Consider the following 55441-nt stretch of genomic DNA (forward strand, 5'->3'; position numbering starts at 1 on the left):
GGTAAACGGCGGCCGTAACTATAACGGTCCTAAGGTAGCGAAATTCCTTGTCGGGTAAGTTCCGACCTGCACGAATGGCGTAACGACTTCCCCGCTGTCTCAAATGTGGACTCAGCGAAATTGAATTGTCTGTGAAGATGCAGACTTCCCGCGGTTAGACGGAAAGACCCCATGCACCTTTACTACAGCTTCGCACTGGCATCAGGATTGCGATGTGCAGGATAGGCGGTAGGCTTTGAAGCGGGGACGCCAGTTCCCGTGGAGCCATCCTTGAGATACCGCCCTTCGCACTCTTGATGTCTAACCGCGGTCCGTCATCCGGATCCGGGACCCTGCGTGGCGGGTAGTTTGACTGGGGCGGTCGCCTCCCAAACAGTAACGGAGGCGCGCGAAGGTTGGCTCAGAGCGGTCGGAAATCGCTCGTTGAGTGCAATGGCAGAAGCCAGCCTGACTGCGAGACTGACAAGTCGAGCAGAGTCGAAAGACGGCCATAGTGATCCGGTGGTCCCGAGTGGAAGGGCCATCGCTCAACGGATAAAAGGTACGCTGGGGATAACAGGCTGATGATGCCCAAGAGTCCATATCGACGGCATCGTTTGGCACCTCGATGTCGGCTCATCTCATCCTGGGGCTGGAGCAGGTCCCAAGGGTACGGCTGTTCGCCGTTTAAAGAGGTACGTGAGCTGGGTTTAGAACGTCGTGAGACAGTTCGGTCCCTATCTGCCGTGGGTGTTGGATACTTGAGAGGAGTTGCCCCTAGTACGAGAGGACCGGGGTGAACGTTCCACTGGTGGACCTGTTGTCGTGCCAACGGCAGTGCAGGGTAGCTATGAACGGACAGGATAACCGCTGAAGGCATCTAAGCGGGAAGCCCCCCTCAAAACAAGGTATCCCTTGAGAGCCGTGGAAGACCACCACGTCGATAGGCCGGAGATGTACGCGCAGCAATGCGTTCAGTTGACCGGTACTAATGGCTCGATTGGCTTGATTTGATCCGGAAGAAGCAGGACTTCTTCCAAAAGCATCCTTGGACAACATCTCCCGAAAGGGAAACGCCGATCCGTCTCTTTCCCGGTCTGGTGGCTTTAGCACGAGCAAAACACCCGATCCCATCCCGAACTCGGCCGTTAAGTGCCGTAGCGCCAATGGTACTGCGTCTCAAGACGTGGGAGAGTAGGTCACCGCCAGACCTGGAAAGACACGGATAAAATCCCTCCGAAACGATGAAAACAAACGCGCAACCAGCGCAACCCTGTCGCGGGGTAGAGCAGCCCGGTAGCTCGTCAGGCTCATAACCTGAAGGCCGCAGGTTCAAATCCTGCCCCCGCAACCAAAAATGCCAGTAATATCAAATACTTGCAAACCTCCCTCGCGGGAGGCTTTTTGCATTGGCGCGCTGACTCAACACCAACTCAACAAAACACCCGGCGGCCAGACGCGGGGCGGGGGGTGGCCGCTTCCGCCGACGCTCCGTCCGGGCTACAAGGAGTTCGGTAGCCGTCCAGGTTGAACGCTCTGACGCGCGGCGCTTACAGTTATTGCAGATCAGGAATTTGAGGAGAGCACCGCAAGATGAAGGCCACTGAGACCAAGCTGCTCGAGTTCCTGAAGAAATCGCCCCAGTTCGTTATCCCGATCTACCAGCGCACCTACAGCTGGACCGAGCCGGAATGCCGGCAACTCTGGAATGACATCATCCGTGCCGGCAACCAGGAAAAGGTGTCCGGGCATTTCATCGGCTCGATCGTCTATATCGAAGCCGGGCTTTATCAGGTCACCAGCCAGTCTCCGCTGCTGGTGATCGACGGGCAGCAACGTCTGACCTCGGTCATGCTGATTCTCGAGGCCTTGGCGCGTGCCTTGGGTGAAGATGAAGAACCGATTGACGGATTCTCACGCGAGAAAATTCGCAGCTACTTCCTGCTCAATCCGCTCGAGAAGGGGGACCGGCGATACAAGCTGCTGTTGACACAGGGTGATCGGCCGACGCTTCTGACGATCATGCAGCAAAAGCCGTTGCCGGAGGAAGCTTCCACCCGGGTTGCCGATAATTTCGCCCTGTTCGAAGGATGGATCAAGGAACTGAAAGGCGATCTGACCGCGCTGTGCGCCGGTCTTGCCAAGCTGATGGTGGTCGATATCGCGCTCACCCGCGATCAGGACAATCCGCAACTCATCTTCGAAAGCATGAATTCGACGGGCAAGGAACTCAGCCAGGCCGACCTGATCCGGAACTTTGTCCTGATGGGGCTGGAACCGGATCATCAGACCCGGATTTATGAGGACCACTGGCGCCTGATGGAGGTTCTGTTTCCGCAGGACCGCTATGGTAGCCACTTCGACGCCTTCATGCGCCATTACCTGACGCTGCGCACCGGCGAGATTCCGAACCTGCGCGACGTCTATTCCGCATTCAAGGAATACGCGAACGAGCAGGATCTGGCCGGCACGGGTGTGGACGCACTGGTGACCGACGTCCACGCGCTGGCCGGGTATTATGCCCGGATGGCCCTTGGCAAGGAACCTGACCAGGATCTGGCCGATGCCTTCCGTGACCTGCGCGAGTTGAAGGTCGATGTGGCCTTTCCGTTCCTGCTCGAACTCTACCATGACTATGAGGCCGGAGCGCTGACGAAGGGAGAATTCGTCGAAGTCGTGCGCCTTGTCGAATCCTATGTGTTCCGCCGGGCCGTCTGCGCCATCCCGACCAATTCGCTGAACAAGACCTTCGCGACCTTTGGCCGGGCGCTGCGCAAGGATCGCTACGTCGAGAGCATCAAGGCGCATTTCCTGTCCATGCCGTCCTATCGGCGCTTTCCGCATGATGAGGAGTTCCGCCAGGCTCTCGCCCAACGCGACCTCTACAACTTTCCCCGCCGGAGCTATTGGCTGCGGCGGCTCGAGAACCATGGCCGCAAGGAACTGGTTTCGCTCAGCGAATACACGATCGAACACATCATGCCGCAAAACGAGAACCTGTCAGCCGCGTGGCGCGCGGCATTGGGCGCGGACTGGAAGGCGGTTCAGGAGGTCTGGCTGCACACCATCGGCAACCTGACGCTGACCAAATACAACTCCGAGTACGGCGACCGACCTTTCGCCGAAAAGCGCGACATGCCGGGTGGGTTCGGCAAAAGCCCTCTGAACCTGAATGAAGGGTTGGGCCAGCTTGAGGCGTGGGGTCTCGAGGCGATCCATGACCGCGCCGAGCGCCTGACAGGGGTTGCGGTCGGTGTCTGGGCGCCGCCAAGCCTGTCGCAGGAAATTCTGGACCAGTACCAGAGCCGGCCGGAGCCGGCTGATCGCTATTCCCTGGCAGATCACCCCAACGTTGCCGCAGGCGGGCCGATGCAGGGGTTATTCGAGGCCCTGCGCAAGGAGATTGTGGCCCTTGATCCGGCTGTGACCGAGGAGTTCTTCAAGGTTTACATCGCCTACAAGGCCGAGACCAACTTCGTGGATGTCGCCGCCCAGGCGGGCAGGCTGCGCCTGTGGCTCAATATGGGGTTTGACGACCTTCAGGATCCCAGAGGGCTCGCCAAGGACGTTTCGCAGATAGGTCATCACGGGAACGGCGATGTCGAGGTCTCGATCCGCGACCACGAAGACCTGCCCTATGTCATGGGATTGATCCGTCAATCGCTGGAGCAGCAGCTGGCGAACATTGTGGATTGACGCAGTGCTGGTTCAGGTGATCTCGAACCAGCGCGTCGCCGTTTGCACGAGGTGGTCGTAGTCTCCGGCCATCGCCTCTGTGAGAAACCTCTCGATCTCCTCTTCCGGCAGCTGCGCAATTTCCGCAGCGCGCCGGCATCGGCCAAGGATGGCGAATGCGTTGCCATCCCGCTCGGTCAGATGGACGGTGACATGGGGGTGTTTCGGGGTCATGGGTTGGTCCTTGATCTCTTGTTGTGACGAGCAGCAGGCGTAGCTGCGAGAACTATGCAAGGGTCGGGGCTAGGGGCCGGCGTCATGCTTTACAGGTGCACGGTTGTGCCCTTTTCTGCGCAGGACAGACCGGCGCCTCCTGTGCCACCATCCCTGCGCAGCGAATCCCTGCCGCTTTTTGAACCTGTGAATCCGTGAACCGGGCCGGGCGTGCCTTGCGGTCGAGGCGTCTGGCGCTTCCCGCATGGCAATGCCCGGCCCGGATTTCATCTGCAGGCCTGCGCCTGTTCGCGCAGGACGGCGTAATCGCTCATCATCCGCACCAGCACGGCTTCTTCCGGCAGGGCCTCGACCTCGGTTGCGGCGCGGGTCTGGTCGACGGTGCTGTATTCCACCACCGGCGGGCAGGGGGCGCTGTCAGAACCTGCCGTCGCGCAGGCGGTCAGCGAGAGCACCGCGATCATGAGGACGGCGGCTGGCGGCATCGAGCATCTGGCGGTGGGTGGCATGGTTTCTCTCTCTGGCTTCAAGGCGTTCGGCGGCGCGCCCGGCCTGTTCCCCGGCGCGGCGCAGGTTCAGCAGGAACAGCAGGATCGTCGCTGTTGCGAGGATCAGACCCAGCGCCTTGCGCGCCGGGCCACCGGTGAGGAGCCAGCCGATCATCGCCGCCCCCGTTTCCAGTCATCGAGCCGGGCATGGATGGTCACGGCGATTCCGGCCAGCGCCAGAGCGACGAAGATCCAGCGTAGGCCGTCGAGATAGGGCAGCAGCGGCAGGATCGCGTCCTGCGCCTCGGCGAGCGCGGATTGCACCACCTCGACGCCGGCCGCGCCGATGGTGCCGATCCCGGCCGCACCGCTGCCTTTCAGGGTGCGGCTCTCGGCCAGATGCTCGCGGGTCGGGGCCTGGTCGGGCGCGAAAGACGAGGCCCGCGCCGGGAAGGACTCGCCCCAGGACCGCGCCGGGCCGGTGTCGATATGGACGAAGTTTGAGCGCGGATAGGTGCCGATGCCTTTGAACCCGGCCTTGCGGGCGGCGGCGATGAAACTGGCCGGATCGTGGTTCGCCATCGAGATGTCGAAGGCGGAGCCTTCAAGATGCTTCGAGCCCTTCGCGCCGCCGACCTTCCTATTGTGTTCCGGGCTGCGATAGGCCGAGGTCACGATCAACGGCTTGCCCAGCGTCACGCGCAGTTCCTGCAGCTTGTCGAGGGCATCCTCATTGAGCAGCAGCTTGCCGGTGCCGCGACAGGCAATCTCGGCGGGCGAGAAGTTCGGCCAGCGCCACGCCTTCGCGGGCAGGTTCCGCCAGTGTTGATAAAAGGTCATGCGGTCTCTCCAACGCAAAAGCCCCACCGAATTGGCGGGGCGGACAAATGTTGACGGTTGGTGTTGCTCAGTCGCGGGCGGGTCCGCTGCGTTCCAGCAGGCGTTTGATGTCGGCGCGCATTTCGCGCAGCATCTCGTTCTGTTCTTTGCGGGTCTCGGAGATCGCCTGGCGGTCGGCGTCGAGCTGCTTTTCCAGCCGCGCCACCTCGCGCAGCGCGGTTTTGCTGCTGCCCTCAAGCCGCACGAGCCAGACGCCCAGCCCGGTCGCCGCCATGATCGCGCCCCACCATTCGCGGATCGTGTCCATGAAATTTTCTCCCATGGGTTCAGCCCGGCGCGCCGCAGGTCAGATAATGGATAGCAATGCGCACCGATCCGCCGGCAAAGTTGCCGCCATTGGCGGTGAGGCGCACGGGCGTGTCGGCATAGAAGGCGGTCGGGCCGATGACGCCGATATTGCTGCTGCCCACGGCCACGCCGAGCGCGCCGCCGAATTTCGAGGGCTCGCCGCTGACGCCGCAGTCGAAGGAGTTGGCCCCCAGCACCGCGGTCACGGTCCTGGCCGAGACGCCCAGCACGATGGCGCGGTTGGGGATCCGGATGGTCGAGTCCCGACTGGCCCCGGAAAGGCCGGAGAGGGTTTCTTCCCGCACCGCCATGCCGGTGGTCGCGCCATTTGCCTCCCGCGCCACGGCGACCGAGGCTGCCTGCGCGATGAAGCCCATGGCATCCACAACCGGGATCCACGCCGATCCGGTCCAGACGATGGCCTGCGCCTCGTCCTCGATCCAGGCCATCCAGCCGGGACTGGGTAGGATCCGCATCCACGCCCCGTCGATCCAGTAGGCGATGCTGCCCGCCCAGCCTGACCACGCGCCTGTTGCGCCGCTGGCGGGAATGTAACGGTCGCCCTCGGCCGGATTGGAAGGCGGCGCGGTGCGGTCGCGATCAAGGATCGCCAGCTGCACGATGCCGTCGAGCATGCGCAACGCCTCGTTCATGGTGACGTGTTTCTGGGCCTGCGCGGCCATGATGAAAGGCAGCGCCAAATGCGCTGTTGTGTCAGACATGGATTGTCTCCTGATCAGAACCAGAGGGTGGTGATGGGGGCGGCGCCGGCGCCGAAGGCCTGCCCGATCTGGGCAATGCGGACATCGAGGGACGCACCGGGGGCGAGCGGCGTGCCCCAATCGGCACTCTGCTGCGCCGCGGTGTAGACCACGCTGGAGGTCGAAGCTGTCAAGGATCTCTTGACGGTTGCGCCGTCGAGGATCTCGACCCGCCAGGACTCGCTTGCCTCGGACATCGGGATCTCGGCGGCGTTCCAGCTATCGGCCGCCAGCGAACGGTCACGTCGCTTCCAGCTTATGGTCAGGTCGCCGGGGCTGCGCGCCCGCCGCCAAGGCTGCTCGACATGCACGGGCGCGAAGGGCCGCAGCCCGATGCCGCGCGGCGTGAAGGCCAGCGCGGTGAAGCTGTCGTCGCTGACCGGACGGCTGGCAGGACCGATGCGCCAGTTCCACGGCAGGCCAAGTTCTGCCTCGGAAACGACAAGCGGTGCGAGCGTGGTATCAAGGATGACCACGAGAGCGCCAGCCGGAACCACGCCGGCCATGTCAGCCTCGGTCCCACGCTGGCCGCGCAGCAGGCGGGAGAGGCGGTATTGCCCCGGCGCCAGCAGCTCGGCATTCCCGAACTGCAGAACTTCCCAGCCGCCGCCAGGCTGTTCGACTGCGATGCTGTTCTCGCCACTGAGGAGCTGCAGATCGGTCACGTTCTCGAGCTGGCCGCCCAACATCTCGACATGGACCGAATTGCCGTAATCGAAGCGCGAGACCGGCCCCGAATAAAGATCGGCGGTCAGAACGCCGATGCGGGCGCGAGTGGTGAATGTGGTCAGCAGATCGAAACCAGACAGCTCCGGGCTGCGCCAGACCGCCATCGTGCCGGGCCAGGGGGCGACATGCGCTGCCATCAGCGGATGGTGCGGGACATGTGCCTCGGTCAGTTGCGGCAGGTCGAGGATCACCACCAGCGGCGCGCCGAACATTACCGGCTGGGTGAGGGATGCGGCGCGCGGCGTGCCGGGCGGCAGATCATAGGCGTCGCGGTCCTGGCGGATCGCCTCGATGCTGCGCGCCTCGGCGTCCGAGGTGGAAAGGATCCGCATCTCGGCCCGCCGTCCGTCATGGTCCAGCGCAATCACGTCGCCGGGATCCAGCGCCAGCCTGGACGGCGGCAGGCGAAACGCGGCGGTCTCGCGGCCGATCCACGCCTCCATCAGCGCCCGGCGGCAGCGCCGGTCGGCTTCCTCGGGCGGCACCGCGACCGGGAAACTGTCGGAGGCGACGCGCGTGGCATCCACGGTGATGCGGCGGGATTCGACGGTGATCGCGTCATAATCCTCGTCTGCGCGCGCCACCTGCCATTTCAGGGCTTGCGGCAGCTCAGTTTCCTGACCGCGCGTCAGCTCCATGACGTCGCCTTGCGCCGCCACCATGTTGTCGGGGGCTATGGTCGCGACTGGGCGGCTGCCGCGCATCACGAACCTGATCCGGCCTTCGCTCTCGACCGCATCGAAACCGAAATGCCGCGCCAGCATGGTGATCGAGGTCCGCGGCGATTCCAGCGCCGAGATCACATAGCCATCGACAGCCCCGGTCAGGCCCGAAACATCAACCCACGCCTCGGGCAGCCCGGCGCGCAGGCACAGATGCCGCACCAGCGCCGCCAGCGACACCGCGCCCAGCCGCCCGGTCAGCCAGTGCCCGAGCCGCCAGTTGCCGCCGTCCGACCACACATCGGAAAGCTCGGGGAAGAACGGATAGGGCCGTGCATCCCAGGTCCAGGCGGCGCTGTTCGCGATATCGACCATGCGCCCGCCATATTCGGTGGAGACCGGGTTGTTCGCGGGCGTGCCCCACCAGAGATAGCTGGCTTCCAGATAGGCCCGCTGGATGGCGTCGTCGCGCCAGCCGCGCGAAAAGTATGGGAAGAACGATTCCGAAGATTTCGGGTCGTGAAACACGTTCGGCTGGTTGGTGCCGCGATCCACAGCCGGGCAGCCGAGCTCGGTGAAGCGGATCGGCTTCGACTGCGGCACCCATGCGGTCGGCGAGCCTGCCTCGGTCCCACTGGGCCGGTCGTGATGCGGGTTCGACCACCAGCCGCGCAGGTCTTTGTAACGAAACACCCACGGCTTGCCGGCACCGTCCGTGATCGGCGTGCGGGTCTGGCTGAGCCGGTCGGCCGCGCTGGCATAGAACCAGTCAAACCCCTCGCCGCCGGCGATGTTTGCTTGCAGATAAGCCCGATCATGGATCGAGGGCCAGACCTGCGCGTCGAGATGGTCCCAGCCGTCGCGCCAGTCCGAAAGCGGCATGTAATTGTCGATGCCGACGAAATCGATGTTCGCATCCGCCCAGAGCGGGTCGAGATGGAAAAACACATCGCCACTGCCGTCCTGCGGATGATGGCCGAAATATTCCGACCAGTCGGCGGCATAGCTGATCTTTGTGGCGGGGCCGAGGATCGCGCGCACATCCGCGGCGAGCGCGCGAAGTTCTTCGACGGCGGGATAGGTCGGCACCGCATCGGTGAAATGGATACCGTAGAAGCGGAACGACGAGTCCGGACCACCTTCCTCGATGTCGATGCGGATGGCGCGGATCTCGGACGCGTCCTTCCATGCGGTGCCGCCGGATTGCAGGTCCCACATATCGACGACGGCGCGCGTCCTGACCCCGACCGGACTATCCCCGAACCGCGCCTGCCGGGCGAGCGACAGGGCGAGAGCGTCCGTCGAGAACAGGATCCGCCCCAGCCATGTGCCGGTTGTCCGTGCCGCGATGCGCTCGAAGTCGATGACCATGTAGCGGACCTCGCGCCCGTCCATATTGATGGCGGCGTTGTGCAGAAGTCGCGGGTTTGCGTTATTGGGCGTGAGCGTCAGCGCGCCGCCCGAAACACCGCCAGTGGCGTGGTAAAGCGACCAGCCGCCGAGGCTGCTGTCGAAAACCCAGCTTCGGCCAGACACGGACGCCCGAATCTGCGTCAGCCCGCGCAGTTCCGATCCGATCAGGAAGGCATCGACCCCGCCCGCCGCGGCGCAGAGGTGCGCATAGTGCAGGATCATGCGCCGGAATCCCCAATCATCCGCCGCGCCGGTCCATGTGACCGTGGTGCCATCGACCGAGAAATCCGATGGCTGGGCGTTACCGAAGAAACCCGCGACCTGCGCGGCGGCCGTGGCGGTCTTGTCCACGGTCCCGGCAAAACCGGCGGCGGGCGAACAGGTGATCCGCCCGCGCCACGGCAGCACCGGCTGGCCGAGGGTAGCTGCATTGTCACTGTATGGATCGGGCAGGGTGTTGCCGGCCGGGATATCCATCATCAGGAACGGATAGAAGGTCACGCGCAACCCGCGCGCCCCCATCTCACGGATCGCCTGCACCACCGAGAAATCCGCCGGCGTGCCGCCATAGACCGGGCGTCCCTGACCGTCCTGGCTGACCACCGGCGCCTGCGACCGGGTGACGCCGTTCACCTCCCATGCCGGGATGGTGCTCTTCTGCGCCTTCTCGACCTTGGGGCGGATGCTGCAATTGCCGGCCCTCAGATCGTCGCCGAACCACGAGACCACCAGCGAGGCGCCGGTGACGGCAGGCACCATGGCTTCCAGCCGGTCGAGAGAAACCAGCATGTCGGGCGTCCCGGGCAGTGCATGGACATTTTCCGCGACAGTCGTGCCGCCGACGATCTGCCCGCCGCTGCCCCATCCCGAACGCCCGCCCTCGGTCCTGCGCACGATCTCGGTCGCATAGGCCCATTCGCCCGAGGCCGGGATGATGGTGACCGCCTCGACCAGCCCCTCGGCGGTGTCGGGATCATCGAGCGGGCGCAACACCTCGAAGGACAGCTGCGGCAGACGGTTGCCGAATTCGGTCAGCAGCAGTTCCTCGAACACCACGTAAGCCGTGCCGCGCCAGGCCGGCGTCTGCGCCGCGCCCATCTTCGCCACGATGAACGGGTCGGCTCCTTGCGCCTCATCGCCCGGATACCAGCGCAGGGTGATTGCCGAGGTGTCGAGGACCTTGCCATCTGCCCAGATACGACCGATGCCGGTAATCGGGCCTTCGCAGAGCGCGACAGCAAAGCTGGCGTAATAGCTGTATTCGGTGGTTGTGACTTTGGGCCCGCCGCCCTTGCCGCCGCCCTGGCGGGTGGTGCTCGTCTCCTCGCGGAAATCGGTCGCCCAGATGATATTGCCGCCGATGCGCATGCGGCCATAGAGGCGCGGGATCACCACGCCCTCGGTCGCCGAGGTGACGCGCAGGCTGTCCATGCGCGCGCCCTCGATGCGCTGGCCGGGCATCATGGACGAGACGATCCAGCTATCGACCATAGATCCTACGGTCGAGCCAATCATGCCGCCGATGGTGGCGCCCGATAGCCCGAGGATCGCACCGCCAAAACCCCCGCCGATGGCGGTGCCGACGGCGCCGAGAACGATTGTCGCCATGGATCAGGTCTTTTTCTTGTGCGGACGCGGGAACAGGAAGGCGAAGGTGATGCGCCGCCGCCATGCGGTGGTGAGCGGTTCCTCGATCACGCCCAGCCGCTCATAGGAATGGATGAAGCTGTCAGGCCCGGTGAGGATGCCGACATGCTTGACCACGGCGCCCGCGCGCATGCGAAACAGCACCACCGCGCCGGGGCCGGCCGTCTCCGGCTCGATGCGGATCAGCACCCGGCCGGCATTCTCGGCCAGCACCTCGCTTGTGCCGGTCTCGCCCCAATCACGGCTGTAAGGCGGCACCGGCAGGGTTTCCGATCCGACCACCTCGCGCCAGACACCGCGCGCCAGCCCGAGGCAATCGCAGCCGACGCCCTTGACGCTGGCCTGATCGTGATAGGGCGTGCCCAGCCATGTGCGGGCGGCCGCCACGACCTTTTTCGGATCGGCGAGCGTCACAACACCGCTCCTTCATGGCCGCCATCGGCGGTGGCGTAGCGGACAACCGCATCCTGGCCGGGGATATGCGGGAAGCCGCGGAAGTTCAGGATGTTCGAGAACTTCGCCGTGCAGGTCTCGGCGCGTTTGTCGCAGCCGGCGCGGATGGTGAACGCATTGCCGCCCGCGACCGCGCGCACAGGCGCTTCCAGCAGCGTGATGGTGACCACGCCGGAGGCGATCTCGTGCAGCATCACCTCGGCCAGCCGACCGCTGTTCGGGCCGCTCGTCCATTCGAGATGGCCGAAGCTGAACCAGCCACTGTCGAAGCTGCCAAGGCCGGAGACGGTGAAGACCCGGTCCCGGATCGGATCGAGCACCGCGCCAGCCCCGGAATAGGCCGCGTCGTTCAGATCGAGCCGACACCGCCCGTCCCCGAGCACCGCATCGCAGGTGCCCTGATAGACCCGACCGACCGTCTGGCCCAGCACATGCGCCATGCTGCGCATCTCGGCCACGAAGGACAGCCGCCCGCGCCGCAATTCGCCGATCGCGCCACGCCGAATCAGCACCCGCTGGTTCGGGGCGGCCCAGTTCACCCGCCAGACCTCGACCAGCGCATTGTCCCAGCGGCCGTCGAGGATATCGGTCTCGGTGATCCGGTCCGAGGTGAGCGCCCCCTCGGCATCCTGCGAATCCACCGACAGGTCGGACCCAGATCGGATCTCGGATGCCGACAGCCCGCTTTCCGGCTCGTAATCCATACCGCCGAAGGCAAGCGGGCAATCATGGTCGGTGAAGCCGAAGCTCACGCCATCGGCGCGGGTGATTTTCCAGCACCAGGCCAGCGTGGTGGTGCCATCGCCCAGATGCGCCTGCAGGGCAGGAGGGAGATTCTTCATCGCCTGATCTCCACGAGTGGGATGGAGGTGATCGAGCCGAGTCGCTCGATATCGAGGGTCACGTCGAGCGTGTCGCTGTCGAACCGCACCGGTACGTCGAACTCGAAGCCGGCGCGCACGGCCACGCCATTGCCAGGGGGCGCGGCGAAACTGACAACGCCGGTCGCCGGATCGACCGACCAGCCCGATACTTGGGCGACGCCACCCAGCGCGATGCTGATCGTCCCGGAAACTGGCTTGGTGATCGCACGCACCCATGTCTGCGACCCGGAAGCGTATCGCTTCACAAGCTGGAAGGTGATCTGGCTCCCGTCTCCGGTCCCGATCAACTGATTGGTCGCGGACGGCACCTCGCTCGGCTTGCAGGACTTGTGATCGCCCCAATCCTTGAAGCGGAACCCGTGTAGCCGGCCGTTCCTCGCCTCGAAGAAGGCCACCACCGCGTCGAGATCGTCGGCGCGGCGGATGCCATAGGAGATGTCATAGCGGCGGCGCGAGTTGGCCCAGCTGGCGTTGCGTTCCTCGTCGCCGGAGGCCAGTTCCACGATCTGCGTGCGCCGTTCCGGCCCGCCACGCGCGCCGCGGCTGATATTGTCCGGGAACCGGACATCGTGAAACGCCATAAGCGCCTCCTTCGATAAAGCAATGATATTGCGGTGATTTACCTTCACTCCGGGCGATTACAGAGCGATGGTGATGACAAGGAAAGCGACATCGCCTCACCAGGGAGACCACGCCATGACCAGCGCCACCGACACCCTTCCCGACATGATCGAGGTCAACGGGGAACGCTTTTTCAAGACCCGGCTCACCAATATCGCGATGAAGGGCCATGTCTGGGGCGAGGGGGTCGAGATGCGCGAATACTGGCGCGACGGCAAAGACGATTGCCGCCTGCAGGCGCGCACCGCCAACGACCATTACATCGACTGAGCCGCGCCGGCTCCGGCTCCGCCCCGCCCGATGGCGGGGCTGAGGTCGTAGAGGCGGCGGGGCCCATCCCCGCGCCCAGAGCGAGGGAACGGACATGCACATCCATGAAACGCGCTATATGAACATCGCCGACCGCCCGGCCACCGTGGTGCTGGTGGAAAGTGTCGCGGACGATGTTGCTGCCTATGCATTCAGCGGCCGGGTTTCCGGCCACCACGCCGCGCATCACGGCTACAAGCTGACCGAACGGGAAGCGCGGCGTCTGGGGCTCGCCATTCCGGTCGGCAAATACTATCGCCGCTGAGAGGGCGCGCGCCCGGCCCGAAAGGCCGGGCTTCTCACATTCCCCTCCTTCCCATGGCGACGGCCCGCGCGATATCTGCCGAAATCTGCGCCCGCGACTGCCGGAAGCTTTCGGCATCGCGGGCGTTGATGTTGACGGTGACGCCGCCTCCGTAGTCCGCCGCTTCCCGGCGCGACAGGACCCGCTCGCCGCGCTGCAGGATCGCCGGCACCTCGTCCGAGCGCAGCCCGGCCCAGCCGCCGGAGTGCATGCGCGGGGCATTGGCAAAGGCCATGGCCGGGACCATGCGGCCGGCGCCGGCCGCGCCGACCATGCCGCCCGAGTGCAGGACGCTGGCCAACACACCGCCGCCCATGCCGCCCAGCGCCCCGGAGAGCACATTCGCAAGGGGCCCGAGCAGGAACCGGCGCGCGCCGAGCTTAGCCATGTCAGCCAGCATCGAGGTCACGAGGTCGCGGAAGTTCAGCTTGCCGGTCTTGACGAAATCGCCGACCGCATTCTCGGCGCTCTGGAAGGCTCCGACCAGCGCGTTGCCGATATCACCGCTGATGTCGCGGGCCTTCTGGGCATAGTCGGAGAGCGAGGCGATAACCGCATCCCAGCCCTGTTTCGCCTGTTCCGCGCCGTTTGCAGTGTCTTCGCCGGCTTTCCTGCCAGCTGCACCGGCCCGGCCTGCGGCGCCACCGGCGCGATCCATGGCACCGGCAACCCGCTCGGCCGCGCCAGCCGCATCGTCCAGAGCGTTCGCGCCATCCTCGCCTGAGGCGGTGACGGCATCCTTCAGCTCCTGCCAGCTTTCCAGCGGCGCGACCGCCGCCGCGCCCAGCGCCTGTGCAGCGTCGAGATGGGCGGAGGCAGCCGCGGCGGCCTGATCGGCAAGATCGCCGAACAGGTCCGGCGGTTCGATATATGTCCTGTCCCAGGCCGCGCTGAACGCCTCGGCGGCGGCGGAACCTGCATCAGATGCCGATCCCTCGAACGGGTTGTCGATGCGCCCGATGCTGAACGGGTCCAGAAGGCCGATCTGCGCCCCGCCTTCGCCGACAGCCCATTCCGGCAGCATGGCGAGGGCGGCGTTGATGCCGGAGATGAACAGGTTGATCCGGGTGACGACGCCGTTCAGCATCGCCTCGACCCCGGCGATCAACCCGTTCGCCGCCTTGAACGCCAGATCGCCAATGGCATCCGGCAGCAATGCCCAGATCGCCTTGATCGCCTCAAACCCGCCGTGCCAGACCGCAACATATCGGTCCACGGCGGTGACGCCCCCGGTCACGATCAGGTCGAGCACCGTGAACACATAGGCGCGATAGCCATCCCAGGCCGCATTGAGCAGCGCGAACGATGCCTGGAAGGCCAGGACGATGCGCTGGCCGACCTCCTTTGCGACATCGCCTAGCAGCTTGAACGCCGTGCCGATGCCGCCGACTGATTTGACCAGCGAGGAAAACTGGTAGATCAGCTCGCCCGCCGCGACGATCAGCGCGCCGATGCCGGTGCGGATCAGCGCCCCCCGCAGCACGGTCAGCGCCGTGGACAGCGAGAAGGTCGCGACACGGGCGGCGACAAAAGCCGCCACCCAGCGCCCGGCCATGAAGCCGGCGAAAGCAATCGCGAGCGAGGCGAGGCGTTCGATATTGTCCGCGACAAGGATCAGCACAGAGGCGACGGTGGAGGAGGCACCCAGAAGCTGATCCCAGCTGCCAACCAGTTGCAGCGCCGCATTGCCGATCAGCGTGAACGCGTCGCCGATGGTGGCCGGCATGGAGTCCGCTTCCTCGCGCAGCAGCTCCAGATTGCCGACCAGCGCGGTGCGGATCACCTCGCCGGTGATCGCGCCCTGCGTTCCCATCACCCGCAGCCCGGAAACTGTGGTGCCGAGTTCCGCAGCCAGCAGTTCGGCCACCCGGCCGCCGGTCTGGATCACCGTGTTCAGGTTATCGCCAGACAGGCTGCCCAGCGCCATCGCCTTCGAGAGCGCGTTCTGGACCGAGGCCGCGCGCTCGGCCTTTGCGCCCGAGACCACCATGGCGTTGTTCAGCGCCTCGGTGAAATCGAGGCTCTCGGCGGTGGAAAGTCCGAGTTCGCGCAGGGCGGTGGCGTTCGAGAGCCAGCTTTCGGTGGTCTGCTCGATTCCCGAATAGGTGCGCCGCGCCATCTGCGCGAGCCGGTCCATGACGGCGGCGCCCTTCTCCTGCGACCCGGTCGCCAGATCGACCCGCGAGCGCAGATCGGTCCAGGTATCGGCATATTGCGCGACCTGGCGGATCGAGAGCGCGCCGGCCGCGATCCCGGCCAAACGCTGCAGCATGACGCCGGCAGTGTCGACCTCACGCGACATGCGCTTGAAGCTGTCGGCGCCGGCGTTGCCGACGCCTTCCAGCTCCGCCCGGACCTGGCGTCCGTTCTCAGCGACGAGACGAACGGATACTTTCTTCTCGGCCATCGCCTCTGCCTTCCTCGATCTTTTCGTTGGTCTTGCGGATCATTTCCGCCTCGATCACCGGCAGCAGTTCCACGACTGCCAGCGCCGGAACGCCCAGCGCACGGCCCATTGCCAGCGCCGCGCCCATGTCCCAGCCCAGCACCGCGCCGGGGATCGCCCGCAGCTGGCCGCTGAGGCGGGCTGCCAGATCCCAGACCTGCCAGCCCTCATGGCTTTGCGGTGAATTCAGCCGGGCAGGGCAGGCGAGGCAGCGTCCGGGGCAGGCTGCGCAATATCGGTCGCCCCCGCCGTAGTGCCATTCGGCGAGGGCGCGGAGGCGTTTTTTTCCGCATCCAGCACCAGATGCGGACCAAGGGCCTTCTCCTGGAACGCCTCGAACACCGGCCAGATGTTCAAGAGCGCGTCGATGCCTTCGGGCGTGACCGGCAGGTCGATGCCCTCGGCATCGCCGACGCCCGACCATTCGGTAATCACCATTCTGGCGACGGCCTGCGCCATGGCCACGGCCAGCACCTCCTTCGGCGCGTCGATGTCGAGGGTATCGAGGGAGACATCGGAGCGCGCGGCGGCCATGATGGATGTGGTGATCGGGGCGACCCGGATCATCAGGCCGGGGAGGAGGTCGATCCAGCGCGGCTCGGTCGTGAGGTTAAGTCGGATCATGGTTCAATACTCCTCGGTGTTGTTGACAAGGGTGATGGTCGCCATGCGCGCCGGGCTGGACCCGCGCGCCGCCTGCCAGTCGAAGCTGGCCTGAATGCCTTGCGGCCCGCTGATCTCGACGCGTGGGCGGGGCAGATAGACGGCATGGGCGGTGACGGTCAGGCTTTCGCCGGATGCCAGCGTGTAGGCGAATTCCAATTCGCACGGCCCGCCCGCGATGGCCTGGTTCATCAGTACCATATCGGCGAAGCGGACCTCTATCTGGCCGGTCAGCGCGGCGATGGACGGGTCCGCACCGTCGATCATGCCGTCGGCACGAATGGTCTCGATCCGGTCGAGATTGTTGGCATAGGTGATCTGGGCCGAGATCACATTGCCCAGCGCCGCGCCATTGCGGGTGATGGCGCCGTTGAAATGCCCGAAGCGTAGCAGGTCGAGATCGGTGGGCGTACCGGCCTGCGAGGTGGTGGCCACGGTCTCGCCCTGCGCCACAAGCTGGACGCTGGCGGTCAGCAGGCCGGAACGCTGCATGGTCCAGCTGAGCTGGTTGACCATCACGCCCGAATACATGGCGAAGCGCGGCACCTCGGGCATGCCGGTCTCGATCGACATGCTGGGCAGCGTCCAGTTGCCGGAGCGGAATTCATGCGTGTAAGGCCCCGGTGCAGTTCCGGTCGTGACCGGCGCCCCGAACGCGGCCTTCAGCCAGAAGCCGAAACCCTCGGCATCAATGGGGATGGTCAGATCGCCATCCGCGGTGATCGCGTCCTTGACCGGCGCCAGCGGGTCGCGGCCATAGCCCAGCAGCTCGGACGAGAGCAGCGGCTGTTCGGCGCTCAGCGTCGAGGATGCGAAGGGCAGGCGGGTGAAGCCGCTGACGGGGGCGGTGCCGTAAACCGTCTCGAACGCGACCGCGAGTTGCGACCGCGCACCTTGGGCGCGTGCCATGATGGACTCCTCTCTATTAACTGATTTCTGGCGACGGACTTGCCATCAGGCCTCAACTCGGGGCATGGGCTGGCCATGAGTACGCGTCGCCAATTCCTGTTCATCGCTATTGCCACCCTGATCGGGTTTGTCTCACTGGCGCCGCCGCTGGTCGCCGATGCGACGCGCCCGGCCATTCTCGAGGCGCGGGTCAGCAAGATCATCGATGGCGATACATTCACGCTCAGCGGCCATTCGCGGCGCATCCGCGTCTGGGGTCTGGATGCACCGGAATGGAATCGCCCCGGTGGATCGGACGCCACGGCTGCATTGCGCGGGCTTATTTCGGGCAAGACCCTGCGTTGCCAGGTCCGCGATATCGACCGCTATGGTCGCTATGTCGGGCAGTGTTTCCTGCCCGATGGCCGCGATATCACCGCCGAGATGATCCAGATGGGCGTCGCCCGCGAATATTGCCGTTTCTCGCGCAACCATTACGGAAGTTGCTGATCGCAGCCCGCTGCTATTGCAATGGCGGCTTGACCAGCGCGGCCAGCCTGGTGAGGCCCTTGGCGGTCACCCGCACCTGTTCGGTGACCTTTTCCGAGCCATCGGCGCGCAAGACCGTGGTGATCCTGTGCTCGAGCAGGCTGGTCGCGGTCTTGCTGTGGTAGCCGAGAAAGCTCGCGCTGCCCGGGCGCTTGTAGATCCAGCCATTTTCCTGCAGCCAGAGAAACAGGTCTTTCGGGCGCATCTGCAAAAGCTTGGCGGTGTTGGTGATGCAGAATGACCCATCCGCCTGCGCGATCCGGTCCAGCTTCTCCTGTGCGGGCAGCAGCGCCTGCACTTTCTCTTGCAGGGCCACATGCTGTTCGCTGTAGCTGAGTAGCAGCGCCCGCAGCTGCGCCGGGTCGTTGAGGTCGGTGGCCGGGGCGCGGGCCACTTGTTCTTCCAGGTCCTGCCAGCGGTCGACCAGCCTTGCGGTGAACTCGGGCGAGAGCTGCGCCACGACAATGATGCTGTCGCGTTTCTCGAGCCGGTAGACGGAAGTCGTGCGCAGACGGCCCAATGCATCCATATCCTGTTCATCCCCCATTGGGGGTTGGACGATGACACCGCGTGCGGCCAGCCGCTCGATGGATTGCTTTACCTTGTCATGGCGGCTTTCGAGAAGCTCGGCGATTTCGCGCGAGGACATGGTGAGCGGGCTGGCTTCCTGCGGGCCGGCTGGCAGATGCGAGATCATGGTGCTCATTTCTTTCTCCTGATGTTCGATGCGGACCGGGGATTCGGCCTGAATCAGACAGGCACATCCGCCCGACCGGCGGCGCGGCGCGGACCGGCGTGGCAAGGCCGGATTCCGCGCCGGTCCTGCTTTGTTCGCATCTCAGCCCAGCGGATCGTTGCTGGTGTAATGCAGGGTGAGGATCAGCACCGCCGCCCTGATGGTCGGGGCGCCCTCGACCGCCAGATCGGCAGGTTCGGGCGCGTCGGTCTCGATCCAGTCGCAAAGCCCGCCCAGCGTCCGGTCGGCGGCGATCGCGTGCCCGATCCGTTCAGCCAGCGCGTCGAAGGCCAGTTCGAGGCCGGAGGAGCCGCGCACGAAGACCTCGACCTCGGCCCGGTGCTGCCAGTGATAGCGCAGGGGCGACAGCGTCACCTCCGCCTCGCCCGGCGTGCCGTCGCGCAGGATCAGCAGCCCGGCGGCGGGGATGCGCTCGGGCAGGGCCTCATTGCGCTGGACGATGGTGCCGCCGCCGATGCCCTGCAGGAGGGTGAACAGGGCCGACAGGACTTCTTCGCGTTTCGTGGTCATATGCGTTCCCAGCGAGAGACGATTGCGCCCGGCAGGGCATTGAGGGCGGCGCGTGACGGGCGTTCAAGATCCAGCCGCTTCTTCAGCCTGACCTGCGGCACCAGCAGGAAGATCGGCACCGAGGCGAGGCCGCGCCCCGTCTTTGACCGGGACACGGCCGCCCGACCGTGCTTGGTCAGCCGCGCCTCGGCGACCAGCAGGCTGGGGCCGGTTCGGCGATAGACGAAGATCAGCCGCAGCCCGGTGCGCGCCTCCCATTCGCCCGGCGTCGGGCGCTTGCCGCTGCGGCTTTTTCCGGCCGCCTCAAGCGGGATGGCCAGCCAGAACCCGTCCTTTGAGCGGATCAGCGGCCCGGTGTCATGGGCGTTCACGATCACCGGGGCGCGGGTCCAGACCATCGACGCGGCATTCATGCTGTGCCGCCCCTTGGGCCAGGTCTCCGAGCGGATGGTGCGGGCCAGCCGCTGGCCAAGGCCTGCGCTGGTGACCTGCCCCCGCCATGCATCCTTGAGCGCGATCCCGGCATCGCGGATCCCGAAATGCACCGCCTTCTCGCCGGCCTTGACCTCATCGGCCATCAGCCTGGCGATATCCGCGATCTCGGCGCGCAGCTTCATATGGGCCTCAGATCGAGGATCACGACCAGCCGTTCGCGGTCGCGGATCGGCTCGCCCTGGACTTCGAAAGCCTCGCCGCCGATCACGATGCGGTCGCCCGACTGGATGGATGGCGTTGCAGCCGCCAGGACGTCGATGCGCACGGTCTCCGACCACACCCGCGCGCCACCATAGCTGGTCAACTCGTCAGGGGCCTTGCGGATGGCGCGAATGGTGCTGCCGGGCGGAACCCCGCCCGGCAACCATGTCGCGTCCACCGCCATGTTCGGGTCCGCGAAGATCCGGGTCGCAGCGGTGGCAAAGGCGCTCATCAGACGGCCGCCCCGTTCAGACGGACGCGGCCGGTGGTTTCCCCAGCGCTGCCTCCGACCGCGAGCACCGCAATGCCGATCAGCGTGTTCGAGCCGACCGTGGTCGTGCAGGCCTTGGCGGTGTTGTCCCAATAGACCTTCGCCCCGACCGTCCACGCCTGGGAGGCGGCCTTCGGCAGATCATAGACGCCGGTGAGATTGATCACGCCTTCCGCGCCATTGGCGATGGGGCCGGTGGCAACGCCGAAGATCGAGCCGATCAGAACGCCTGCGCCCGAGGCGATATCCGCCTCGGCGGTGATGGTGAGCGTGTTGCCTGTTGCGATGAAGTTTTTCATGGGCTTTCTCCAGATGAGGGAAAGAAGGGAATGCGGGCCGATCACCGGTCCGCGCCGGTCAGGATCAGACCGGGGCCGGCGGCATCACGCGATGCCGGGATTCTTGTAGAGACCGCGCCAGTCGATGGCCTTGGCGCCGAAATCGTGACGGGCCTTGAACTCGATGCCATCGACCTCGAAGCCGACGCGATGCTCGGTATAGAGACCCTCCTGACCCGCCAGATAGGCGTATTCCACCGCACCGAAGGCGGGATCGGTGGCGGCGAACCACGGATCGGGACCGGCGGTATTCACCAGCCGGATTTCCTCGACCACCGAGAAGCGGTTCGAATAGGGGTTCACCTCGGCCGTGCTGCCGGGCGTGGTTGCGGCCAGTTGCTTGTGGATTTCGACCATCCGCTTTCCGGGCGGAACGATGATGTTGCGTGGCAGAACCGTGATCGCCCGGCCGTCCAGATCCTTTTGCACCGCGAAAGCGCGCAGCATTGCGGTCAGGGACTCTTCGGTGATCGCCGCCGCAGTGCCGAGGTTGCCGTGATTGGCATGGAACAGTGCGGTTCCGTCGCCCATGGCGGGGTTCGACAGCAGGATCGAATAGAGGATATCCGATTCAAGGTTCGCGGCCGAGGCACCGAAGGACTGGACGACCCGGTCGAAGGCGCGCAGGTCATCGTTGATCAGCATCTGCCGGCTGAAGCCGATAATGCGGCCGTAGGTGGCGATCGCATAGCTTTCCTTGCCCTCGGTCGCGGTGCCGTAGGTGAATTCGCCGCCTTCGGGCACCTTGACCAGATCGGGGGCGTTGCCGATCTGCAGGCGGTCAACGGGCCGGAAATCCCGCACCGTCACCCGCGTGGACCATGCCCCGAAGGTACGCGGGGTCGCGTCATAGGCGGCGCGCAGCGTCCGGTTGACCACGCTGCTGAGGATCGCCGGGAAGTCTCCGGTGCTGTGGTAACCCGCCGAGCGCATGCCCATGGCGAAACCTGCGATCTCCATATCGGGCATGGCGGCGGTGTTGACGCCGGCGCGCTCGACGGCATGGCGGGCCAGGTCCATCAGGCTGCGGAACGCGAATTCCCGCGATTGCGGCGATACCGCATGCAGCGATGGTGCCGCCCTGTGCATGATCGCGTCGGCAACCGCATCGCGATAGGCGGCATCGCCGGTGCCGCGGGCCTGCGCCGGGGCCAGCTCAATCGTGCGGCCCAGCGGGTTTGCCTCGCAAAGTGCGTCGAGGACCGCCTCGCGGGCGGCATCGATCGAGACGCCGCGTGCGATCAGGTCGTTGGCAAGGTCAGCGCCAAGATCATGCCGGGCGCAGAGCGTCATGATGGTGCTGACGCGGCTGCGTTCTTCCGCGCGGATGCTTTCCGCGTCGGGCGCGGCCGGGGCGGCTTGCGGGATGGCAGGGGATTGCGCGGGGGCGGGGGTGTTGCGGGTTTCATCAACACCCGCCGCAATGGTGTCTTCAGGCATGTTTCGTCCTTTCGTGGTGATCGCGCAGGGGAATTGCCGGGCGTCACTTGGCCCGGTCCCGGCGCGCATGCCGGCACCGGGATCGGCGCCGATGGCGACGGCAGAGATTTCAAGCGGCTCCCAATCGACCGCGCGATAGAGCGCGCGCTGGCCGCCATCGGTGCGGTCGGCTTTTGCCACCCGCTCGAAGCGATGGACCCGGTATCCGACCGAGACATTGCGGATGATCCCGGATTTGATGTCGCGCCAGATCGGCTCGACCTCATCGCGCTCTGACAGGCGGATGCGGGCGAAACCGCTGCCGCCCTCGATGCGGATCGAGCCATTCTCGACCACGCCGAGAATGTCGGTCAGGCGGTGGGACGCATGCGAGTTCAGGAACGGCGCACCGGCGTTCAGGCGATCCAGCCGCATCGCGTTGGGAGACACGACCAGTTCCTCGTCGAACTCCTCGTCGCGCGCCCAGGAATAGCGCCGCACCTGCGCGCCGGTGGTCCAGAGAACCTCGAATGTGCGCGAGGCGTCATCGACGGATTGCATTGTGCCGGCCCGCCCGATCACGGGCAGGTCGAGGATTTCCTCGTTTTCCATGGTGGTCTCCGTCAGTTATCGCCGCTCGGCGGCGCGGTCGGGTCTGTGGTCTGCACGAGGCCCGCCTTGCTGACCTTGCGCGGGTCGCTGTCGAAAACGAGGCCGGCAGCATCGGCCTTCCTGGCGAAATCGGCCCATTCGGTGAGGATTTCCTCCGGGTCGTATCCCCGCCGCGCGATCTGTTGCGGCAGGGTCGAGAAGCCTGCGCGGACCTCCAGCAGATCGGCCTGCACATCCTGCAGCGGGTTGACGCTTTCGAACTTCGGCGGCCCCCATTCGGCGAGGATCTCGACGCCATCCGGCAGCAGGCCCTGCGACTGTGCCTCCTTGATGAACCAGCGCCAGATCGGCTCGCAGAACATCGGGATCACGGTCTGCCACTGGATCTGCTCGACCATGCGGCGGAATTCGTTCAGGCCCGCACGGGTGGACGAGAAGTTGGCCTGCGACAGATCACCGGTCATCATCGCATAGGGCACCCGGAAGCCGGCGGCGATGATGTGAAGCTGGGTCCGGTGCCATTCATAGACGCCAGCCGTCGAGGCCGGTTGGTTGAACTTGATGTCCTTGCCGCCGCGGGCATAGGCGATCAGGCCCGGCTCGAACTGCTCGACCCGGTTGCCCATCCCGTCCTCGATCACCGGGGCGATGGATTGCTGATCCTCATCCGCGCCGAAGACGATGCCGACCAGACAGGCTTCGGTCTTCTTGCGCACCAGCTCGGCGGTCTGCCAGTCATCGACATCGCGGATCGCCCGCATGGCCGGGGTGCCCCAGGGAACGCCCCGGCTCTGCACCCGCTGGCGTTCGAACAGATGCGCCACGTCCTGCGCCCTGAGGCGTACCGATTCCAGGCGGTGGTTGACGATGGGGTCGTTGTGACCGGGATGGTCCGGAAACATCCAGTAGGCGATGCGCCGGCCATCCCGGTCGGTCTCGATCCCCTGGCTGATCCGGGTTCCATCGGCGCGGTTGTCGAAGCGCGCGCCGTCGAGGTGATCGGCCTCGCGCAGCTCGATGCGCAGACGCAGATCGCGCGCGTGCGCGCCACGACGATAGCGGGCCACCGCGAAGACCTCGCCGCCCTCGATCATCTCGCGCACGGCGAGGCAAAGAACCCCATGGAAATCCGTGTGCCCATGATCGTCGCAACGGCTGGCCCAGCGCCGCCACAGATCATCGACCTGTCTGTTCAGTGCCGGATCGGGGGTCGCGGCGCGGGGGCGGATGCCGGTGCCGACGATATTGTTGACCAGCACCTGCACCGCCTGCGCGGCAATGGGGTTGTTGCGCACCAGATCGCGCATGCGGTCGCGCAGCGTGGCCCCGGCCGCGGCGATTTCCGCATCCGCCGCCGTGCCACCGGCTTTCCAGCCCGCCGTTCCGCGCCCCTTTGAGGCGGCCTCATAGCCGCGCCGCAGGTTTGATATCGCCACCCGCGCGGCATAGCGCCGGGCGGCAGAGCGTGGCGAAACCACCGACAAGGCAGCATCCATCAGCCCCCAGCGCACGTCCGGGGTGATCTCCTTCGGTCCTGCCATGGTCAGCCCCTATGGAAACCGGCAAAGCCCGCCACGGGCAAGGGACGGCCCGATCCGGCTGCCATCTCGCCCTCGATGGTGCGGATGCGGCTCAGCAGATCGGCGGCCGAGCCGTATTCAAGGGTCTTTCCATCATAGCTGACCCGCAGGGTGCCCGAGGCATAGGCCCGGCGCAGCGCGTCAAGTTCACTCTCGGTCCAGGCCATCAGAACCAGCTTCCTCTTTGTCTCTTGCCCAGCCAGCCCGACGGGCGGGGCGGCGGCGGTTTCAACGGTTGACGATGCGGTTGCCCGGCCGGGCGCGCATCACTCGTGCCGGGCATGAGCTGCGCGCGCAGATCGTCCCATTTGGCGCCGTCCCAGCGGTCCATGCCCATCAGCCAGGCGCAGGCGCGGGCATAGACCCGGCAGTCCAGCGCCTCGTTGCGGTCGCGGGTCTGCTGCCATTCCAGTTTCTGGAACCCCTGCCGGGTCTTGATGGTCATCAACTGCTCGGCGGTCAGTTGCTTCGTCCATTCCGCCGTGGTGCCCTTCGGGATGTGGACGAAGCCGGCGGGCCAGCCGCTGCCATCGGCGATGTCCTCGTCTGTCGGCGCGGCAAGCCGGAGGAAGCGATAGGTCTCGGTCTTGAATACCGCGCCCGCGACCTTCCACAGCCGCACGCCGCGGCGGAACTTGCGCCCGCCCTCGGTCACATCGACATAGCTCGGGCCGTCCACCGGGGTGGAGCGGTCAAAGCCGCCGACACCCTTGATCGCGATCACCTGGCCGTGCCCCATCTTCCGGCACCAGCCATAGACCGCATCCGTGGTCGCGCCGTCGCCGGTGTCGATCGCCAGCCGGGCCAGCGCCATGCGCGCGCCGCCGGCATGAGGCCAGGTCTCGGCCAGAAACCCGGTCAGATCGTCCCAGACCTCCTCGCGGGCCGTGTCGCCTTCCAGCACCACATGATCGACCAGCCAGGATTCAAGGTTCTCGCCCCAGCCCCAGACGTCGATCTCGATCCGGTCGCGCTGCACGTCCGCGCCGGCGGTCAGGATCAGCACCCCTGCCGGGGCCTCGCCCAGATGCCAATCCTCGCGCCGCTCGTAGAGGCGCTGCCAGTCCGGGGCCTCGCCGCGTTCCTGCCAGGTCTCGCCCAGCACGGTGTTCTTCAGGGTCTTCAGCGCGGCCTCGTTGCCAACCGCCTGCTCCCAATCCTGCGCGATCTTGGACCAGCTCAGCCAGCCCAGCGGCGAATAAAGGCCGCTGATATGAAACCCGACGATCCCCGCCGCCCGCGCCCGCTCCAGCATCTCCGGCTCGGCGGTCGGCAGCCATGTCGCGCCATTCGCCTCGGCCATCATCTCGGTTTTGTGGCGCTCCAAGATCGGTTCATCACAGTGTTCGCAGACATAACGCGCGGTTTCCGGGCGGCCCGGCTCCCAGCGCAGGCGTTCGAACTTCAGCCATTGCAGGGCGCCGCAATGGGGGCAGGGGACATGGTATCGCTGCTGATCGGACAGCTCGTATTCCCGCTCGATCCGCGAGAGGCCCTTCACGGTGGGCGTGGAGGCCAGAAACAACTTGCTCCGATGCCCGAAGCTGATCGTGCGCGCCTCGGCCAGCGCGATGGGGTCGCCCTCGCCATCGAGATCGCCCGGATAGGCATCCACCTCATCGAGAAACACCCAGCGCGCCGGCATCGAGCGCAGGCCGACGGCGCTGTTCGCGCCGGTCAGGATCAACTGCCCACCCGGAAACCGCTTGCCGAGAATGGTATTGCCGCTGTCCTTGGACCGCGACGGCATCACCAGCGCCCGCAGTTCCGGGCTTTCCTCGATCAGCGGGTCGATCCGCTGCTGCGACAGGCGCTTGGCCAGATCGACGGTCGGCTGGACCGCCAGAAACGGCCCCGGCGCCCGGTGGATGCAGAAGCCGACCCAGTTGTTGCCGCCTTCGGTCGCGCCCACCTGCGCGGCCTTCTGGAACACCACCCGTCGCGCCGGACTGGCCGGCGACAGCGCATCCATGATCCCGCGCATGAAGGGCGTGCGCGCGGTGCGATAGGGACCGGCCTCGCTTGCCGCGCGCGAGGACAGGATCCGGTGCCGATCCGCCCATTGGCTGACCGTCAGCGCCGGGTCCGGCGCCAGACCGGCCAGCCAGGCATTGCGGATATCCTCGGCGCCCTCGAAATCAGCCAGCGCCACGGATCGTCTCCCCTCGCGCCTGCCGGATCGCGCAGAGAACCGCCCCGGCCCCTTCCTCATCCGCATCGCGTTGCTCGCGGGCCTTCCTCGCCCTGAGCCGCATCATTGTCCTGTCGATCAGCAGGCCGAACGCCTGCCGGCGCCGCGCCTCGGCGCGCCATTCATCGTAAGTCAATCTTCACCTCCGCAAGATCGGCCAGGTGCTGGCGCAGGTAATTGTCCAGAACCTGCTCCATCCGATGGGCATCGACGCCCAGATCGGCGGCCATGTTGGCGGCCACACGGGCCGGCCAGTTCTGCCAGGCGTCGCGTTCGCGCCGGGCCAGATCGAAGACCATGGTGGTGGTGCGCGCCCGGTCCACCAGCTCGCCCTTCATCCTGGCGAGCTTGACCTTGGCGGTCTGCGCCTTCAGCACCTCATTGGCCATCCGCGCACGCAGGAACGACACCTCGCCGCCCGCGCCGGGATCGGGATCGGCGCCGGCCTCGCGCAGGGTCTCGCCGACCGACTCGATGGCGGCCCGCGGCACCGGCCTGGTCGCGGCGCTTGCGCGCGCGGTGCCAGCCGCCGTGGCGGTCCCCAGCGCCCGCGCATGCGCGCCGCGCTGCTTGGCCGGGTCGGTCTGCGCGTCCCATTGCCGGTCGGCCGTCACCGGATCGATGCTGCCATCGGCCTCAAGACTGATGCGCCCCGAAGAGATCGCCTTGCCCACCGCCGTGTGGCTGACGCCGCGATGCGCCGCATATTGACGGCGCGACATGCCCATTCCGCGTGACCCTTCCTGCTCGTGCCCGAGCAGCCGGGACGATTATATAAAGCAATGATATTGCTGCGATTATGCTACACTTCCGGCCTGTGGTGAGCGATTCTGATGGCACGAAAACGATGCAGTTCAGACGCCGGAGAGCCCCCCATGACCATGGCCATCACCACCATCAGGATCGACTATGCCAGCCTGCCCGACGGCTTCGATCAGAGCCGCAAGGATGCCGTCGCCGAGGCGATCGAGAGCCAGCTGCGCGACAGCGGCATCAAAGCCGATGCCTCGGATGTCATCTCGCATCTGAAGATCGAACTACCGACCTGCGGACTCGCCGCAGCTGCCACCGTGCTGGCCGATCTCGGCCTGATCTGAGCGAGAAAAGGAGGCCTGCGCCATGACCATCACCCCCCGCAGCAACCGTGATGCCGCGCTCACCGCCTTTCTCGGCAAGAAAGCCGAGATCGACACCATGCTCGCCCGCCTCGCCGCTCTGAGCGACGATCATTTCAACGCCAGCCCAGACGCGGTGAACTGGGGCCATGTCGGCACGCTGGAGCATTATGCCAGCCTGCTGCGCCAGATCACCGACAGCGCTTTTGGCGAAGGGGAGCATGCGCGATGATCCCGCTTTCCGAAATCCAGAGCCTGATCCTCAGCCGCGCGGCCGCGCGCCCCGGCAATCTGGCGCTTCCCTTGCCTGACGGCCTGCGCGGCGGTGCCGCCGCCAAGGTGGTGGAGGCGCTGCTCGCCAAGGGCCTCGTCGAGGAGGTCGAGGCCAATATTCGCCGTAGCGAGCCGCTCTGGCGCGAGACCGGCGATGGTCATGGCACCACGCTGCTTGCCACCGAGGCCGGGCTTGCCGCCGTCGGCATCGAGCCGCTGGTGGCGGGCGCCATCGCCGGGGCAAGGCGCGGGCGGATGGAGCGGGAAGCGGCCGCTGCGGTTGCTCCCGAGGCCCAAAGGCCCGCGACCACCCGCGCCGGTACCAAACAGGCGGCGTTGATCGCGCTGCTGCAGCGGCCCGAGGGCGCGAGTGTTGCAGAGGCGGCTGCCATGCTTTCGTGGCAACCTCACACCGTGCGTGGGGCCATTTCCGGGGCCCTGAAAAAGCGGCTCGGGCTGACCATTGCCGCAGAGAAAATCGACGGACGCGGGACCGTTTACCGCATCGCCACGGAGGGCTGAGCGATGATTTCCTTCAATTGCCTGCCGGAGCACGAGACCTTGGGCGAATTCGCCCGGCGCGAATGCGTTGAGAGCATCGACATCCGGTTCTGCCGCAACGATGCGGAAGCGGGCGCCGGTGAGACATTCATCGCCACCTGCGCACCGGCAGAGGCCGAGTTCGCCACCATCTACGGCATCACCGATCTGGGCGAGGCCCGCGCCATCCATGATGTCGATCTCGACGCAGCAGGGGCCGATGAACTGGCAGCCGCCTGCCGGGCGCTGTTCGTGGCGATTCTTGCCGCGCGGCGCGATCCGCCTGACGCGGCCCAGCGCCATCAGGCGGAACAGGACGCCATCAGTGCCCTGAGCTCGCCCATGGACTGACACAGGCCATCGTCTGTCATATGGTCGCAAACCTGATGCGGGTCGGGGCAATGCGCCGATCCTCAACGCACTGCCTGTTGGCGGATCGCCTCGAACAGCCGCCGCAGGGCAAAGGAGCGGATCAGCGACAGGCCGGTGAAGATCGCGCCGATGGCGAGATGCTGCGCCGGTGCGGCGTGAAACCCGAACAGCGGGAACACCAGTACCTGCGCCGTGATCGCGACCCAGAAGCCGACGGCGACGTTGGCGATAGCCTCGACCATTGACATGGTGCGCGACTGTTTCATACCGCCAGTTCCTTGCGCAGTCGGGCCACGGCCTCGAAGCTCTCGCCGGATTCGGCATGGGTGACGGTATTGCCGGTCATCAACTGCCAGCGCCGCACCGCGACGTCGCAATAGGCCGGATCCAGCTCCATCCCGAAACATCTGCGCCCGAGGGCGGTGGCCGCGATCAGTTGCGACCCGGAGCCGGTGAAGGGCTCGTAAAGCAGATCACCCGGATCGCTCCAGGCGGCGATCATCTCCTCGGCCAGCCTGACCGGGAACACCGCCGGATGCGCGCCGCCGGCAATGGCACCCTTGTGGCGCATCACTCGGATCACGCTGTCGGGGATGCGATGGCTCTGGATCGCGTTGCCGGCGCCGTGCTTGGCGCTCACCGTGCCATCGGCCGCGCGCAACCCGCCGCCGCCCAGCACCTCGCCGGCATGCTTGCTCTCCACCGTCTTGTTCGGCCGCCGTGGCACCCGATTGAAATGGAAGACGAACTCATGCGCCGGGGCATAGCGCCCGTTCCAGTCGCCGGGCAGGCCGGTCCCCTGATCCCAGACATACCAGCCGAAGCGGCGCCAGCCCTGCGCCCGCATCCACTGGATCCAGCCATCCCAATAGGGGATCCATTCGCTGTCACGATGCACCAGCCCGAGATTGACCAGCAGCTGCGCGTCCCCGGTCACCGGGGCTGCCGCGAACACGCCCTGCATCAGCCGGTCCCAATCGCTGACCTTCTCCTTCGCCGCGCCATAGTCGCGCTGCTGGCCATAGGGCGGCGAGGTGAAGAGGAGCGTGGCGCGTTGTCCGTCCATCAGCCGCGCGACCGCCGCTGCATCGGTGCTGTCGCCGCACATCAGCCGGTGATCGCCAAGGATCCAGATGTCGCCGGGGCGAGTGACGGGATCCTCGGGCAGGTCGGGGATGTTTTCCTCTTCTTCTTCCGCATCGGCGCCGAAACCTGATGCCTCGGCGTCTCCGAGCAGATCAGCCAGCTCGTCATCCGAGAACCCGACCAGATCGATGTCGAACCCGTCCGCGCGGATCAGTTCGATCTGCTCGAGCAGGATCTCGGTGTCCCAGCCAGCGTTCAACGCGATCTTGTTGTCCGCGACAACCAGCGCACGGCGCTGCGCTGCGTTCAGATGCGCCAGCCGGATCACCGGCACCTCGGCCAACCCGAGGCGCTGCGCCGCCATCAACCGCCCGTGGCCGGCGATGATGACCCCATCCGCGCCGATCAGGATCGGATTGGTGAAGCCGAACTCGGCAATCGAGGCGGCGATCTGCGCGATCTGATCCGGCGAATGGGTGCGGGCATTGCGGGTGTAGGGGATCAGGTTGTCGACCGCGATCAGCTCGATCTGCATCACGCGGCCTCACCTATCGGCCAGCAATTCAGATGCGAGAGTTCTGAGCGCATGCGCTGCAACCAGGGGGACCACGCCGTTGCCACAGAGGCGAAGCCGGTCCACCCGGTGGGCCAGCCCATCAGCGCCTCGACGAATGCTGGGTTCAGCGTCCGGGGCGTTTCGCAGGTATCGTCGCCAGCCAGCGGTGTCACAAGGACCTGGCGGCCAAGCAAGCCGTTCACCGGCGTGTTCGCCAATGTGCTCGCCCCGTCCTTGTGGTCGCGCGCCGTCGGCGTCATCCACAGCGCGCCCGCGTGGGTCAGATCGGCCGCCCTGCGGTTGCCCGCACTCGGTTTGCTGCCATCCATGGCCATCGGCGTGGGCCAGAGGCGCAGCATTTCCGTCCGGTTGCCGCCGCTCGAGCGGATCCCGGAGCAGGCGCGCGGGGTCGGCCAGCTCGTCGCCCTCGCGGATGGCGAGGATGAACAGCCGCTCGCGCCGATGGGGCGCACCGACTTCCGCCGCCGTGAAGAGGCCTGCCGTAAGCCTGTAGCCCAGGCCGACCAGTCCGCTGGCGACTTCGGGGAAACCGAGGCGGAGATGATGGGCGACGTTTTCGAGGAAGACGAAGGGCGGTTTGATTTCGCCGATGATGCGGGCGACATGGGGCCAGAGGTGGCGGGGATCGTCCGCGCCCCGGCGCTTGCCCGCCACGCTGAACGGCTGGCACGGATATCCGGCAGTGACGATATCCACCGCGCCGCGCCATGGGCGGCCGTCGAAGCTGGCAATATCGTCCCAGAGAGGCGCTGGATCCAGGGCCGCATCTTCCATCCGCGCCACGAGCACGGCCGCCGCGAAGGCGTCCCGCTCGACGTAACCCACAGTTCGATAGCCGGGGACGGCGAGGGTGATTCCCAGCTCGAGCCCGCCCGCGCCGGAGCACAGCGACAGGCCGAAGAGACATGCGTCTGCGGCTCCGGCAGGCAGGCCGGGGGAAGATACAACCAGGTCATGCATGGCCTCACGCGGCGGTCTTGCGCTTGCGCGCGGGTTTTGGCTGGGGGTCGGGGTCGCTGGCCTGCGCGGCGGGGGTGCCGGGACTGGCGCTTGATCGATCACCGGAAATTTCGGTGAAGGACCGACCGTCGCTCTCCAGCATGGCCACACCGCCGGTGAGGTTCTGCCAGCGCTCGATGGCGACATCGACGTAAGCAGGGTTCAACTCGATGCCGAGGCAGGTGCGGCCGGTGGTCTCGGCCGCGATCAGCGTGGTGCCGGATCCCATGAACGGCTCATAGATGGCCTGACCGGGGCTGGAGTTGTTCAGGACGGGGCGGCGCATGCATTCGACCGGCTTTTGCGTGCCGTGCACGGTCTCGGCGTCCTGATCGCGGCTGGTGATGTGCCAGAGCGTGGTCTGCTTGCGGTCGCCGGCCCAATGGCCCTTGCCCTTGGCGCGAACGGCATACCAACAGGGCTCGTGCTGCCAGTGGTAATCGCCGCGGCTGAGGATCAGCCGGTCCTTGGCCCAGATGATCTGCGAGCGGATGTTGAAGCCGCTGGCGATCAGGCTGTCGGCGACCGTGGTCGCATGCAGGGCGCCATGCCAGACATAGGCGACGTCACCCGGAAACAGCGCCCATGCCTCGCGCCAGTCCGCGCGGTCGTCGTTGAGCACCTTGCCGGTGCGCTTCGTGGCGGATGCGCCGGCCTGGTTGCGCCAGGAGGGATCATATTCGACCCCATAGGGCGGATCGGTGACCATCAGAAGCGGCGTCACCCCGGCCAGCACCCGCTCGACATCGGTGGCGACGGTGCTGTCACCGCAAAGCAGGCGATGATGGCCCAGCATCCACAGATCGCCGGGGCGCGAGACCGGATCGGCGGGCGGCGCGGGGATGTCATCCTCGCCCTCGATGGCGCCGGCCGTCTCCGGTGCCTCGATTTCCGCGAGCAATTCGCCGAGTTCGTCATCCGAGAAGCCGACCAGATCGATGTCGAACCCGTCCGCGCGGATCAGTTCGATCTGCTCGAGCAGGATCTCGGTGTCCCAGCCAGCGTTCAACGCGATCTTGTTGTCCGCGACAACCAGCGCCCGGCGCTGCGCTGCGTTCAGGTGCGCCAGCACGATCACCGGCACCTCGGAAAGCCCCAGCCGCTGTGCCGCCATCAGCCTCCCGTGGCCGGCGATGATCACGCTGTCCTCGCCGATCAGGATCGGGTTGGTGAAGCCGAATTCCGTGATTGAGGCGGAGATCTGGGCGACCTGATCCTCCGAATGCGTGCGGGCATTGCGCGCATAGGGCACCAGCTGCCCGACCGGCATCATCTCGATCTGCAAGGGGCGAACTCCAAAAGAAAAGACCCGCTGCGACAGGGCAGGCGGGTCCAAAGTGACGGACAGGCGAATGTCCGAGAGGTGGCGAAGGGGCCGGCAACCCTGGCAACCCAAAGTGGCAACCCGAGGGTGGAAACCCAGAAAAATCCTTTGACGCTAGAGGACTAGCGCGCTCATGCCCCCCGCATAGCGTTACCGCTGCGGAGGAACCAAGGCCGGGGGGAGGCGGCCGCAGGGCGGCTTTCGCCCCGATCATGGGATGAATATGGCCCGTATCGCCTGCTTTTGTCGCGCCCTATGTTCGACCCTTTCGCGCCCCTAGGGCGGCCCCTTTGCGCCCTCGCCGCCCCGCTTTGCGCCCGCCTCGTCCCCGGTGGTTTTGGCGCCGTGCGGGCGGCGGCTGGTTTTTCGCTGTTTGTTCAGTCGGTTGGCAATCGTCACCAGTGCCGCCGTCCAGCGTCGCCAGGCGGTCGAGCGCACGCAGCCCACGGCGCGGCAAATCTGCTTCCAGCGATGGCCCTCGGCCCGCATCCAGACGATGCGGCGATTGTCGATGATCGCCTGCTCAGTCTCACCGCCGATCAGCGCCAGCCATTCCAGCGCCTCCTCCATGCGCTGGATCTCGCGGGGGTTGGGGATCACCCGCATCCGCGCCTCCTCATAGCCATAGGCATGCCTGGCCTCATGGACATAATCCGGCCAGGAGCGGCCATAGCCGCGCGCGCCGGAGCCAGGCGGGTTCGGCAGACGCCGCAGGGTCAGCGCCGCTTCCTCGAAGCGGTCCTCGATCTCGCGCGGGGTGATCATCGTTGCTCCTTTCGGGCCGGGACGGGGACAGGGACGGGGACACCTCGCAGGGCCAGCCGCTCGGCGCTGGCCAGCCCGGCCTCCAGCAGGGCCAGCGCGACGCTGTTGCTGACGGCGTTGGGCGGCAGGTAGCGATCCGCGTTCACCCAGTCGGCGTAAAAGCACAGCTGCGGGTTGGCGCTGGCTTTCTCTGCGCCCTGCGGCCTTGCCGGCTGGCGCAGGCGCTGCCGATGGGCCGCCCGCACCGCGTCGGTGAAATAGGCCCAGGTCCGGATCGGGCTGATCCGGATGGTGGGCGTGCGCGCCCTGATCACCGGCAGGATATCGGCCTCGAGGTCGATGCCCTCCTGCAGCCAGCCCTCGATCACCTCGGCGGTCCCGGTGATTGCGGCGCGTGATGCCGGGCAGAGACCGGGACCGGCGATGGCAAGACAGCGCGCCTGCGGACCCAAGTTATCCACAGCCGCATCTTCGGCTGAGGGCGTAGTAGTATCTTTATAAGGATGGTTCGGGTGAATCTGGTTCACGGGGTCATGTGAACCTGGTTCACGGGTTACCCGTGCATCAGATTCACGGGGTGAACGTGGTTCACGGGTCGAGGGCAGGTTATCCACAGCCTCGATCACGATGGAATATTCCACCGTGAAGCCGTGCTTACAGTCGCGCTGGCCGGTCTCGGTGACCAGCCCGTCGCGGATCAGCTCCTGGATCGCCAGCTGCACGCCACGCCGCGACAGCTCCAGATCGCGGGCGATATTGGCCTTCGAGGTCCAGATGCCGCTGCCGTCATCGGCGGCCTTGTCGGCCATGTAGCCGAGCACCGATTTGCGCGTGGCCGAGCCCACGAGGCGGCGCTGCACCGAGGCCGAGATCAGATTGCTCATCGCCGGCCTCCCTCGAGGATTTCCTCGATCGACCGGGTCTCGAAGGCGGTGGGCGCGATGAAGCGCAGCACCGCCTCCCAGTCCACGGCCGCAACCAGCGCCCAGATCAGCAGCCCGGCGAGAAGCACGAGCATGCCGAGCGCGAACGCGAAGACGATGGCCCATGCGACGGGGCGACGCCGGTCATCACTGCCACCGCTCATCGTGCCGCCCTCCCGCGGCCGGCGGTCTTGCGGCTCTCCTGCTCCAGCAGCCAGTCGCGCACCGCCCCGCGCCGGTAGAGCACCTTGCGCCCGATGCGGATGCAGGGCGGGCCGATGCGGCGGGTCTCCCAGCGCTTCAGCGTGTCGGCGCTGATGCCGATGATGCCGGCCAGTTCCTTGCGCGGCATCCAGTCATCCAGCAGCCCTTCATGGGCGATTGCGCCGGTCTCGGCGGTGATCATGGTCTGATCGGTCATCATCCGGTCCTTTCCCCGTGGTTGTGGGGCAAGCGAGAGCACAGGCGGAGGACCGGCGGCGCGGCGCGGACCGGCGCCGGAAGCGCCGGATGTGCGCCGGTCCCATGTTTCATGGGGTTTGCGGGCATTCCGTGGGGCAGGGGGGAACGTCGTCCGCACCGGCATGCCGGCCTCCAGGAGACGGGTCGGCGGTGGTGCGCCCAAGCGCCTAATCAACCCATGCGTGCGGACCTGTCAGAGGCATCGGCCTGAAAGGCACGCCTTTCACAAAAGCCAACAATTCAGGAAATACACGATGGCTCTGCCAAACCGCGTGATCTACACGCTGCCCGAAGCCGCTGCCCGCTGGAGCTGCCATATTGCCGATATCGCCGAATGGGCCATATCCGGTCAGCTGGAGATCACCATCGCGATCCCGCCCACGCGTTTTGGGGCCGAGATCCTTTCGGACCTGGTGGTGATTGCGCCGGGCGATATTCTGGCGATGTTTCGCCGCTGCGGGACCGGCCCGCGCGAAGGGGTGATCCGCCGCGCCCGAATGCCGGGCGGCAGCGAATGGAAACACATCCCGCCGCCTGATGCCGGGCTGCGGGTCACCCGCGATGATCTGTTGATTCAGGCCGGCACGCTGGCGCGTTTCGAGGAGGAGCACGGGGTGTTTCGCCGGGTCAACTCCAACCCGACCAAGAGCTATGATTGGGAAGGCTTCTACGGCGCCCTGATCCTGCGCCTCTTCCAGCACGGCCTGCCCGAGAAACAGGGCGATCTCGTGGGCGAGATGCTGGACTGGTTCATTGCCAACAGCACGGATGGCGATGCACCCGACGAAAGCACAGTCCGCAAGCGGGTCAGCCCGATCCTGCGGATGCTGCACGCTGAGGCGTGACCTCCTCGGCCGGGGGTGCGGAATGCACGAGCCTCGGCCGTATCCGCATCATGTCGGCCACCGCATCGACGCCGGCGCGCAGCGGTGAATCCATCAGATGCGCATAGCGCATGGTGGTGCTGGATTGCGAATGGCCCAGCAGCTTGCCGATCATCTCCAGCGAGGCGCCGCCGCTGACCAAGAGCGAGGCGAAGGTGTGGCGCAGATCGTGAACCCGCACCCCGGGCAGCCCGGCCTGATCCTGAATGCCTTTCCAGAAGCGGCGAATCTCCTGCACCGGCTGGTCCTTGTCCGAGACATCGCCCGGAAACAACCAGTTGCAGCCGACCGGCACGGCGGAAAGCCGCGTGCGCACCAATGCCGCTGTCTCTGCCGAGATCGGCACGCGGTGAATGCGGCGCTGCTTGGTATTGGCGGCGGGCTTCACCCATGTGTTGCGCTCCAGATCGAAATGCTCGAAACGCGCGGTCCGGACCTCGCCCAGCCGCGCCCCGGTCAGCATGCACATGCGGATGATGCTGGCGCCGCGCTGGTCCTCGGCCGCGCCCAGCGCCTCGCTGAGCCGCGCGATCTCCTCCATGTCGAGGAACCGCTCGCGCTCGGTCTCGACGCGGCGACGAAAGCCCACCGCCGGATTGTCGGAGCGCATCCGCCATGCAATGGCGAGATTGAAGACCCGGCGCAGCATCTCGCCCGCGCGGTTGGCGCGCACCGGCGTGGGTTTCGGCGGCTTCAGCGGGATGCGGCGCGTGGTTTTTGGTTTCTTCTTGGCCGGGCGGGAGCGCCCCTCGGCGATCAGGTTCAGCACCCGTTCGACATCCGCCGGCTCGATCTCGGCCACCAGCCGGTGCTTCCAGTGCGGCATGATCAGCTTGTGCAGCATGGATGCCTGATCGGCGGCATTGCGCGGCGCCAGATGCGTGGCATGTTCGCGCAGGTAGCGCGCCACCAGATCGGGAAAACGCGGCGCCTCGCGGATCTCCTCGCGCTCGGCCAGCGGATCCAGCCCGCCATCGACATCGCGGCGCAGCGCCTTGGCGCGCTCGCGCGCGGCGGTGACGTTCCATTCCGGCCAGCGCCCGATGGTCAGCCGCCGCTGCCGCCCGGCCGTGCGGTAGTCGAACATGAAGCTGCGCCCGCCGGATGGATAGATGCAGATCGACAGCCCCAGCACATCGCTGTCGAAAATCTGCCATGCCTTCGACCGCGGCTCAGCCGCCCGGACCAGTTTTTCCGTCAGTCTTTCTCTGTTTCGCAATGCCCTGCACTCCGTTTTCCGCTCCGACACAGGCGTAGAAGCGCCGGCTTATCAACGAGATGATTCGCAGACCGGAAGACAGGCGCGGACCGGCGCCGGAAGGGCACAATCCGCGCCGGTCGGGTGGAAGGGGGGCATCGGGGGGCGGAGGACGGGAGGGGATCGGTCAGTTGCATATGGATTCAACCGCAACGGGCGGCTAGGTTCTGTTTCAGGCCCTCGAGCGCCTGATGATAAAAAGAAAACCTTGTTCCGGGACAGGCGGTACTGATGCAGTTGCGTGATTTGTTGGATTCCTACCGCCAGGCTGCCCGGTCCGAGCGCGAGAAGGGCGATTACTTTGAGCGGGTCGTTCGCGTTTATCTGGAAAACGACGATGCGCAAAAGCAATACTATTCCGCCGTTGTGCCTTTTGCCCAATGGGCGAAGGAACAGGGCTGGAGCAAGGCCGACACCGGCATCGACTTGGTGGCGACGCTGGCCGATGGCTCGGGTTATGCTGCGATCCAGTGCAAATTCTATGCGCCCAATCACACGATTCAGAAGCCCGATATCGACAGCTTCATCTCGGCCGCCTCCAATGATCTGTTTACGCGGCTGATCATTGCCGACACCACGCAGAAGGAATTCGGCAAGAACGCCAGCGGGACGCTCGACAAGCTGTCGAAAGACTGGAACCGCATCAGCATCAGCGAGCTGGAGGCCAGCCGCATCGACTGGTCGCAGTTCCTGCGCACCGGCACCGTCAGCCTCGCCCCGAAGAAACAGCTGCGTCCGCACCAGCGCGATGCCCTGAAGGCGGTGACCGAGGGGCTGGCGGAAGCCGATCGCGGCAAGCTGATCATGGCTTGCGGCACTGGCAAGACCTTCACCGGGCTGCGGATCGCCGAAGCCCTGGCGGGTCCGGGCAAGCGGGTGCTGTTCATGGTGCCATCATTGGCGCTGATGTCGCAGACCGTGCGCGAATGGAGCAATGACCGCCAGCAGGAGTTCACCGCGTTTTCGGCCTGCTCCGATGTGAGGATCGGGCGCAATGCCGATGCCGACAGCCTCGATCTGAACGTCCATGATCTGGCCTTCCCGGCGACGACCGATCCGCAGAGGCTCGCGCAGCAGGTTGCCGCTGCGCCGCCCAACCGCATGACCGTGGTGTTCTCGACCTATCACTCGATCGACGTGCTGACCCGCGCACAGAAAAACCATGGCCTGCCGGAATTCGATCTGGTGATCTGCGACGAGGCGCATCGCACCACCGGCGTCACGCTGAAGGACGAAGACGACAGCACCTTCGTGCGCATCCACAGCAACGACCATGTGGCGGCGAAAAAGCGCCTCTACATGACCGCGACGCCGCGCATCTTCGGCGATGCCGCCCGGCGCAAGGCGGATGACCACGATGCCGAACTGGCCTCGATGGATGACGAGGACAAGTTCGGCAAGGATCTGTTCCACCGGGGCTTTGGCTGGGCGGTCGAGAACAACCTGCTGACCGATTACAAGGTCGTGGTGCTTGCGGTCGACGAAGGGCTGATCTCGACCACCATCCAGAACCGCCTCAAGGACGGGCCGGAGCTGACCCTCGATGACGCGACCAAGATTATCGGCTGCTACAAGGCGCTGACCAAGGCCGACCTGGCCGAAGACCTCGCCTTCGATCCGCGCCCGATGCGCCGCGCGCTGGCATTCTGCCAGACCATCGCCAAATCGAAGATCATCGAGGACGAATTCACCAAGGTCGTCGATGAATATACCGGCAGCGAATTGATCGACGATGCCCGCCACCTGACAACCGAGGTGCGCCATGTCGATGGCACCTTCAACGCCACCGCCCGCGATGAGATGCTGAACTGGCTCAAGGCCGATGTGGGCGAGGATACCTGCCGCATCCTGACCAATGCCCGCGTACTGTCCGAGGGCGTGGATGTGCCGGCGCTGGACGCGATCATGTTCATGCACCCGCGCAAAAGCCAGATCGACGTGGTGCAATCGGTCGGCCGCGTCATGCGCCGTGCCGAGGGCAAGAAGATGGGCTATGTCATCCTGCCCGTCGCCATCCCGCCCGACACCACCCCCGAAGAGGCGCTGAAGGACAATGAGCGCTATCAGGTCGTCTGGCAGATCCTGAACGCCTTGCGCGCCCATGACGAACGCCTCGACGCCCGCATCAACCAGGCCAAGTTGGGCGAGGATATCAGCGACAAAGTCGAGCTGGTGCGCATCTCCTCCGAATCCGAGCTGCGCGAACTGACTGCCGTGGTCGATGACTTCGCCACCAGCAAGACCCGCGCGGAAAAAGCCGGTGCCAATATCGGCCAGGAAGGCCGCGACCCAACCATCACCGATCTCGGCCCCGAACAGGGCAGTTTCGCCTTTGACGAGTTCACCCGGGCCATCATGGCGAAGATCGTCGAAAAATGCGGCACCCGCGATTACTGGGACAGCTGGGCCAAGGACATCGCCAAGATCGCCCAGGCCCATATCACCCGCATCACCACCATCACCGCCAAGCCCGGTCCGGAACAGACCGCCTTCCGTGCCTTCCTGGATGAGCTGCATGACGACCTGAACCCCGAAATCTCCGAGGCCGACGCGATCGAGATGCTGGCCCAGCATCTGATCACCAAGCCGGTATTTGACGCTCTGTTCAAGGACAGCAAGTTCACCGAAGCTAACCCCGTCTCCCGCGCCATGGAGACGGTGCTGGGCCAGCTGCACGAACACAACCTCGCCAAGGAAGCGGAAAGCCTCGACAAGTTTTATGCCAGCGTCGCCCGCCGGGCCGAGGGCATCAAGACCGCCCATGGTCGCCAGGCCCTGATCACCGAGCTTTACGACCGCTTCTTCCGCAACGCCTTCCCGCGCCTGACCCAACGCCTCGGCATCGTCTATACCCCGGTCGAGGTGGTGGATTTCATCATTCATTCGGTGAACGACGTGCTGAAGGAACAGTTCGGCCAGACCCTCGGCTCCAAGGGCGTGCATATCCTCGACCCCTTCACCGGCACCGGCACTTTCATCACCCGGCTGCTGCAATCGGGTCTGATCGCGCCCGATGAGCTGGAGCACAAATACAAGCACGAGATTCACGCCAACGAAATCGTGCTTTTGGCCTATTACATCGCCGCCGTGAATATCGAGACCGTCTATCACGAACTGGCTCAGGGCGGCCTGCAGGCCGATGCGCCCTATCACCCCTTCACCGGCATCCTGCTGACCGACACCTTCCAGATGTATGAGCAAGAGCGCGATATGGTCGCCAATCTCCTGCCTGACAACTCGGAACGGCGCGCCAAACAGAAGGCGCTGGATATCCGCGTCATCATTGGCAACCCACCCTATTCTGCAGGGCAGACCAGCGCCAATGACAACGCCGCCAACATCGCCTATCCGCGGCTGGATACAGCCATCCGTGACAGCTATGCTGCGCATTCGACCGCGACGCTGAAAAACTCGCTCTATGATAGCTATATCCGCGCGATCCGCTGGGCCAGCGACCGGATTGGCGATGCCGGCATCATGGCCTATGTATCGAACGCCGGATGGGTGGATGGCAACGCCGCTGACGGCTTGCGCAAATGCCTTGCTGAAGAGTTCAGCGACCTCTACGTTTTCCACCTGCGCGGCAACCAGCGAACGTCTGGTGAGCTGTCCCGCAGGGAGGGCGGAAAGATTTTCGGCTCAGGTAGCCGCGCCCCTATCGCCATTTCGGTCTTCGTCAAGAACCCCGATGCCGCCGAGACGGGCCGCATCCACTTCCATGACATCGGCGATTATCTTGACCAGAAGCAGAAGCTGAACATCATCCGCGACTTCGGCTCGGTTGACGGCATCACCAAGGCGAAGGGATGGCGGCGTATTAACCCCGATCACAACAGTGATTGGCTGGACCAAGTAGATCAAAGTTTTGACGATTTCTTGCCGCTAGGCGACAGATCGGACGAAAAGAATGTAGCCCTGTTTAAAGGCTACTATAACGGTATCAAGACCGGGCGAGACGTCTGGTGCTTTAATTCCTCTAATGAAACGGGCGCAAGAAACGCGTACCGGATGGTTGAGTTTTACAACAGGGAGCGGAAGAGATATTTTTCTGAGGGGGCATCTGGAGATGTTGCCACATTTGTCGACGTGGACGCTACGAAAATAAGCTGGAATAGAATTTCCAGACAGAAGCTTGCGCGAAACATTGAGCTGAGTGAGGGTGGTGTTTGGCATGCCCACAGCTTATACCGCCCATTCTTTAAGCAAGAGCTGTATATTCATCTTGAAATCAGTGACCTTGTTACATTGATAAAGAACGCCTTTCCAGAAAATGGGGCTGAAAATAGGGCAATTATTATACCAGGGAATGGAGCGGCGGCAGAGTTCACGCCGTTGATGGTTGATGCTCCGGTGTCACTTCAGCCGTATCATAACACACAGTGCTTCCCCCTCTATCTCTATGAGGAAGCTGCGCCCGAGGGTGGTCTCTTTGCAACCGACGAGGGCGCGGGCGCGACCCTGACACGCCGCGACGCCATCACCGATGTCGGCCTCGCGCATTTTCAGGCCGCCTACCCGGGCGAGCAGATCACCAAGGAAGACTTGTTCTATTACATCTATGGCCTTCTGCACTCGCCCGATTACCGCGAGCGTTTCAAGAACAACCTCGCCAAGCAGCTGCCCCGCATCCCGGCGGTGAAGAGCTTTGCCGACTTCGCCGCCTTCCGCGACGCTGGCCGCGCCCTCGGCCACCTGCATGTGAATTTTGAAAGCGTCGAGCCCTACATGGTGACCTTCAAGGAAGGCGACCACCGCCTGATCCCCGAGGCCCAGGCCGACCCGGTGAAGTTCTACCGCGTGAAGAAGATGAAACTCGGCGGCCGCGGCAAGGACAAGGACCGCACCACCGTCATCTACAACGACCGCATCACCATGCAGAACATCCCCCTCGAGGCCTGGGACTACGTCGTGAACGGCAAACCCGCCCTCGACTGGGTGATGGAGCGCCAGGTGGTCAAAACCGACCCAGCCAGCGGCATCACAAACGACGCCAACGACTACGCCAACGAGACGGTGGGAGACCCCCGTTACCCCCTGGAACTGTTCCAGCGGGTGATCACTGTGAGCCTGGAGACTATGCAGATCGTGAATGGGTTGCCGGAACTGGAGATTGGGTGATGCAGAAGTCACATGCGGCCCAGAGCGGACGGTCGAGCCTTGGCACCCCGCCTCTCAGAGCAGTCGCTCAGGCGGGGCGCAGCGACGGCGCAAGCAGCCCTTTGCGCTCCTTAATGACAGCTGCAGCAAGGACCCCTGTCGTCACTGCATACCGCTGTGGCTTTTAGCCTAGAAAACTCGCGTGACCATCTTTAACGTGGGCACAGGTGGATTTCAAAGAGGCCTAAAAGTGGAACACATTCTTACCGAGCTTTCGCTCCCTGATCGATACGAAACACTTTCCAAAAAGCTAGGAACGGATGTCGCGAATCTGCTTGTGCCACCTCACTCAGACAATATTTCGGCAATTAAGGCTCTCGCTAAGGACGTGACCACGCGTGGCGAGGGCGTGTTGGTTCCAGTTTACGGGCGCACTGGCGTTGGAAAGACTACCTTCGTCGAGAACCTTGATCAATGGCTCGCGAGCTCTTTTGCCCCGACCCTGAATTACTCGGGCAACCTTATATACGAGTTCCTGAAAGAGGCGGTGGAGAAACACTCTGAGACTCTCCCGCGTAATAGTAAAAAAATATTGCCAATAAACATTGACCATAGAGAAAACAACCCTCCGAGCGATGGGGAGCTTTCTGCAATAAAAAGATTCCTGCGCACCAATAGCTCTGAAGTCCCGGTAATTCTGTTTTGGCCCGAAACAAGCGAAAGCATTGCAAGGGAGGTTTCGGAGAGATATGTTTCAATTTCAGGTGAGGCTGCTATCGACCTCCCGCTAACGTGCAAAGGGCCCGCAACCGAGACATGGAGGGATATAGCCAAGCACACATTACTTCTGGCGAACGGAATCGAAAATCTAGATAGCCTCGGTGTTTCTCCGGATGACTACAATTCGGAAGAGTTTACCACACTTGGAGCGTATCTGCGAAAAATATCACAGGACTTTAATGCGAACATTCTCCGCTTGCAGTCTGAGATGGAGCAACCCGTCTCGGTGATTGTCGCATTTGTTAGCGAGAGCAGTACGCCTGGCGTACTTTCGCAACTAACATCAGCAGGCCGCTATGGTTTCCTTGAAGCCAATGCGTTGATCTCTGTTACATCTCAAAGCGTCATAGGTAAATGGTGGGCTAGCCGAAGAGGGCTGTTGACGCGGACTATCGTACAGCTAAATGCGCACGCTTTATCTCTGCCTCCAACAGCGGCCGCTTCTTGTGTTCGAAACTTCACAGATGAAATGCCGATGTTCGATGACGTTGGATATCGCAGGTATGGCCCCGCTCGTGGTGTGAGAGACCTAGAGAGAAGTGATTTAGGGAAGATGCTCTCCGATGAGTCAATTTCTAGGTTTGAGGCGCGAGGTACACCGGCAGATGATGCGGGTGCCGCATTTAATCTTCTTTCCCAGTCTGGATTTAACCTGGGAAAAGATAAAAAACTTAACGTGGTCATGAAGAATGCAATCGAGGCGCTGTTAAAAAAGAAGGAGCGTCATTTCGTCAAGGTGACTGCGGAAAAGAAGCTAGATTTCTGCAATTTGATTCCAGACAATGCCGTTTACAGAGCTGATGATGTCCTGTGCGTCGAGTATACTTGGAGGACAGGGGATTTTTTGGCCTCAAAAAACCGCTCGACTTCAGCGCAATACATATTGACCAAGCTCCAAGGTTACGCGCGCGAACTCGGTTGGGCAAACGACTAGCGTCGAAACCATCTACGTGAGTGCCGTCGAGGATGGGCAAGAGTTCTTTACTAGCAATAGCGCCTGCTATTTGGCGCCCGTTTTCATCGCCTTACAGGCCGATAGGAGCAGTACGACGACCACCTGTTTTAGGCACCGCCCTGTCGCTCCAGGCGGCGCGACACCTGTCTGATTCCTGCGGATCTCTGCCGCCTCGGAGGCGGTGGCGAACGGCAGCTATCGTAGATTCCTGCGGATGCGGTGCCGCAGCGAACGGCCGCTCTCCGCCCATTTCGAGCCTTCAGCTTGGGTAGCAACGGCGCTCAAGCCACTACTTTGACTCAACGCCAACTCAACAGATGGACGCCCTTTGAGCGCCTTTCCCGCGCGGCGAAGCACGATGAGAGTCGCCGAATGCTGGAAGCAAAGCGCGCGATAACAAACGGTTGTGGCGCAAGTCGTTGATTCGTAATGAATCGAGCAATATCAATAGCATAGCCTCATAACCTGAAGGTCGTAGGTTCAAATCCTACCCCCGCAACCAAACTTTCCGACAAGATATCAAACACTTAGGCCGCCCTCGGGGCGGCTTTTGCGTGTCGCGTCGTGTCGCAAGGCTGTCCGGAGCACTCCCCAAAGATTCCAAAGGCTTACTAACATCCCCGATTCCTCCGTGTAACACGGATGCGACACGGGACCGGACGATGTTCGCGGAGCGTTCGCTGCTGACGGCGCTTGCCCGCGCGGTGCCGCTGCGCTTGGATGGGAGCAATTCCCGAAAGGTCCGAATTGCCCATGCCGATCTACGAGTTTGCCAGTAAAGAAATCCGTCCCCTGAGCAAGACCACGTTCGGTCTGATGCAGCTGCAGGAGCGGCGCGATCTGCAGAGGCTGCTGCGGGCGAACATCGCCGTGGTCGCACCTGACACGCTGGTGGTCGCGGAGGAGTTCGGGGACTGGGACGAGTCGCGCCGGCGCATTGATCTCCTCGGCATTGACCGCGATGCGAACCTCGTGGTGATCGAGCTCAAGCGGACGGAAGACGGCGGCCACATGGAACTGCAGGCCATCCGCTACGCGGCGATGGTCTCCACCATGACCTTCGACCAGGCTGCCGATGTGTTCGCTCGCTATCTCACGCAGATCGGCAAGGCCGACACGGATGCGCGTGCCGAACTGCTCGACTTCCTCGGGTGGGACGAGCCGGACGAGGATGCCTTCGCGCAGGACGTCAGGATCGTCCTCGCGTCGGCCGAGTTCAACCGCGAGCTGACCACATCTGTTCTCTGGCTCATCGAGCGCGGCATCGACCTCCGCTGCGTGCGCCTCCAGCCCTACGGCCTCGATGGTCGTGTCCTCGTTGATGTCCAGCAGATCATCCCGCTTCCGGAGGTCGCGGAATACCAGGTCCGCGTCACCGAGAAGAAGCGCAAGGAGCGCGAGGCGCGCACGGACACGCGAGACTGGACCAGCTACGACGTCACCCTCGGCGGGCGCCAACTGACGGCGCTGCGGAAGCGACACGCGATCTATCAGGTTTTTCGCCACCTCGTGGAGAGCGGCATCGCACCGGAGGAGGTCGCGACACATTGTGGCCCGTGGGGCAATCGGGCCCTTGTGTCCGTAGAGGGCGAGGTGGTGGCTGAGAACTTCCATCGCTTGGCGAAGGAGGCCCGAGCAAGGGAAGGGCGGAATTTCGATCCAGGCCGCTACTTCTGCGGTGATGACGAACTCCTACACTTCGAAGGACGCGCCTACGCCTTTCTGAACCAATGGGGTGGCGGGGCGTTTGACGAGGCAATGGTGAGTTTGCGCGACGCATTTCCTGACAAAGAGATCGCATTCGCACCCTCGGAATAGCGGTCGGTCCCGACTTGCTAGCCGCTCTCCGCTGCCCGCCGTCGGCCTCACGGAGGCGGAGATTGAGGAGCTCTCGGAACGGATTATGCCCTATTTCACGTCTGGCCCGCACCTAGACTGAATTGACGAAAAGCTGTCACGCCGCCGCCGTCGCCACGCCGTCCAGCCGCACCGCGACGCTGGTGACTCCGCTCCCTGCCGTCTCGACCGCCGGGTCGCCCTCGGCCGAAGAGTAGGCGGCGATGCCGAAGATGTTGCCGACGACCAGCGCGTCGCCCGAGGCGATGCCGCCGGCGGACGTGGTGACGCTAACGATGTGGCCGTTCTGGAGGTAGTTGCGCATGGTCAGAGCCCTTTCGAGGATTGGATGCGGACGACCGAGATGCGGTCGGTTGCCCCTGCGATCTGCCGGTTGAGGTCCGCAAGCGCGGCGGCCATCTCGCCGTCGCTCGCGTAGGTGATCCCCAACACCAACGCCCCCCGAAGGTGATCGAGGCACAAGACATGCCAAGCCCCATCCGCCCCCTCGGCGACCGCCCCCGCCGCTGGCCCCGAACAGAAATTGAACCGGGCCACTGGAAAGCGACAGAAGACGCATCTTGATAGGATGAACTTTCGGTTGTGCCCCTTATTCAGACCCCTGGAGAACACTGCCAACTTGATCTGATGGGCTGCGACCATTTTCCGTCGCTCATGTGAGCAGCCGTGGCGCACGCCGCCCCTCCAGCGATCTCAAGATCCGCCGGACGCGCCGGTCCCGCGCGCTCGCCGCCGAGAGCTGGGGCGGGCTCGAGGTGCCTCTGACAGAGGAGCCCGAAGCCTACGAGGTCGAGATCCTCGACGTCGCCACCGTGAAGCGGGTGCTTAGCACCGCCACCACCAGCGCCGTTTATTCGGTCGCCGATCAGACCGCTGACAGGAGGCTGGATCTTCGAGATGATAGAAGAACACGACGCGGCCGTCGTCGGTGTGTTCAGCGCGAACATACTCGCCGTCTTCCGAACCCGCGCCGCCAATGGCTGGCCTGAACTCCAACTCTTCCAGGACCCGAACCAGCCGTTCCAGTTGCTGCTCATAAGCAGGGGAGAACCGTTCCCAGATTTCCGCAGGCTCTGCGCCTGACAATCCCCAGGCAAAGGGCTCGTCATCTCGTGGGCGAGGGAAGTTGACCGTCATAGGAGTTTCAAGATTTTGTCAGATGATTGCATAAATTGATGTCTGGCCCGTGCCGTCACCGTCAACAGCAGACATTCGCCACGAAGAGCGCCGCCCGGTGAGGATCCATGGGTTCACAAAAACCTTCAAGAGGTTCTGACGCTCATGAAAGAACAATTGACATTCTGCAGATGCTACGTCCATTGATCGTCTGCATGGCTGAATGACGCTTTCTGCTGCGCGCTCGCTTGTCGCCGGTTGGCATAATCAGCCTTTCATCCCTGAGCCCATTCCGGAGAGCGGCTCATGAACCAGATTGGCACGCCAAGCACAGGTTCCTTTCTGACCATGACAAAGCCCAAACTGCGGTAAAACTCTGCGTTGATCGCCAGATCGGTTTCCAGCCAAGCCGTCGCTTCGAGAGAGTCCAGTTTCTGGCAACAAAACTGCATCAAGTGGCGTCCCACGCCGCTTTGTCGGTTTTCTGGAAGCACGGCTAATGGACCGATATGCCAGTGCGGCTCGTCTGGGTCATTGCGCGCCCAGATGGCCAACCAGATATAGATGCGCAGCAGAACGGTTGGCGGTGCTGAAGTCAGAATGGAGCCGGCAATAGATAATCTGTCGCCCAGCCTGGGCCGACAATAGCCGGGCTTTATCATGCCCAACACGCCGATCATCTGACCCTGCACAAAAGCACCGATCACCACCCCGTTCGAATGGACATAGGTCATCAGAGGGCCGAGAAATCGCGACAGACGTCGCTTCAGATGAACCGGGTCGACACCGAACACTTTCAAATGCAAGGGGTTGCTCAGCATGCCACGAGTTAACAAAGCGGTCGCCGCGGACAATTCGTCCGACGTCAGCGCACGAATGGCGACCGGACGGTCGTCAAGGGCACGGTTCGATGATGTTGGTTGCTGCGTCATCTTACATGACCGGCGGTGAGGTATGGGCGCTGACCGGCCAGCATTCCGCAGCCATCGCGGCTCCGAGATTGTGCCAGAAGTTGCGCCGGCGGCCGAGATGCAGGGCGAGCTTTGCAACCGTCGTTTTGCGATGCAGCATCTTGGCGATGATCCGGCGCTCGTTGAGGCTGTGATGTGCTGCCATGGGCCAAACTCCTCGAATCGGAATTTCCGGACATCATGGCGTGCGGCATTTCATCATAGAACCCGTCGTTTTACACCGGCTGTTGTCACCAAGCTGAAATGGTCGCGTTCTCAGTCGTCTATCAGCGTCCGCCAGTAGCGATGAGCTGGTGCCGGCCCGCTCGCTCAATAAAGGGCGGTAGGGCGGGCCGGCGGCGGTGAGGAGGATGGGGAGACCGGAACCAGTGACCGCAAGAGCGATGCTGGGCCGGCACTCGTTTGGCATAGCGCGCCGCCGCCGGGCGCGTGCTCCATGGACCCTCAGATCGGCCGAAAATGTCGTGGCGGCGCGATCAGGACGGTTTCAATGCATAGCCTCTTGCTCCGCAGGACGATCTTCCGGCGCCGTCGCCTCGCTTCTGCCGGCATCGCCGCTTTCTGCCTGCTGCTCAGCGGCTTCCGGGTCAGAAGCCGGCTTCTCGGTCGCAACGCTCTCGTTCGTCTCACGCACCGTATAGACCAACACTGCGCCGGGGTTTTCGAGCCCGCTGGCGCCCCCGCCTTCCTCGTTCTGAATGCCGCCTTGCGAGTCAGTAAGCAGGTAGATGGTGCGGCCATCATCGGCGATTTCGATGTCGCGCAGTCGGTTCTGTCCAAGGTAATAGCGGGTGAATTCCGCGCCTTCTTCCGCCGCGGGATCCAGTGCGTAGATCGAGCCGTGCTTCAGCGTCGTGGTCAGCAGCCGCCCCGACAGTTCGGCAACCCCGTCGCTGTCGTAATAGACGATCGAGGAGGGGCCGACGCTTGGCCGGCAGAAATAGCCGAAATCCTCGCAGCCGGGCAGCGGCTCGGTCACGGTGAACATGGTGGCGATCGGCGCCACGTAATTCTCGGGTGCCTGCCAATCGGTTTCCTTCTGCTGTGGCACGCTGTCGGGCGCACCCTGCGAGGGGCCGATCGGCTCGAGCTGCTCGCAAGGCACCGAAGCATCGGACCAACGTGCGTAGATGTAGAAATTGTCGTCCTGCTGACCCGCGACATAAGGCCAGCCATAGTTACCGCCGGCGGTGATGACGTTGATCTCGTCATCCGAATCCGGCCCATGCTCGTTTGCGTAGAGCGTGCCGTCCGGTCCGAATGCAAGGCCCTGCGGGTTGCGATGGCCATAGCTGAAGATATGGCTGCGGACACCTTCAAGCTCGGGATTGTCCTCGGGTATGCTTCCGTCGAGGTTCAGGCGCAGCACCTTGCCCTGGTAGGCAAAATGATCCTCGGAGGCGATCTGATCGGCCGTTGGAAGGGTCTGCGATTCGATGGCCCGGCACCAGTTCACCAGTTGATTGTGACCCTGGTCGCCGACGGTCAGATAGATCAGGCCATCCGGTCCAACTTCCATGCGGCCGGAATTGTGGTCGTTGTTGGCGGGGATACCGGTCAATATGTCGGTTGGGTTCGACAGCCTCCCGCTTGCCTCATCATAGTCGAGGCGCACGATCTTGTTGAACATGCGGTGATAGGGATCGGCTTCGTCGGGATGGGTCGGATCGGTGCGCGTCTCGTCGTCGTAGGAAAGGTAAACGAAAATCTGGTCGCTGCCGTTGCCGAACTCGGGATGGAAGGTAAATCCCATGACTCCGGTCTGTGCGCCCTTGGTAAAGGCGGGCATCTTGAACTCAAATGCGCTTTGGACGGTGCCGTTTTCAGGGTTCACGCGGCTCAGCCTGCCAGCAGTGCGCTCGGTCAGCCAGAGCCAGCCATCGGGACCGATGCGGATCTCGAAGGGATTGCCAAGCCCTTCGGCGAGAACCAGCTTCTCGAGAGGGAACTCGGCCCTCGTCACGTCGTCCGGCGATTGTTGGGCGACAGCCGGCAACAGCATGGCTGCTGTCAACATCGTGGTCAGGCAGAGGGCTTTCCGGACGCGCATGGTGAACATTCCTTTTAACGAGGAGTTGTGCGGGCCGGGTGCCGCTGCGGGCAGCGATAGTGGCGCGCTCAGAAGAACATAAGCAACGCGGCACCAGGCTGAAGTGTTCCGGCCCAGGCCGGAAGGCTGCGGGAACTCTATTTCCGAGAGAGGTGAACTCGCACTCGTGCCGGTCACTTCGCGGGCTGCGCATCAGCGGCGCACCGTTCTAAGTCTCGATGGGACGTGGCGCGCGGTAGCCGCCGAACCGCACCTCCACGGCCTCCAGCATCCTGTCGTGAACATCGGACCAGCTGATGCCGGCGCCCGCCACGGGGCACCGGGCGATGATCTTGCGATCATCGGCGTCATCGAGACAGAGACGTGGTGTCGAACGAGGTTTTGGGCTGGACCGAGAGAAGGACTGCCTTCGGCGCGAGGTCGCATCCTGAACGAGGAGCGGGAGATCCTGAAAGAGACGGGTTTGGATGTCGGGCACCGCCGTGTGGGCAGACTGATGCGCGAGATCGGCATATCCGCTGTTAGATCCCGCAGACAAAAGCTGACGATAGAAGCGCTCGTCGAACATGACAGCGAATCGATTGCGCGCGGTAAATCATTCCCGGAAATTTCTGCCGCCTTTTTTTCTCTTCCGGGAATGAGCCACGGGTGTTGATGGATTTGCGATCACCCCGTTCAGATGTTCCATGGAATTGGCGGTGTAGATGATCTTGCGGATCGTCGGATCGACGGCAAAGAACGGGACCACCTCGGGTCCATGGCCGGCGCCAGGCCGGGGCAAAGGTACAATGGCAGATTCTGGAGCCTCGTGCGCCGGCGCAAGTGGTGGTTTGCGGCAATGGTGCGGTAGAAAGCGAAGGATTTTCAGCATCCGCACAATTTCCGCTAACGGTCGCGCAGGCAGGGCGACCTTCGGCCAGCTTTCTTCGCCTGCGTCAGAAAGACGGTTTACGTAGCGGAACCTGCGGAAATCTGCCGCGTTCCGCTCCTGCCATCAAGCGACCGAACCCGGCCGCTTCAGCGCATCGTGACGAAAGGCAGGATCGGGCATGATCGGTTCATCGTCCATTGCAGTTGTCACCGGCGCATCCGCCGGCGTTGGGCGCGCGGTGGTGCGTCAACTGGGGCAGCGTCGCATGCGCGTCGCGCTGCTGGCGCGGGGGCGTGTCGGGCTTGACGCCGCGGCCGATGAGGTGCGCAGGGCGGGCGGTGAGCCCTTGGTCATCGAGACGGACGTGGCCGATGCCGATCAGGTGTCCGCCGCAGCGCGGGCGGTGGTGGATCGTTGGGGCGCGATCGATCTGTGGATCAACAACGCCATGGTCACCGTGTTCGGCCGCGCACGCGATGTCACCCCAGAGGAATTCCGCCGCGTGACCGAGGTGACGTATCTTGGCCAAGTCCACGGCACGCTTGCCGCGCTGGCGCAGATGCGGGTGCAGGAAAGCGGGACCATCGTGCAGGTCGGCTCGGCGCTGGCCTATCGGTCGATCCCGCTGCAATCGGCCTATTGCGGGGCCAAGGCGGCGGTGCGCGGCTTCACGGATTCGCTGCGCTGCGAACTGGAGCATGAAGGCAGTCCGGTCCGCCTGACGATGGTGCATCTGCCGGCGGTCAATACCCCGCAATTCGACTGGGCGCGGTCGCGCATGGGGGCCGAGCCGCAGCCCGTCCCGCCGATTTTTGCGCCGGAAACTGTCGCGCGTCAGATCCTGCGGGCCGCCGAAACCTGCCCGCGGGAAATGTGGATCGGCGCACCGGCCGCGGAGTCCATTCTGGGAACGCTGGCGGCGCCGGCCATCATGGACCGGATGATGGCCAGCAAGGCGTGGAGCAGCCAGATGGGTGCGCGGATGGATGAGGATGCCCGCGCCGACAACCTCTTTGCGCCGGTCGATCGCGACATGGGCGCCACAGGCCGGTTCGGCGCCAGAACGCGCAGCCATGTGACCGGGTGGCCGGCCGGCACGATCCGCGCCGGTCTGGCGATCGCTGGCATCGCGGGCGTGTTCGGGTCCGGCTGGCTGCTTGCGGATGCCGCAAGGCGGCGCTGACTCGAAGCGAAGTTGCGCGACTCAACCGGTCGCCAAACCATAGCCCGCGCCAAAGATCAGCCCGAAAAGCATTTGCGCGATGATGGTCGTCGCCGGCGTGGGATAGCCATAGTTCAGGCCGAACGGGCCTGGTGGCTCCAGCCGGGCAAGGGCCGAGGGGCCATCGTAATGGGTGGCGACATTCGGATGGACGAAGGGCAGCAGCGGCAGGAACACGGTCACCAGGAACGCACCATGCGCCAGCCCGATCAGCGCGCCGGTCCACCACGCCGCCTTTCCGACATCGTTCAGGATCATCGCGTAAAGGATGGCGAATACCCAACCGCCCAGCAGATAGGTCACATATCCCAGCCCCATCGCCCAGGCGCGGCGCATCGTGAAGAATGTGCCGAACAGGAACGGCAGACTCATCCGCGAAAAGCCCAGCAGCCGCGAGCCTTCCAGCGCGGTCGCCATCGCGCCCGAGGCCACAAGCCCCCACAGCACGATTGCAGGCCATGTTGCAGCCACATCCTGCCAATGTGTCACATCTTGTCCTCCGGTTCGCGGCCCTGTTCCTGCCGCGCCAGCGTTGCCGCGGCCCGGATCAGCCCCGCATGCGAGAATGCCTGCGGGAAATTGCCCAGCATGTCGCCGGTGTCGGGGTCGGTTTCCTCGGACATCAGGCCCAGATCGTTGGCGTTATTCAACAGCTCGGCGATGCGGTCCCGCGCCCCCTGCGTGTCCCCGCGCCGTGCCAGGTAATCGGCCGCCCAGAAGCCGCAGGCGGTGAAGGTGCCCTCGGTCGAGGCGAACCCGTCCATCCCGTCGGGATAGCGCCGGATCTGCGCGCCGTGGCCCAGATCGCGGTCGATCCGCTCGAAGGTCGCCACCATCAGCGGGTCGTCCGCCGCGATCAGCCCCAGGCGCGGCAGCAGCAGCAGGGACGCATCCATATAGTCGTGACCATAGGCGCCGCTCAGCGTGGGTTGCGTCGCGCTGCGCCCATGGGTCAGGATATTGGTGCGGATCGCCGCACGCTCGCGTTCAAGGCGGGCGGTGTCCAGCCGCAGGTGGCCCATCGCGCAAAGTTGCAGCACCGAATCCAGCGCCGCCCAGCACATCGCCTTGGAATAGGTGTGGTGGCGGCGTTCGTCGCGCATTTCCCACATGCCGTTGTCGGGCAACGTCCAGCTTTCGCAGACGACATCGGCGAATTTCGCCAGCCGGCGGCGCTGTGCGAAATCCAGCGTGCCGCCCGCCTTCACGTAAAGCAGCGCCGAGTTCGCGATCTCGCCATAGACATCCAGTTGCAACTGGCCCTGCGCGCCATTGCCGGTGCGAACGGGGCCCGAGCCGCGCCAGCCTTCCAGCGCGTGACGGACGCGTTCGGGCACCATGGTATGGCCGAACACGTCATAGAACACGTCCAGCCGCGGTTCGGTCAGTTGCGTGGCGTGGATCAGCCAGCGAAAGAACGCCTCGCCCTGTTCCTCATAGCCGAGATCGAGAAAACTGCCGAGGATGAACGACGCGTCGCGCAACCAGCAAAAGCGGTAATCCCAGTTGCGCGTGCCGCCCACCGCCTCGGGCAGGCTGGTGGTGGGCGCGGCCAGCACCGCTCCGGACTGGCTGAAGGTCAGAAGGCGCAGGGTGATGAAGCTGCGGATCACCGCATCCTGGAACGGGCCCTTGTAGGTGCAGTTAAGGCAGAAATCCCGCCACCATTCCAGCGTTGCCGTCAGCTCATCGGAACAATCGGCAAGCGGCATCAACACGCCGATATCGCTGCGGCAGAAGGACAGCGCCACATTGCGCCGTTCCCCCGGTTCCAGCCTGACGCGCGCGTCCAGCGTGGCCTGCGCGCTGCGCTCCAGCGGCACGTCGGAGTCGAGCGCCAGGAAATCGCGCCCGTCGCTCATCGTCCACCGGTCCGCACCGCGCCGGCGCAGCCGTGGCAGCACTTCGCCATAACGGGGCCGCGGGGTGAACCGCAGTGCCAGCTGCGGCCGCCCCTCGATTGCCTCCACGATGCGGATCAGGCGGCGCGCTGCCGCGACGCTGCGTTGCCGCCCGTCGCGGGGGATGGGCATGAAATCGGTGATCCGCAGGACACCGTCCGCGGTCTCGTACGTGGTTTCCAGCACCGGCGAATGCGGCAGATAGCGGCGGGTGGTGCGCGCGCTGTGCACCGGTCCAGCCAAGAAGCAACCGCCGCGCTCGGCGTCCAGCAATTCGGCAAAGACCGAATCGTCGGGCATGTCCGGCAGGCAGAGCCAGTCGACAGAGCCATCCCTGGCCACCAGCGCCGCGGTATGCGTATCGCCGATGAGGGCATAATCCGCGATCGGGGCATAGCGCGGCCGCCTTTCGTCCAGCGGGACCAGAGCTTCAGCCATGCGCGCGCTCTGCTTCGCCGCGCCCCGCCAGCGCCGTGATGCGGTCCGCGATCCGTGCGGCGTTGGCCATGATCGTCATCGACGGGTTGACCCCGCCAGCCGTCGGCATCAGCGAGCCGTCGCAGACCCAGAGGTTGGGGATGTCCCATGTGCGCCCGTCGCTGTCGGTAACGCTTGTTTCGGGATCGTTGCCCATCCGGCAGCCGCCCATCAGATGCGCGGTCGAACCGGTTTCCAGCAATTCGCTGCCGCCTGCGGCCGCCAGCATTCGCGCCATGAAATCGCGCGCGTGACGGCGCATCCGGCGGTCGTTGTCGCAGCAAGAATAGGTGACATGGGCGCGGGGCAGTCCCAGATCGTCATGTTCATCGGCCAGCGTCACGCGGTTGTCGGCCTGCGGCATCGTTTCGCCCACCATCTTCAGCCCGGCCATCCGGTTGTAAAGCGCCATCTGCCTGTGCAACTCGTCGCCGAAAACGCCCTCGTTCGTCACCAGCATGCGGGCGAAATCGGTGGGCAGCGGCCCTTGGCTCATGAAGGAATAGCCGCCGTCGAAATCCTTGTCATCGATGTAGTTCCAGTGCTCGCAGCAGGCCATGGACGGCGGCACCTTGTACCAGCGGATCTCGTCTTCCATCACGCCCCAGACCGCATCGTTTAGATGCACCATCAGATAGCGCCCGACATTGCCCGAGGAGTTTGCCAGCCCGTGCGGATGCGCGCCGCTGGCCGAATTCAGCAGCAGGCGCGGCGTCTCGATGGAATAGCCTGCGCATACCACGTTGCGCGCGCGCTGGAACCGCCATTGTCCGTCCCGGTGATATTCGACCCCCGTGGCGCGGCCGTCTTCCGTCTCGATCCGACCCACCATGGCCAGATCGCGGATCTCGGCGCCCGCGTCCAGGGCGCGGGGAATGAATGTGATCAGGACGCTTTGCTTGGCGTTGGTGGAGCAACCGATCTTGCACATGCCGCGATAGACGCAAGGCGGCGATTTCCCGCGCGGGGCCGAGACGGTGGCAAGCGGCGTCGGTGCCCAGGGCACCCCCAACGCCTCGGCCCCGCGCGCCAGCACCTGCCCGGCGGCATTCACTTCATGCGCGCGATAGGGATAGTGCCGCTTGGGACCCCAGGGATAGTTTACCGGGCCGGAAATGGCGCAGGCGCGTTCGACCTCGTCGTAATAGCGCCACATGGTGCGCCAGTCGACGGGCCAGTCGACGCCGTAGCCCAGACGGCTGCGCGAGGCGAACCATTCGGGGCGGAACCGCAAGGCCACCATCTGGAAATGCACGGTCGAGCCGCCGACGGCCCTGCCCGAGTTGTTCTGACCGAACT

The 55441-nt window shown here is 64.5% G+C and carries 54 protein-coding genes, 1 tRNA gene, 2 rRNA genes and 3 pseudogenes (2 of these 60 running past the window's edge); 18 read left to right on the plus strand and 42 right to left on the minus strand.

Annotation, left to right across the window (positions count from 1 at the left end; translation table 11 throughout):
- The 4 genes from JHW45_RS00760 to JHW45_RS00775 form a co-directional block, all read left to right on the plus strand.
- Positions 1–992: ribosomal RNA gene (locus JHW45_RS00760) — 23S ribosomal RNA — on the plus strand; it begins 1843 nt to the left of the window's first position.
- Between the two features lie 83 nt (positions 993–1075).
- A 5S ribosomal RNA gene (gene rrf / locus JHW45_RS00765) occupies positions 1076–1190 on the plus strand.
- Positions 1191–1256: 66 nt separating this feature from the next.
- A tRNA-Met gene (locus JHW45_RS00770) sits at positions 1257–1333 on the plus strand.
- A 239-nt stretch (positions 1334–1572) separates the two neighbouring features.
- The gene (locus tag JHW45_RS00775; RefSeq protein WP_272859081.1) at positions 1573–3675 is read left to right on the plus strand and encodes a GmrSD restriction endonuclease domain-containing protein; all 2103 of its coding nucleotides are present in this window, start codon (positions 1573–1575) and stop codon (positions 3673–3675) included.
- Between the two features lie 12 nt (positions 3676–3687).
- Here the strand turns inward: JHW45_RS00775 and JHW45_RS00780 are convergent, their stop codons facing one another.
- From JHW45_RS00780 to JHW45_RS00825, 11 genes and pseudogenes are all read right to left on the minus strand, one after another.
- Positions 3688–3888, minus strand: a complete 201-nt coding sequence (locus JHW45_RS00780; protein ID WP_272859082.1) for a hypothetical protein — start codon at positions 3886–3888, stop codon at positions 3688–3690.
- A gap of 266 nt (positions 3889–4154) precedes the next feature.
- Positions 4155–4283: a hypothetical protein gene (locus JHW45_RS00785; RefSeq protein WP_272859083.1), complete on the minus strand. Its 129-nt coding sequence runs from the start codon at positions 4281–4283 to the stop codon at positions 4155–4157.
- Between the two features lie 22 nt (positions 4284–4305).
- Positions 4306–4551 carry a hypothetical protein gene (locus JHW45_RS00790; protein WP_272859084.1) on the minus strand — a complete coding sequence of 82 codons (246 nt, stop codon included), beginning with the start codon at positions 4549–4551 and terminating at the stop codon, positions 4306–4308.
- Complete coding sequence (locus JHW45_RS00795) at positions 4548–5216, minus strand: YcbK family protein (protein WP_272859085.1); 669 nt, start codon at positions 5214–5216, stop codon at positions 4548–4550. Before JHW45_RS00795 ends, JHW45_RS00790 begins: the two co-directional genes overlap by 4 nt.
- 67 nt (positions 5217–5283) lie before the next feature.
- A complete protein-coding gene (locus tag JHW45_RS00800) occupies positions 5284–5538 on the minus strand; it encodes a hypothetical protein (protein WP_272859086.1) in 255 nt (84 codons plus the stop codon).
- A gap of 4 nt (positions 5539–5542) precedes the next feature.
- Positions 5543–6286, minus strand: a complete 744-nt coding sequence (locus JHW45_RS00805) for a DUF2793 domain-containing protein (RefSeq protein WP_272859087.1) — start codon at positions 6284–6286, stop codon at positions 5543–5545.
- Between the two features lie 14 nt (positions 6287–6300).
- Positions 6301–8799 (minus strand): annotated as a pseudogene (locus JHW45_RS17920) (baseplate multidomain protein megatron); the annotation flags it as partial.
- Between the two features lie 447 nt (positions 8800–9246).
- Positions 9247–10737 (minus strand): annotated as a pseudogene (locus tag JHW45_RS17925) (baseplate megatron protein TIM-barrel domain-containing protein); the annotation flags it as partial.
- 3 nt (positions 10738–10740) lie between these two features.
- Complete coding sequence (locus tag JHW45_RS00815; RefSeq protein ID WP_272859089.1) at positions 10741–11190, minus strand: NlpC/P60 family protein; 450 nt, start codon at positions 11188–11190, stop codon at positions 10741–10743.
- Positions 11187–12071 carry a DUF2163 domain-containing protein gene (locus JHW45_RS00820; protein ID WP_272859090.1) on the minus strand — a complete coding sequence of 295 codons (885 nt, stop codon included), beginning with the start codon at positions 12069–12071 and terminating at the stop codon, positions 11187–11189. The genes JHW45_RS00815 and JHW45_RS00820 overlap by 4 nt, the downstream gene beginning before the upstream one ends.
- The gene (locus JHW45_RS00825; protein ID WP_272859091.1) at positions 12068–12694 is read right to left on the minus strand and encodes a DUF2460 domain-containing protein; all 627 of its coding nucleotides are present in this window, start codon (positions 12692–12694) and stop codon (positions 12068–12070) included. The genes JHW45_RS00820 and JHW45_RS00825 overlap by 4 nt, the downstream gene beginning before the upstream one ends.
- 115 nt (positions 12695–12809) lie before the next feature.
- Between JHW45_RS00825 and JHW45_RS00830 the strand changes: the two genes are divergently transcribed.
- Complete coding sequence (locus tag JHW45_RS00830) at positions 12810–13004, plus strand: hypothetical protein (protein ID WP_272859092.1); 195 nt, start codon at positions 12810–12812, stop codon at positions 13002–13004.
- Positions 13005–13098: 94 nt separating this feature from the next.
- Positions 13099–13308 carry a hypothetical protein gene (locus tag JHW45_RS00835; protein ID WP_272859093.1) on the plus strand — a complete coding sequence of 70 codons (210 nt, stop codon included), beginning with the start codon at positions 13099–13101 and terminating at the stop codon, positions 13306–13308.
- Between the two features lie 34 nt (positions 13309–13342).
- Here JHW45_RS00835 and JHW45_RS00840 read toward each other — a convergent pair whose 3' ends face one another.
- From JHW45_RS00840 to JHW45_RS00855, 4 genes are all read right to left on the minus strand, one after another.
- Positions 13343–15754, minus strand: a complete 2412-nt coding sequence (locus JHW45_RS00840) for a tape measure protein (protein ID WP_272859094.1) — start codon at positions 15752–15754, stop codon at positions 13343–13345.
- Entirely contained in the window at positions 15717–15881 is a 165-nt protein-coding gene (locus JHW45_RS00845) for a DUF7697 family protein (protein ID WP_272859095.1), read from the minus strand. The genes JHW45_RS00840 and JHW45_RS00845 overlap by 38 nt, the downstream gene beginning before the upstream one ends.
- A gap of 98 nt (positions 15882–15979) precedes the next feature.
- The gene (locus JHW45_RS00850; protein WP_216032400.1) at positions 15980–16417 is read right to left on the minus strand and encodes a hypothetical protein; all 438 of its coding nucleotides are present in this window, start codon (positions 16415–16417) and stop codon (positions 15980–15982) included.
- Between the two features lie 3 nt (positions 16418–16420).
- Positions 16421–17365, minus strand: a complete 945-nt coding sequence (locus tag JHW45_RS00855; protein ID WP_216032399.1) for a phage tail tube protein — start codon at positions 17363–17365, stop codon at positions 16421–16423.
- Between the two features lie 75 nt (positions 17366–17440).
- Here JHW45_RS00855 and JHW45_RS00860 point away from each other — a divergent pair, with 75 nt between their 5' ends.
- On the plus strand, positions 17441–17854 hold the full coding sequence (locus tag JHW45_RS00860) for a thermonuclease family protein (RefSeq protein ID WP_272859096.1): 414 nt from the start codon (positions 17441–17443) through the stop codon (positions 17852–17854).
- A gap of 13 nt (positions 17855–17867) precedes the next feature.
- Here JHW45_RS00860 and JHW45_RS00865 read toward each other — a convergent pair whose 3' ends face one another.
- From JHW45_RS00865 to JHW45_RS00910, 10 genes are all read right to left on the minus strand, one after another.
- Positions 17868–18599: a phage antirepressor KilAC domain-containing protein gene (locus tag JHW45_RS00865; RefSeq protein WP_272859097.1), complete on the minus strand. Its 732-nt coding sequence runs from the start codon at positions 18597–18599 to the stop codon at positions 17868–17870.
- Between the two features lie 132 nt (positions 18600–18731).
- A complete protein-coding gene (locus tag JHW45_RS00870) occupies positions 18732–19160 on the minus strand; it encodes an acyl-CoA transferase (RefSeq protein ID WP_216032396.1) in 429 nt (142 codons plus the stop codon).
- Positions 19157–19777, minus strand: coding sequence for a DUF6441 family protein (locus JHW45_RS00875; protein WP_272859098.1), 621 nt, complete (start codon positions 19775–19777; stop codon positions 19157–19159). The genes JHW45_RS00870 and JHW45_RS00875 overlap by 4 nt, the downstream gene beginning before the upstream one ends.
- Positions 19774–20088 carry a head-tail joining protein gene (locus JHW45_RS00880; RefSeq protein WP_216032394.1) on the minus strand — a complete coding sequence of 105 codons (315 nt, stop codon included), beginning with the start codon at positions 20086–20088 and terminating at the stop codon, positions 19774–19776. The genes JHW45_RS00875 and JHW45_RS00880 overlap by 4 nt, the downstream gene beginning before the upstream one ends.
- Complete coding sequence (locus JHW45_RS00885; RefSeq protein WP_272859099.1) at positions 20088–20426, minus strand: DUF2190 family protein; 339 nt, start codon at positions 20424–20426, stop codon at positions 20088–20090. The genes JHW45_RS00880 and JHW45_RS00885 overlap by 1 nt, the downstream gene beginning before the upstream one ends.
- Before the next feature lie 84 nt (positions 20427–20510).
- Entirely contained in the window at positions 20511–22496 is a 1986-nt protein-coding gene (locus JHW45_RS00890; protein WP_272859100.1) for a prohead protease/major capsid protein fusion protein, read from the minus strand.
- 11 nt (positions 22497–22507) lie between these two features.
- Entirely contained in the window at positions 22508–24037 is a 1530-nt protein-coding gene (locus JHW45_RS00895; RefSeq protein ID WP_272859101.1) for a phage portal protein, read from the minus strand.
- 2 nt (positions 24038–24039) lie between these two features.
- Positions 24040–24243, minus strand: coding sequence for a phage head-tail joining protein (locus JHW45_RS00900; RefSeq protein WP_036707016.1), 204 nt, complete (start codon positions 24241–24243; stop codon positions 24040–24042).
- A complete protein-coding gene (locus tag JHW45_RS00905) occupies positions 24243–26228 on the minus strand; it encodes a phage terminase large subunit family protein (protein ID WP_272859102.1) in 1986 nt (661 codons plus the stop codon). The genes JHW45_RS00900 and JHW45_RS00905 overlap by 1 nt, the downstream gene beginning before the upstream one ends.
- 161 nt (positions 26229–26389) lie before the next feature.
- Positions 26390–26989 carry an elements of external origin gene (locus JHW45_RS00910; RefSeq protein ID WP_331716674.1) on the minus strand — a complete coding sequence of 200 codons (600 nt, stop codon included), beginning with the start codon at positions 26987–26989 and terminating at the stop codon, positions 26390–26392.
- Between the two features lie 153 nt (positions 26990–27142).
- Here JHW45_RS00910 and JHW45_RS00915 point away from each other — a divergent pair, with 153 nt between their 5' ends.
- Genes JHW45_RS00915 through JHW45_RS00930 form a run of 4 tightly spaced genes read left to right on the plus strand, consistent with a single transcriptional unit; the run spans position 27143 to position 28546 of the window.
- Positions 27143–27364 carry a hypothetical protein gene (locus JHW45_RS00915; RefSeq protein WP_074969914.1) on the plus strand — a complete coding sequence of 74 codons (222 nt, stop codon included), beginning with the start codon at positions 27143–27145 and terminating at the stop codon, positions 27362–27364.
- Positions 27365–27386: 22 nt separating this feature from the next.
- Entirely contained in the window at positions 27387–27614 is a 228-nt protein-coding gene (locus JHW45_RS00920; RefSeq protein WP_074969916.1) for a hypothetical protein, read from the plus strand.
- Entirely contained in the window at positions 27611–28177 is a 567-nt protein-coding gene (locus tag JHW45_RS00925) for a DUF3489 domain-containing protein (protein WP_272859103.1), read from the plus strand. The genes JHW45_RS00920 and JHW45_RS00925 overlap by 4 nt, the downstream gene beginning before the upstream one ends.
- Positions 28178–28216: 39 nt before the next feature.
- The gene (locus JHW45_RS00930) at positions 28217–28546 is read left to right on the plus strand and encodes a hypothetical protein (protein WP_272859104.1); all 330 of its coding nucleotides are present in this window, start codon (positions 28217–28219) and stop codon (positions 28544–28546) included.
- 62 nt (positions 28547–28608) lie between these two features.
- Here JHW45_RS00930 and JHW45_RS00935 read toward each other — a convergent pair whose 3' ends face one another.
- The 8 genes from JHW45_RS00935 to JHW45_RS00970 form a co-directional block, all read right to left on the minus strand.
- Positions 28609–28833, minus strand: a complete 225-nt coding sequence (locus JHW45_RS00935) for a DUF7220 family protein (protein ID WP_074969922.1) — start codon at positions 28831–28833, stop codon at positions 28609–28611.
- Positions 28830–30188 carry a site-specific DNA-methyltransferase gene (locus tag JHW45_RS00940; RefSeq protein WP_272860502.1) on the minus strand — a complete coding sequence of 453 codons (1359 nt, stop codon included), beginning with the start codon at positions 30186–30188 and terminating at the stop codon, positions 28830–28832. Before JHW45_RS00940 ends, JHW45_RS00935 begins: the two co-directional genes overlap by 4 nt.
- A 9-nt stretch (positions 30189–30197) precedes the next feature.
- Positions 30198–31190: a DNA cytosine methyltransferase gene (locus tag JHW45_RS00945; protein WP_074969926.1), complete on the minus strand. Its 993-nt coding sequence runs from the start codon at positions 31188–31190 to the stop codon at positions 30198–30200.
- Positions 31191–31194: 4 nt separating this feature from the next.
- Positions 31195–32502: a site-specific DNA-methyltransferase gene (locus JHW45_RS00950; protein WP_083412891.1), complete on the minus strand. Its 1308-nt coding sequence runs from the start codon at positions 32500–32502 to the stop codon at positions 31195–31197.
- 327 nt (positions 32503–32829) lie between these two features.
- Positions 32830–33318, minus strand: a complete 489-nt coding sequence (locus JHW45_RS00955) for a DUF6362 family protein (protein ID WP_272859105.1) — start codon at positions 33316–33318, stop codon at positions 32830–32832.
- Positions 33315–34202 (minus strand): helix-turn-helix domain-containing protein, encoded by an 888-nt coding sequence (locus tag JHW45_RS00960; protein WP_272859106.1) that lies wholly within the window; start codon positions 34200–34202, stop codon positions 33315–33317. The genes JHW45_RS00955 and JHW45_RS00960 overlap by 4 nt, the downstream gene beginning before the upstream one ends.
- A complete protein-coding gene (locus JHW45_RS00965) occupies positions 34199–34405 on the minus strand; it encodes a hypothetical protein (RefSeq protein WP_272859107.1) in 207 nt (68 codons plus the stop codon). Before JHW45_RS00965 ends, JHW45_RS00960 begins: the two co-directional genes overlap by 4 nt.
- Positions 34402–34662: a helix-turn-helix transcriptional regulator gene (locus JHW45_RS00970; protein ID WP_240558605.1), complete on the minus strand. Its 261-nt coding sequence runs from the start codon at positions 34660–34662 to the stop codon at positions 34402–34404. The genes JHW45_RS00965 and JHW45_RS00970 overlap by 4 nt, the downstream gene beginning before the upstream one ends.
- A gap of 295 nt (positions 34663–34957) precedes the next feature.
- Between JHW45_RS00970 and JHW45_RS00975 the strand changes: the two genes are divergently transcribed.
- A complete protein-coding gene (locus tag JHW45_RS00975; RefSeq protein WP_074969936.1) occupies positions 34958–35548 on the plus strand; it encodes a hypothetical protein in 591 nt (196 codons plus the stop codon).
- On the opposite strand, the gene JHW45_RS00980 is transcribed toward JHW45_RS00975, so the two are convergent.
- The gene (locus tag JHW45_RS00980) at positions 35511–36806 is read right to left on the minus strand and encodes a tyrosine-type recombinase/integrase (RefSeq protein WP_272859108.1); all 1296 of its coding nucleotides are present in this window, start codon (positions 36804–36806) and stop codon (positions 35511–35513) included. The two genes, JHW45_RS00975 and JHW45_RS00980, sit on opposite strands and share 38 nt — an antisense overlap.
- 270 nt (positions 36807–37076) lie before the next feature.
- Here JHW45_RS00980 and JHW45_RS00985 point away from each other — a divergent pair, with 270 nt between their 5' ends.
- The 3 genes from JHW45_RS00985 (at position 37077) to JHW45_RS00995 (ending at position 45495) form a co-directional block, all read left to right on the plus strand.
- Positions 37077–41963 carry a DEAD/DEAH box helicase gene (locus JHW45_RS00985; protein ID WP_272859109.1) on the plus strand — a complete coding sequence of 1629 codons (4887 nt, stop codon included), beginning with the start codon at positions 37077–37079 and terminating at the stop codon, positions 41961–41963.
- Between the two features lie 181 nt (positions 41964–42144).
- On the plus strand, positions 42145–43656 hold the full coding sequence (locus JHW45_RS00990; protein ID WP_272859110.1) for a hypothetical protein: 1512 nt from the start codon (positions 42145–42147) through the stop codon (positions 43654–43656).
- A gap of 774 nt (positions 43657–44430) precedes the next feature.
- Complete coding sequence (locus tag JHW45_RS00995; protein WP_272859111.1) at positions 44431–45495, plus strand: PDDEXK family nuclease; 1065 nt, start codon at positions 44431–44433, stop codon at positions 45493–45495.
- A gap of 136 nt (positions 45496–45631) precedes the next feature.
- On the opposite strand, the gene JHW45_RS01000 is transcribed toward JHW45_RS00995, so the two are convergent.
- Complete coding sequence (locus JHW45_RS01000) at positions 45632–45838, minus strand: capsid cement protein (protein ID WP_272859112.1); 207 nt, start codon at positions 45836–45838, stop codon at positions 45632–45634.
- 593 nt (positions 45839–46431) lie between these two features.
- Between JHW45_RS01000 and JHW45_RS01005 the strand changes: the two genes are divergently transcribed.
- Complete coding sequence (locus tag JHW45_RS01005) at positions 46432–46617, plus strand: hypothetical protein (RefSeq protein ID WP_272859113.1); 186 nt, start codon at positions 46432–46434, stop codon at positions 46615–46617.
- Between the two features lie 308 nt (positions 46618–46925).
- Here JHW45_RS01005 and JHW45_RS01010 read toward each other — a convergent pair whose 3' ends face one another.
- From JHW45_RS01010 to JHW45_RS01020, 3 genes are all read right to left on the minus strand, one after another.
- Complete coding sequence (locus JHW45_RS01010; RefSeq protein ID WP_272859114.1) at positions 46926–47582, minus strand: GNAT family N-acetyltransferase; 657 nt, start codon at positions 47580–47582, stop codon at positions 46926–46928.
- A gap of 1 nt (position 47583) precedes the next feature.
- Positions 47584–47766: a hypothetical protein gene (locus tag JHW45_RS01015; RefSeq protein ID WP_272859115.1), complete on the minus strand. Its 183-nt coding sequence runs from the start codon at positions 47764–47766 to the stop codon at positions 47584–47586.
- Between the two features lie 342 nt (positions 47767–48108).
- Entirely contained in the window at positions 48109–49671 is a 1563-nt protein-coding gene (locus JHW45_RS01020) for a glucose/sorbosone family PQQ-dependent dehydrogenase (protein WP_272859116.1), read from the minus strand.
- Between the two features lie 442 nt (positions 49672–50113).
- On the opposite strand from JHW45_RS01020, the pseudogene JHW45_RS17900 reads away from it, so the two are divergent.
- Positions 50114–50227, plus strand: a pseudogene (locus tag JHW45_RS17900) (IS3 family transposase); the annotation flags it as partial.
- A gap of 39 nt (positions 50228–50266) precedes the next feature.
- On the opposite strand, the gene JHW45_RS01030 reads toward JHW45_RS17900, so the two are convergent.
- Positions 50267–50542: a hypothetical protein gene (locus JHW45_RS01030; RefSeq protein ID WP_272859117.1), complete on the minus strand. Its 276-nt coding sequence runs from the start codon at positions 50540–50542 to the stop codon at positions 50267–50269.
- A 178-nt stretch (positions 50543–50720) separates the two neighbouring features.
- Between JHW45_RS01030 and JHW45_RS01035 the strand changes: the two genes are divergently transcribed.
- Complete coding sequence (locus JHW45_RS01035) at positions 50721–51725, plus strand: SDR family oxidoreductase (RefSeq protein ID WP_272859118.1); 1005 nt, start codon at positions 50721–50723, stop codon at positions 51723–51725.
- Positions 51726–51746: 21 nt separating this feature from the next.
- Here JHW45_RS01035 and JHW45_RS01040 read toward each other — a convergent pair whose 3' ends face one another.
- The 3 genes in view from JHW45_RS01040 to JHW45_RS01050 are tightly spaced (each overlapping or abutting the next) and all read right to left on the minus strand, a layout consistent with a single transcriptional unit that may run on beyond the window.
- Positions 51747–52253, minus strand: coding sequence for a hypothetical protein (locus JHW45_RS01040; RefSeq protein ID WP_272859119.1), 507 nt, complete (start codon positions 52251–52253; stop codon positions 51747–51749).
- Positions 52250–54103: a glycoside hydrolase family 15 protein gene (locus tag JHW45_RS01045; RefSeq protein WP_272859120.1), complete on the minus strand. Its 1854-nt coding sequence runs from the start codon at positions 54101–54103 to the stop codon at positions 52250–52252. The genes JHW45_RS01040 and JHW45_RS01045 overlap by 4 nt, the downstream gene beginning before the upstream one ends.
- Positions 54096–55441 carry the 3' portion of a GMC family oxidoreductase gene (locus JHW45_RS01050; protein ID WP_272859121.1) on the minus strand. 304 nt of this gene lie beyond the right edge of the window, so the window shows 1346 of its 1650 coding nt (coding positions 305–1650); the start codon falls outside the window, past its right edge; its stop codon occupies positions 54096–54098. The genes JHW45_RS01045 and JHW45_RS01050 overlap by 8 nt, the downstream gene beginning before the upstream one ends.

The organism is Paracoccus stylophorae (assembly GCF_028553765.1).
GTDB lineage: Bacteria > Pseudomonadota > Alphaproteobacteria > Rhodobacterales > Rhodobacteraceae > Paracoccus > Paracoccus stylophorae.

What these genes read in the sequence shown, in the direction of transcription:
- JHW45_RS00775 (WP_272859081.1), top strand. Translation starts at nt 1,573, where the DNA reads ATGAAGGCCACTGAGACCAAGCTGCTCGAGTTCCTGAAGAAATCGCCC.
- JHW45_RS00780 (WP_272859082.1), bottom strand. Translation starts at nt 3,888, where the DNA reads ATGACCCCGAAACACCCCCATGTCACCGTCCATCTGACCGAGCGGGAT.
- JHW45_RS00790 (WP_272859084.1), bottom strand. Translation starts at nt 4,551, where the DNA reads ATGATCGGCTGGCTCCTCACCGGTGGCCCGGCGCGCAAGGCGCTGGGT.
- JHW45_RS00795 (WP_272859085.1), bottom strand. Translation starts at nt 5,216, where the DNA reads ATGACCTTTTATCAACACTGGCGGAACCTGCCCGCGAAGGCGTGGCGC.
- JHW45_RS00800 (WP_272859086.1), bottom strand. Translation starts at nt 5,538, where the DNA reads ATGGGAGAAAATTTCATGGACACGATCCGCGAATGGTGGGGCGCGATC.
- JHW45_RS00805 (WP_272859087.1), bottom strand. Translation starts at nt 6,286, where the DNA reads ATGTCTGACACAACAGCGCATTTGGCGCTGCCTTTCATCATGGCCGCG.
- JHW45_RS00820 (WP_272859090.1), bottom strand. Translation starts at nt 12,071, where the DNA reads ATGAAGAATCTCCCTCCTGCCCTGCAGGCGCATCTGGGCGATGGCACC.
- JHW45_RS00825 (WP_272859091.1), bottom strand. Translation starts at nt 12,694, where the DNA reads ATGGCGTTTCACGATGTCCGGTTCCCGGACAATATCAGCCGCGGCGCG.
- JHW45_RS00830 (WP_272859092.1), top strand. Translation starts at nt 12,810, where the DNA reads ATGACCAGCGCCACCGACACCCTTCCCGACATGATCGAGGTCAACGGG.
- JHW45_RS00835 (WP_272859093.1), top strand. Translation starts at nt 13,099, where the DNA reads ATGCACATCCATGAAACGCGCTATATGAACATCGCCGACCGCCCGGCC.
- JHW45_RS00840 (WP_272859094.1), bottom strand. Translation starts at nt 15,754, where the DNA reads ATGGCCGAGAAGAAAGTATCCGTTCGTCTCGTCGCTGAGAACGGACGC.
- JHW45_RS00845 (WP_272859095.1), bottom strand. Translation starts at nt 15,881, where the DNA reads ATGGGCGCGGCGCTGGCAATGGGCCGTGCGCTGGGCGTTCCGGCGCTG.
- JHW45_RS00850 (WP_216032400.1), bottom strand. Translation starts at nt 16,417, where the DNA reads ATGATCCGACTTAACCTCACGACCGAGCCGCGCTGGATCGACCTCCTC.
- JHW45_RS00855 (WP_216032399.1), bottom strand. Translation starts at nt 17,365, where the DNA reads ATGGCACGCGCCCAAGGTGCGCGGTCGCAACTCGCGGTCGCGTTCGAG.
- JHW45_RS00860 (WP_272859096.1), top strand. Translation starts at nt 17,441, where the DNA reads ATGAGTACGCGTCGCCAATTCCTGTTCATCGCTATTGCCACCCTGATC.
- JHW45_RS00865 (WP_272859097.1), bottom strand. Translation starts at nt 18,599, where the DNA reads ATGAGCACCATGATCTCGCATCTGCCAGCCGGCCCGCAGGAAGCCAGC.
- JHW45_RS00870 (WP_216032396.1), bottom strand. Translation starts at nt 19,160, where the DNA reads ATGACCACGAAACGCGAAGAAGTCCTGTCGGCCCTGTTCACCCTCCTG.
- JHW45_RS00875 (WP_272859098.1), bottom strand. Translation starts at nt 19,777, where the DNA reads ATGAAGCTGCGCGCCGAGATCGCGGATATCGCCAGGCTGATGGCCGAT.
- JHW45_RS00880 (WP_216032394.1), bottom strand. Translation starts at nt 20,088, where the DNA reads ATGAGCGCCTTTGCCACCGCTGCGACCCGGATCTTCGCGGACCCGAAC.
- JHW45_RS00885 (WP_272859099.1), bottom strand. Translation starts at nt 20,426, where the DNA reads ATGAAAAACTTCATCGCAACAGGCAACACGCTCACCATCACCGCCGAG.
- JHW45_RS00890 (WP_272859100.1), bottom strand. Translation starts at nt 22,496, where the DNA reads ATGGAAAACGAGGAAATCCTCGACCTGCCCGTGATCGGGCGGGCCGGC.
- JHW45_RS00895 (WP_272859101.1), bottom strand. Translation starts at nt 24,037, where the DNA reads ATGGCAGGACCGAAGGAGATCACCCCGGACGTGCGCTGGGGGCTGATG.
- JHW45_RS00900 (WP_036707016.1), bottom strand. Translation starts at nt 24,243, where the DNA reads ATGGCCTGGACCGAGAGTGAACTTGACGCGCTGCGCCGGGCCTATGCC.
- JHW45_RS00910 (WP_331716674.1), bottom strand. Translation starts at nt 26,989, where the DNA reads ATGTCGCGCCGTCAATATGCGGCGCATCGCGGCGTCAGCCACACGGCG.
- JHW45_RS00915 (WP_074969914.1), top strand. Translation starts at nt 27,143, where the DNA reads ATGACCATGGCCATCACCACCATCAGGATCGACTATGCCAGCCTGCCC.
- JHW45_RS00920 (WP_074969916.1), top strand. Translation starts at nt 27,387, where the DNA reads ATGACCATCACCCCCCGCAGCAACCGTGATGCCGCGCTCACCGCCTTT.
- JHW45_RS00925 (WP_272859103.1), top strand. Translation starts at nt 27,611, where the DNA reads ATGATCCCGCTTTCCGAAATCCAGAGCCTGATCCTCAGCCGCGCGGCC.
- JHW45_RS00935 (WP_074969922.1), bottom strand. Translation starts at nt 28,833, where the DNA reads ATGAAACAGTCGCGCACCATGTCAATGGTCGAGGCTATCGCCAACGTC.
- JHW45_RS00940 (WP_272860502.1), bottom strand. Translation starts at nt 30,188, where the DNA reads ATGCAGATCGAGCTGATCGCGGTCGACAACCTGATCCCCTACACCCGC.
- JHW45_RS00945 (WP_074969926.1), bottom strand. Translation starts at nt 31,190, where the DNA reads ATGCATGACCTGGTTGTATCTTCCCCCGGCCTGCCTGCCGGAGCCGCA.
- JHW45_RS00950 (WP_083412891.1), bottom strand. Translation starts at nt 32,502, where the DNA reads ATGATGCCGGTCGGGCAGCTGGTGCCCTATGCGCGCAATGCCCGCACG.
- JHW45_RS00955 (WP_272859105.1), bottom strand. Translation starts at nt 33,318, where the DNA reads ATGATCACCCCGCGCGAGATCGAGGACCGCTTCGAGGAAGCGGCGCTG.
- JHW45_RS00960 (WP_272859106.1), bottom strand. Translation starts at nt 34,202, where the DNA reads ATGAGCAATCTGATCTCGGCCTCGGTGCAGCGCCGCCTCGTGGGCTCG.
- JHW45_RS00965 (WP_272859107.1), bottom strand. Translation starts at nt 34,405, where the DNA reads ATGAGCGGTGGCAGTGATGACCGGCGTCGCCCCGTCGCATGGGCCATC.
- JHW45_RS00970 (WP_240558605.1), bottom strand. Translation starts at nt 34,662, where the DNA reads ATGACCGATCAGACCATGATCACCGCCGAGACCGGCGCAATCGCCCAT.
- JHW45_RS00975 (WP_074969936.1), top strand. Translation starts at nt 34,958, where the DNA reads ATGGCTCTGCCAAACCGCGTGATCTACACGCTGCCCGAAGCCGCTGCC.
- JHW45_RS00985 (WP_272859109.1), top strand. Translation starts at nt 37,077, where the DNA reads ATGCAGTTGCGTGATTTGTTGGATTCCTACCGCCAGGCTGCCCGGTCC.
- JHW45_RS00995 (WP_272859111.1), top strand. Translation starts at nt 44,431, where the DNA reads ATGCCGATCTACGAGTTTGCCAGTAAAGAAATCCGTCCCCTGAGCAAG.
- JHW45_RS01000 (WP_272859112.1), bottom strand. Translation starts at nt 45,838, where the DNA reads ATGCGCAACTACCTCCAGAACGGCCACATCGTTAGCGTCACCACGTCC.
- JHW45_RS01005 (WP_272859113.1), top strand. Translation starts at nt 46,432, where the DNA reads ATGATAGAAGAACACGACGCGGCCGTCGTCGGTGTGTTCAGCGCGAAC.
- JHW45_RS01010 (WP_272859114.1), bottom strand. Translation starts at nt 47,582, where the DNA reads ATGACGCAGCAACCAACATCATCGAACCGTGCCCTTGACGACCGTCCG.
- JHW45_RS01015 (WP_272859115.1), bottom strand. Translation starts at nt 47,766, where the DNA reads ATGGCAGCACATCACAGCCTCAACGAGCGCCGGATCATCGCCAAGATG.
- JHW45_RS01020 (WP_272859116.1), bottom strand. Translation starts at nt 49,671, where the DNA reads ATGCGCGTCCGGAAAGCCCTCTGCCTGACCACGATGTTGACAGCAGCC.
- JHW45_RS01030 (WP_272859117.1), bottom strand. Translation starts at nt 50,542, where the DNA reads ATGCTGAAAATCCTTCGCTTTCTACCGCACCATTGCCGCAAACCACCA.
- JHW45_RS01035 (WP_272859118.1), top strand. Translation starts at nt 50,721, where the DNA reads ATGATCGGTTCATCGTCCATTGCAGTTGTCACCGGCGCATCCGCCGGC.
- JHW45_RS01045 (WP_272859120.1), bottom strand. Translation starts at nt 54,103, where the DNA reads ATGGCTGAAGCTCTGGTCCCGCTGGACGAAAGGCGGCCGCGCTATGCC.